The following is a 48,602-nucleotide window of genomic DNA, read 5'->3' as shown; positions in this document are numbered from 1 at the left end:
GCGGCGGGGGGGCGCCGCGGGGGTGGGGGGGCCGCCGGGGCGCGGCGCGGCGCCCCGCCCGCGCCCGCCCCCCCCCCCCCCCCCGGCGCCCCCCCCCCCCCCGGGGGGGCGGGGCCACCGGGCGGCCGGGCGGGTTCAGGCTCGGCGGGGCCGGCGGGTCAGGGCGAACCCGAACACCCCGGCCACCGCGGCGAGCACGCCGCCGATGCCGGTCCAGATCCACCGCGAGCCGAGATCCGGCAGCCAGTCCGTCAGCGAGTCGCCCTCGTCGTCGGCCTCCGGGTCGGGCGTCGGTACGGCGTTGAGCACCGTGCCCGCCCTGGTGTTCGCCACCAGCGGCGCGGCCAGCTCCCCGTCGTCGGCCGAGGCGCCCCGGTCCGCGAGGACGCCGACCAGCAGGTCCACGTCGACGGGTGCGCCCAGGTCGGGCTCGGGCAGGTCGATGACGGAGAGCCGGACGACGTACGTGCCGGGCAGCGGGTCGGCCGACCACGGCTCCGCCCAGGGCCGCACCTCGCGCAGCGTGCAGCCCAGCGCCACGCTCGACGCCTTGCCGTCCACAGTCGGGGTCTGCGCCCCGGCGGTGCACGCCTGCCGTCGGCGCAGCCCGTCGAACACGTCGATCGTCCAGGTGGAGGCGCCGCTGCGTGCCTTCGGGAAGGTGACGGTGGCGCTGATCTCGTGCACCTGCCCGGCGGTCGCCGGGAACGACCAGTAGAGGTAATCGCCGACCGAGGCGTCCACCCGCACCGGTTGGCCGGCCGTGATCGGCGTGGCGGTGAGGAACGAGGTGCCGGCCCGGGTCACCGGCGTGGCGCCGGGAGACGGGGTGGGGGCGGCCACGGCAGCCCCGGGCAGCAGCGCGGCCCCACCGGCGGCGAGCAGCGCCGCCAGTGACCGGAACAGTGTGGTACGCATCAGTTCTCCCTCCAGGTGGCGACCCACCAGCGGGTGAGCAGGCCGGCGATCAGGCCGGTGAGCAGGCCAGCCACGGTGAGCAGGGCGAGCAGCACCCAGCCTCGGCCGAGGTCGGGCCCGTCCGGGGTCCCCGCGGCGGCGACCACGTCGATGGTCAGCTCCACCGGCATGCCGGGCGTCGCCGCAGTGCCCGGGCGTGCGGCGAAGGAGTTGCTCACCACCAGGCAGACGGTGGTGGGCTCGACGACGGGCGTCGAGGTCTCGGCGGTCTCGTTCTCGTCGTCGGCGGCGTCCTCGTCGTCGGCGGCGTCCTCGTCGTCGGCGGTGGCCGACCAGCGCAGGCCGGCGGAGAGCACGTCGGCCCGGCCGCTGCCGGCGTCCGCGCCACGGACCAGTTCCCGGCCATCCGCCGCGGTGGCCCGCAGCAGCACCCCGTAGTCCCGGTTCACCGGCCGGTCCAGCGCCATGCTCACCGACGCGCGCAGCTCCTGCCCGGGGCGTACGGGCACCCGGTAGTAGCGGTGCTCGGAGAACGCCTCCCGGTCGGCGTACACGCCCGGGGCGAGCAGCGGCGCGGAGTCACAGGCGTTCGCGCCGCCGACCACTGTCGGGGCCCGGGTGTGGGTGTCACCGGCCCGCTCGACGAGCTGTTTGATCCGGCCGGTCAGCTCGTCGGCGCTCTGGGCGGCGGTGTAGGTGCCTCCGGTCGCCCCGGCGATGCAGAGCAGCTGGCGGCGTACCTTCTCGTCGGGCGCGAGACCGAGCGTGTCGACGACCAGGCTGGTGCCCTGCGCGGCCAGTTCCCGGGCCACCTGGCACGGGTCCGGCGGTGCGCAGGTGTCCTCCCCGTCGGTGATCAGCACGATCCGCCGGGTGGTGGCGCCGGTGCCCAGGTCCTGCGCGGCGGAGCGCAGCGCGAGCCCGACCGGGGTGAACCCGGTCGGCCGGAGCGTCGCGACCGCCGCCTTGGCCCGGGTCCGGTCGACCGGCCCGACCGGAACGATCTGCTGGGTGTCCTGGCAGCCGACCTTCTTGTCCTTGCCCTTGTAGGTCGCGCCGAGCACCCGGATGCCGAGCTGGGTCTCCTCCGGCAGCGCGTCCACCACCTCGTTGAACGCCTGCTGGGCCACCGAGATCCGGCTGCGCCCGTCGATGTCCGCGGCCCGCATCGAGCCGCTGACGTCGAGCACCAGCTCGACCCGGGGCGGCTCGGCCGCCTGCTCCTCGTCGGCCGCCGCCGGGACCGGCCCGGTCAGCGCGGTGGTCGCCAGCAGTCCGAGGAGGACGGCCGCCGATCGTCTGAAGTTGATCACGGCCGGCAGTGTAGTGAAATCCACTTTGGATGATCATTGGGGTGGTTGGTCGTCCCGGATGACCGGTGACGCGCGGGACCGGCCGGGTCAGGCGGGCGAATCGAGCAGTGCGACAAGCCGCTTCGGCGCGATCTCCCGGTACGCGTCCCGGCACAACTCGTCGATCTCGGCCCAGTCGACGGTGCCGTCGAGCCGTACGCCGAGCCATCCCCGGCCGCCGACGTAGGGCGGGCGGAAGAAGCGGGCCGGATCGGCGGCGGTCAGCTCCGCCTGGGCGCCGGTCGGCGCGGCGCACCAGAGGTGGGGAAAGTCGTTCTGGTGGTGCCCGTCGGCGTGCAGGGTGACGAACACGCTCTTGTCCCGGACGAACCAGGTCGGTGACCCGTGGCTGGGGCGTTCGGTCACCTCGGGCAGCGCGAGGCAGATCGTCCGGACCCGCTCCAACAGCTCCACGGCATCCCGCCTCCCGTCACGATCGCGACGCCCACCACGGCGAGCCTAGTGCCTCGCGCCGCGTCGCCGGCAGCCCTCGCGGCGGCCTCCGTCGGCGTCGGGACGCCGGTTCGGGGCGCTGGGTCCACGCCAGGTCACCCTCGGTCAACGGTTGGAGGGGAGTAGTGGTGCCGGGCGGAATCCGTCGGAAATCTGACCCAAGTTGACCCGTTGTGCCGGTGGTGCGCGGTGGTTAAGCTCTTCATGCGCGCCCCAATCGCCCGCTTCCCCCGTGGCAGGCGATCGGGGCGCGCGTCTTTGTGTAAGAGGTCGGGCCCGCACGCGAGACGCGTGCGGGCCCGATTTCCGTCGCGCTGTGCGGCGCGTCGCCTGCCGGTGCTTATATCCAGCGGCCGTCGAGCCACATGCGGGACAGCCAGTCCGAGTACGGGATCACCCGCCCCACGAAAATCGGATAGAAGTACGCGAAGCACAACCCCACCAGCAGCACGTACGCCCCGGCCGCGACGCTGCCCACCAGCCGGCGTTCGTAGCCCGCGTCGCCGGGCACCAGGGCTGCCGTCTCACCCACGTCACCGCCGGGCGGAGCGATGAGCGCGCCCAGCACGTACACCACGGCCAGCACCAGGAACGGCAGCGCCGGCGCGACGTAGAACGAGAACATCGTCCGGCCGTCGAGAGCGAACCAGAACCAGGGCAGCAGCCCGGCGGCCACGGTGAGCAGGATCGCGCCGGCCCGCCAGTCCCGTCGGGCGATGCCCAGCCAGACCAGCGCCACCAGGGCGGGCAGGAACGACCACCACAGCAGCGGGGTGCCGAGCAGCAGGATCTCCGAGGCGCAGGTCGGCGCCCCGCAGGCGCCGTCGCCGGACCAGTGGAACGCCACCGGCCGCCCGAGCAGCAGCCACTGCCACGGCCACGACTGGTACTTGTGCGGATCGTCGAGCTGGGCGTGGAAGCCGTACGCGGCACGGTGGTACTCGAAGAGGTTGACCAGCGGGCCGATCACCGGGGTGTCGCTGAGGGAGCCGGTCGGGTACGCCGTCGACGACGCCAGCCGGTAGTAGCCGTCGTCGCTGAGCAGCCACCCCGACCAGGTCGCGAGGTAGGTGCCGACCATCAGCACGCCGGCCAGCACCAGCCAGGGGACCTCGTCGAGCAGAGTGTCCCGCCAGGGCCTGCGGACGCCCGCCGAGCGGCGGACCCCGACCTCCCAGAGGACCACGAACAGGGCGAACACCGGCACGAAGTAGAGCGCGCTCCACTTGACCGCGCAGGCGCAGCCGATCAGCACCCCGGCGGCGAGCCGCCACCACGGCCACGTGCGCCAGCCGGTCGGCGGTCGACCCGCGCGACCCGGCAGGCTCGGGTCGAGCCCGTCGTCCAGGGCGCGCGCCCAGCGCCGGCGGCGGGCGTCCCGGTCGAGCACCAGCGCGCCGAAGGCGGCCAGCACGAAGAACAGCAGGAAGATGTCGAGCAGCGCCGCGCGCGACAGCACCAGGTGGAAGCCGTCCAGCGCGAGCAGCAGGCCGGCCGCGCAGCCGAGCACCGTCGAGCGGAACAGCCGCCGGCCGATGCGGACCAGCAGCAGCACCGACAGCGTGCCGATCACGGCCGCCGAGAACCGCCAGCCGAACTCCGGCGCGGTGGTGAACAGGTGCCCACCGACGGAGACCTTCGACTCCGCGTCCTGGTAGCCGAAGGCCCACTCGCCGACGCCGATCAGCCACTTGCCCAGCGGTGGGTGCACCACGTACGACGGGACGTTGTCCTTGTAGTTCCACTCGACGCCCCGGCTGATCAGCCCGTACGCGTCCTTGGCGTAGTACGTCTCGTCGAAGATCTTGCCCTTGGGGCTGGACAGGCCCACGAAGCGCAGGATCCCCGCGATCACCACCACCACGGCGGTGGCGAGCCACGAATACGGGTCCATCCGGCTGTCGACGGTGGCGAACCGGCGACGGACCACGGCGGATATGCCCCCGCCGTCGGCACGTGGTGCCGCCGGTTCCTGGTGGGGGCTGGGCTCGCCGGACACCTCGACCGTGTCTGCCGGGTCGGCGCTCGGGCTCTGCGCTGTCGACGCACTCGTCACCCGGCGATCGTAGGCTGCCAGGGTGTCGTGTGGCGCCCGTCGTCCCTGATACCGGTATTCGCTGTCGATGAAGGAGACGAATTCGTGGGTGAAATGTCCGAAGCTGGGCGCCTGATCCTGCTCGGTGCCCCGCTCGGCAACCCCGCCGACGCCTCGGCCCGACTCCGGGAGGTGCTGAGCACCGCCGACGTGGTCGCGGCCGAGGACACTCGCCGACTGACCCGGCTGGCCCGCGACCTCGACGTCACGGTCGGCGGCCGGATCGTCTCCTACTTCGAGGGCAACGAGGAGCGGCGTACGCCCGAACTGGTCGAGGTCATCCTCGGCGGGTACGTGGTGGCACTGGTGACCGACGGAGGGATGCCGAGCGTCTCCGACCCCGGCTACCGGCTGGTCCGGGCCGCGCTGGACGTCGGAGCGCCGGTCACCGTCGCGCCCGGACCCAGCGCGGTGACCACCGCCCTCGCCGTCTCCGGGCTGCCCTGCGACCGGTTCTGCTTCGAGGGGTTCCTGCCCCGCAGCGGGGGTGCCCGCCGGTCCCGGCTGCGCGCGCTCGCCGCCGAGGAGCGCACCCTCGTCTTCTTCGAGGCGCCGCACCGGATCGGGGCGGCGCTCGCCGACCTGGCCGAGACGTTCGGCGCGGACCGGCCGGCCGCGCTCTGCCGGGAACTCACCAAGACCTACGAGGAGGTGCTCCGCCGCCCCCTCGGCGAGTTGGCCCGGTGGGCCGCCGAGAGCGATCCGCGCGGGGAGATCACCCTGGTGGTGGCCGGCTCGCCGGTGACCGCCCCGGAACGCCCCGACGACGACACCCTGCGCGCGGCCGTCGCCGAGCGGGAGGCCACCGGCCGGTCCCGCCGGGACGCCATCACCGACGTCGCCACCGAATACTCGCTGCGCCGACGCGAGGTCTACACGATCGTGCACAGCTGACTCCCGGCGCACTCACCACGCGGCGGCGAGGAAGCCGACTGTGATCAGCGCGGGGCCGGCGAGAGCGGCGGCCACCGCCCAGCGGCGGTGTCGCCGGCCGGGCAGCCGGGCCGACCCCGTCCACCGGACGATGCCGGCGGCGCAGCCGAGCACCGCCAGCAGCCCGGGCAGCCAGCGCAGGTGACGGCCCGCGCCGGTGTCGGCGTACGCGGTGCCGCTGTCCGGGCCGGTCATCCGCGCCCGCAGCGCCGCCCCGGGGGCGCCACCTCCGGCGGGTACGCCGCTGACCCGTACCCCGTGGGCCAGGAACCGTCCGTCGTCGGCGGTGAAGATGCCCCGGCACCGCTGGGTGAGACCGCCTCCGGTGCAGTTGTCGATCACCACAGTGCCGTCGCGCCCGTGCCCGACCGCGAGCCAGAACGGGCCGGCGCTGACCCAGGCGAAGAAGGCCGCGACCAGGCTCAGCAGCACCAGCGCGGTCAATCCGGGCAGCGGGTCCGGCAAGGTCCGCGAGGAGTCACGGCGAGCCCGCGTCGCGGCACGGCGCCGGGGGGCGACGTCCTCCCGGACGGGGGTGCCGTCCCAGTGCACCTGCTCGATCGGTGCCCAGAACGTGCCCTCGTCGTCCGGTGGCCGGTCCCCGTCGACCCGGTGCACATCCCGGCGACGGCTCTGCTGGCGTACCGGCACCCGACGTGGCACCGCGTCCACCGGCGCCCCGGTGGTCGGCTCCACCTCGACCGGGGCCCCGGTCGCCGGCTGCGCCTCGGCCGCCCTTCGGGCCGCTTCGCGCCCGGTCGCCGCGCCGTCGGCCGACGGGGCCGGCGGCTTCGGCGGGTTCGGGCGGGCCGGGCTGGGCACGGGCGCCTGCGGGCCGGGCCGGGCCGGGGTGGGGGCCGGCGCGGCAGGCGTGGGCCGGGCCGGGCTGGCCGCGAGCTCCGTCGAGGTGTCCCGCCGTGGCACGGCCGCCCGTCCGGCCGGCGTGGGCCGCTGGTGGCCGGGCCGGTCGGGTTCGGCGGCGGGGACCGGCCGGGGTTGCGGCGCGACCCCGGCCCGGGGTGCGCCGGGCTCGTCGTCGCCGGTCGGCCCGGTAGGACGCTCGTCGTGGTCCCGGGCCGCTCCTCTGCCAGTCACGACGTTCATTGCACACCGGTGGCGGAGGCAGATCGGGCAGTTGGACCGCGTGTCGACGACAAATCGGACCAATGGGCGGGGTGGTCGGTCCGGTCCGACGGCCCAGCACCCCCCATTGGTTCGCGGACGCCCCGGGCGGGTCACTAGGCTTGCTGCTCATGAGTCACGTTCTCGCGGCAGTGGCCTGGCCGTACGCCAACGGCCCCCGCCACATCGGCCACGTCTCCGGTTTCGGCGTTCCCTCCGACGTCTTCGCCCGGTACATGCGGATGGCCGGCCACGACGTGCTCATGGTCTCCGGCACCGACGAGCACGGCACCCCCATCCAGGTGCAGGCCGACGCCGACGGGGTGACCCCGCGCGAGCTGGCCGACAGGTACAACAGGGTGATCGTCGAGGACCTGCACGGCCTCGGGCTCTCCTACGACCTGTTCACCCGCACCACCACCCGCAACCACTACGCGGTGGTGCAGGAGCTGTTCGAGGGGATGTACCGCAACGGCTACATCGTGCCGAAGACCACCATGGGCGCGATCTCGCCGTCCACCGGGCGCACCCTGCCCGACCGGTACATCGAGGGCACCTGCCCGATCTGCGGGTACGACAGCGCGCGCGGCGACCAGTGCGACAACTGCGGCAACCAGCTCGACCCGATCGACCTGATCGACCCGAAGTCGCGGATCAACGGGGAGACCCCGAAGTTCGTCGAGACCGAGCACTTCTTCCTGGACCTGCCCGCCCTGGCCGACGTGCTCCGTCAGTGGCTGGACACCCGCGACGGGTGGCGGCCCAACGTGCTGCGGTTCTCCCGCAACCTGCTCGACGACCTCCAGCCCCGGGCGATCACCCGGGACCTGGAGTGGGGCGTGCCCATTCCGTTGGACGACTGGCGGGACCGGCCCGACAAGCGGATCTACGTCTGGTTCGACGCGGTGATCGGTTACCTGTCCGCCTCGATCGAGTGGGCCCGCCGCTCCGGCGACCCGGAGGCGTGGCGCAGGTGGTGGTCGACCGACGGCGAGGGCAAGGACGCCAGGTCCTACTACTTCATGGGCAAGGACAACATCGTCTTCCACTCGGTGATCTGGCCGGCGCTGCTCTCCGGCTACTCCGGCGAGGGCTCCCGCGACGGTGAGCCGGGCGAGCTGGGCCGGCTCAACCTGCCCACCGAGGTGGTCTCCAGCGAGTACCTGACCATGGAGGGGCGTAAGTTCTCCTCGTCCCGCAAGGTGGTCATCTACGTCCGCGACTTCCTGGAGCGCTACGACGCCGACGCGCTGCGCTACTTCATCGCCGCCGCCGGCCCGGAGAGCAACGACACCGACTTCACCTGGGCCGAGTTCCTGCGCCGCAACAACGACGAGCTGGTCGCCGGCTGGGGCAACCTGGTCAACAGGTGCGTCTCGATGGCCGCGAAGAACTTCGGGGCGATCCCGTCGATCGACCCGGCCGGCCTCACCGAGGCCGACGAGGCGCTGCTCGCCGTCGCCCGCGCCGGGTTCGACACGGTCGGCGACCTGATCGGCCGGCACCGGCAGAAGCAGGCCATCGGCGAGGCGATGAAGGTCGTCGCCGAGGCCAACAAGTACCTGTCCGAGCAGGCGCCGTGGAAGCTCAAGGCCGAGGCCGACAAGCCCCGCCAGGGCACCATCCTGCACGTCGCCCTCCAGGTGGTCAGCGACGCCAACACGCTGCTCACCCCGTTTCTGCCGCACTCCGCGCAGCAGGTGCACGAGCTGCTGGGCGGCACCGGCGTGCACGCGCCGATGCCGGTCATCGAGCAGGTCGACGACCTGGACGGCGGGCCGGCGTACCCGGTGCTGACCGGGGACTACACGGTGGGCGCGCGCTGGGAGTCGGTGCCACTGGAGGTCGGTCGGCCGCTGGCCGCGCCGAAGCCGGTGTTCCGCAAGCTCGACCCGTCGATCGTCGACGAGGAGCTGGCCCGACTGGCCGGCTGATCAGCGAACGGCGGGCGGTGGTGGGCGCTCCCACCGCCGCCCGCCGTCACATCACGTACCGGGTGTCCATGACCTGGTCGTTGCTCACCTCGGCGCCCGGCGCCCAGGTCTCGTAGACACCCCGGTCGTGGCACTGCGCGCCGGTGGCGACCACCGCTTCCGGGTCCGGGAAGCGCAGCCGGAGCCGCAGCCAGCCGGCCTCCTCGCGCAGCACCAGGCACGACACGCCCCGCCACTGCGCGAACCGCAGCCGCCGGGCCACCGCCTCCACCGGGTAGCGGGCCGCCCGGGTCATCGCCAGCACCCGGAACCCGCCGGGCAGGTCGGCGACCGCCTCGTACTCCGTATCGCCGTAGAGGCCTACCAGCTGGGTGGAGCGCGGGGCGTCGCCGGTCGGCACGTACTCCTGGTCGGGGGAGAGGCCCGGCACCGCGGCCAGCAGGTGCCGCCACTGCGGGCCCACCATCCGCAGCCACGCGCGCTGCTCGGCCTGGTAGCTGTAGAGCACCACCTCGACGCCCTCGGCGGGGTAGGCGACAAGCGTCGCGTTCGCCGGCATGGGCAGGTCCGCGAAGTCCCGGGTGATGAACTCGGGGATGAGCTGGCCGTTGCTCGGGACGAAACCGGTGCCCAGCACCGGAGGGCCCAGCCGGTCGCGGGACGCCAGCGCCGTCAGCCCCCGGTGCGCCTCGCCCACCGGCACGTCGTAGTCGCCGGGGTCGGCGGCCCGCCAGCGCAGCGCGTACGCCACGTCCGAGCCGTCCCGGCCGACGTCGCCGTCGGTGCGCAACACGGTGGTCGTCGACGGCGTACGCAGGTGCGCCACGTCGTGCTCGCGGTAGCAGAAGCCGTGCGGCAGCCAACCCCGCACGTACCCGGCGAGCTGCCGGGCGGAGAGCACCTTGACCATCCGGGTGCCGCGCCGGATGACCGCCGACGCACGCACCGCGGCCAACACCGGGTCACCCGCCGCCGACGGCTGCTGGCTCAACTGGTGTACGTGCGACCAGCCGTGCTCCCGGTGCGCCGGCATCATCAGCGGTGTCTCCGGCTCCTCGGCCGGCACGACGGCACCGTGCACCGCGCTCACCTCGGTGACGTGCACGAACCGGCGCCACGGCAGGGCGCTGCCCGGACGGGGCGCCCACTCGAAGCCGGCCACCTCCTCGGCGCTGAACAGCTCGTACGCGGCGCCCCGGGCGATCTCCTCGGCCGGGTACACGCCGCCGCCGAACGCCACGCGCAGCCCGGTGCGCTCACTGGCGGGACTGCTGAGCTCGCTCACCCGGCGACGGTAGAGTCGCGCGGCGTAGTCGAGGTGAACGCCGGGTGGCGGGCGGATGGACGGCCCCGGTGTGTGATGCTGTCGCTGATGAGCGAGCCGACTGAAACCCGCCGCGAGCGTGCCGCCCGGCGGGCCGGAGAGTTCCCGCCCGCCCCCGAGCCGCTGCCACGGCCGGTGCTGGACAGCCACACCCACCTGGACATCACCGTCAGCGAGGCCGGCGTACCCGGCGGCGGGCCGTCCGACGACCCGATCGGCACGGCGATCACGGTGGCCGCCAAGGTGGGCGTGGACCGGCTGGTCCAGGTGGGGGTGGACGTGGCGTCCTCGCGGTGGGGCGCGGACATCGCCGAGGCGTACCCGGCCGTGTTGGCCACCGTGGCGCTGCACCCCAACGAGGCCCCCCGGCTGGCCGACCTCGACGAGGCGCTGCGGGAGATCGAGTCGCTGGCCGCCCGCGACCGGGTCCGGGGGATCGGCGAGACCGGCATGGACTTCTTCCGCACCGGCGACGAGGGGCGCGCGGCGCAGGAGACGAGCTTCCGGGCGCACATCGCCATCGCCAAGCGGTACGGCAGGACGCTTGTCATCCACGACCGGGACGCGCACGCCGACGTGCTGCGGATCCTCGACGACGAGGGCGCACCGGACACGGTGGTGCTGCACTGCTTCTCCGGCGACGCCGAGTTCGCCCGCGAGTGCGTGCGCCGGGGCTACCTGCTCAGCTTCGCCGGCACTGTCACGTTCGGCAGCGCCACCGCCCTGCGTGCGGCCGCCGCGCTCACCCCGCTGGACCAGATCCTGGTGGAGACGGACGCCCCCTACCTCACCCCGACCCCGCACCGTGGCCGGCCGAACGCGTCGTACCTCATCCCGCTCACCGTCCGGGCGCTCGCCCAGACCACCGGCAGCGACCTGGACGAGCTGTGCGCGGCCATCTCCGCCACCGGCGACCGGGCCTTCGGCCCGTGGTGAGCCCGGCCCGGCGACCGGTCCCGACGACGCCGCTACGCTGCCAGGCATGACCGGTCTCCTCGGCCCGGCGGAGATCCGGGAGCTGGCCGCCCGGCTGGGCGTCGCGCCCACCAAGAAACTCGGCCAGAACTTCGTGCACGACCCGAACACGGTGCGGCGGATCGTCACCGCCGCCGGCCTGACCCCCGACGACGTGGCCCTGGAGGTGGGCCCCGGCCTCGGCTCGCTCACCCTGGGGCTGCTGCCGGTCGCCGGGCACCTGCACGCCGTGGAGATCGATCCGACGCTCGCCGGTGCGCTGCCGGAGACCGTCGCCCGGCACGCCGGTGCGGACGCCGCCCGGCTCTCCGTGCACCGCGCCGACGCGCTGCGGGTCAGCGCCGCCGACCTGGGTGACCCGCCGCCGACCGCGCTCGTCGCGAACCTGCCCTACAACGTCGCCGTGCCTGTGGTGCTGCACCTGCTCGCCGAGCTGCCCAGCCTCCGGCACGGCCTGGTGATGGTGCAGAAGGAGGTCGCCGACCGGCTCGTCGCCGGTCCCGGCTCCAAGGTGTACGGCATCCCGTCGGTCAAGCTCGCCTGGTACGCCCACGCCCGGGGCGCGGGCAAGGTGCCGCCGAACGTGTTCTGGCCGGTGCCCAACGTCGACTCCGGTCTGGTCGCCTTCACCTGCCACGAGCCGCCCCGCGCCGACGTGCCGCGGGAGCGGGTCTTCGCCGTCGTGGACGCGGCGTTCGCGCAGCGCCGCAAGACCCTGCGCGCCGCGCTGGCCGGCTGGGCCGGTGGCCCGGACCGGGCCGCCGCCGCGCTGACCGCCGCCGGCGTCGACCCCGGCGCCCGGGGGGAGTCCCTGACCGTCGAGCAGTTCGCCGCCATCGCCGCGTCGGCCCCGGCCGGTACGGTGGCCGCGAAGTAGGCTGACGCCGTGTCCGCCGACTCCGCCGAGGAGCTGATTTTGAGCAAGCCGTTCGACATTCGCCTGCGCACGCGGGACCTCACCCCGTGACCGAGGCCTGGCGACCGGACGACGAGGACGAGCGACGCGGGGCCGCCGGTCCGGTGAAGGTCCGGGTGCCCGCCAAGGTGAACCTGCACCTCGGGGTGGGCCCGCTGCGCCGCGACGGCTACCACGAGTTGAACACCGTCTATCACGCCATCTCCATCTACGACGAGCTGACCGCCCGGCGGGGCGACACGCTGGCGTTGACCATGGAGGGCGAGGGCACCGGCGAGCTGGCGCTTGACGACTCCAACCTGGTGATCCGTGCCGCGCACGCCCTGGCCGGCTACGCGGGGGTGCTGCCGCACGCCCGCCTGCACCTGCGTAAGCAGATTCCGCTCGCCGGTGGGCTGGCCGGCGGCAGCGCGGACGCGGCCGCCGCGCTGGTGGCCTGTGACGCGCTGTGGGGCACCGGGCTGTCCCGCGACGAACTGGCCGGGATCGCCGCCGACCTGGGCTCCGACGTGCCGTTCCTGATCTACGGCGGCACGGCGCTGGGCACCGGCCGGGGTGAGGCGGTCAGCCCGGTGCTGGCCCGGGCCACCTCGTGGCACTGGGTCGTGGCGATCGCCGATGTCGGCCTGTCCACCCCGGCCGCGTACCGCGAGCTGGACCGGCTGCGCGACTCCGGTGCCGCCGGGGCTCCGCTGGGCAGCACCGACGCGCTCCTGGGCGCGCTGCGTCAACGTGACCCCCGGGTCCTCGCCCGAACGCTGGGCAACGACCTGCAGGACGCTGCGCTGGCCATGCGGCCCGCGCTGGCCGACACTCTCAAGGCCGGCGAGGCAGCCGGCGCGCTCACCGGCATCGTCTCCGGGTCCGGCCCGACCTGCGTCTTCCTCGCGGCGGACGCCGCCGACGCCGAGCGGATCGCCGCCGAGCTGACCAGCGCCGGTGTGTGCCGGGAGGCGCGGGTCGCGCACGGGCCGGTGGCGGGTGCCCGGGTCGGCTGAGGTCGCGTCCCGGGCGGCCCGCGCGGCGCGGGTGGCCGGGACGTCCGCGTACCCTTGGGTTCAGGCGTCCCGAGGTGCCCGCCGGCACCCGGACGCCTTGATCTTGAAGGGTGGAACGTGGCCAACATCGTCAATCTGGACCGGGTGTCCAAGGGGTACGGCACCGCCGGGCGGCTGCTCACGGACGTCTCGCTCGGCCTGGACGACGCCGACCGGATCGGTGTGGTCGGCCTCAACGGCGCCGGCAAGTCCACCCTGCTGCGCCTGCTCACCAAGCAGGAGGACCCCGACGACGGCCGGGTCACCCACCGCCGTGACCTGCGTGTGCTCTGGCTGCCGCAGCAGCTCACCCTCGCCCCGGACGCCACAGTCCGGGACGTCGTGCTGGGCACCGCCTGGCTCGGTGAGGGCATGGGCGCCGAGCACGAGTGGGCCGGTGACGCCGGGGTCCGCAACATCCTCGACGGCCTCGGCATGCCGCACCTCGGTCTCGACCAGCCGGTCGGCCCGATGTCCGGTGGCGAACGGCGGCGGGTGGCGCTCGCCGCGCTGCTCGTCCGCGACTCGGACCTGCTGATCCTCGACGAGCCCACCAACCACCTGGACGTCGGCGGTGTCGACTGGCTGGCCCGGCACCTGGTCGGCCGCAAGGGCGCCCTCGTGGTGGTCACCCACGACAGGTGGTTCCTGGACGCCGTCTGCACCACCACGTGGGAGGTCGCCGACCAGACCGTCCGGGCGTACGAGGGTGGCTTCGCCGCCTGGACCCTCGCCCGCGCCGAGCGCGAACGTGTCGCCGCCGCCACCGAGGCCCGTCGGCAGAACCTGCTCCGCAAGGAGATCGCCTGGCTGCGCCGTGGCCCGCCGGCCCGGACCTCCAAGCCCCAGTTCCGCATCGACGCCGCGAACGCGCTGATCGCCGACGTGCCGCCGGCCCGCGACACCATGTCGTTGCAGCGCATGGCCGTGTCCCGGCTCGGCAAGCAGGTGTACGAGCTGGAGAACGTCGAGCTGCACGCCGGGCCGAAGGAGATCCTGCGGGACGCCACGTGGCTGGTCGGCCCGGGTGACCGGATCGCCATCCTCGGCGCCAACGGCGCCGGCAAGACCACTTTGCTGCGGATGCTCGCCGGCATCACCCGCCCCGACGGTGGCCGTCTCGGCACCGGCTCCACGGTGCGACCGGCGTTCCTCTCCCAGGAACTCGCCGAGCTGCCCGGGCACCTGCGGGTGCTGGAGGCCGTCGAGGAGGTCGCCCGCCGGGTCCAGCTCGGCGACCGCGAGGTCTCCGCCGCCCAGCTCGCCGAGGTCTTCGGGTTCGACGACCGCCGGCTCTGGACGCCGGTCAGCGACCTGTCCGGCGGTGAGCGTCGCCGGTTGCAGATGCTGCGGCTGCTCGCCGGCGAGCCCAACGTGCTGCTCTTCGACGAGCCCACCAACGACCTGGACACCGACACCCTGGCCGCGTTGGAGGACCTGCTCGACTCGTGGCCGGGCACGATCATCGTGGCCAGCCACGACCGTTACCTCATCGAACGGGTCACCGACACGGCGTACGGGATGTTCGGCGACGGCCGGCTCGTGCACCTGCCGGGTGGCGTCGACGAGTACCTCGCCCGGACCGCCGAGCGGGCCGGCGCCATCCGGGCGGGCGGCACCGGCCCGGTCGCGCCGGCCGGGCCCACCACGGGTGGCATGTCCGCCGCCGAGGTGCGCCAGGCCCGCAAGGAGCTGACCCGGCTGGAACGGCAGCTCGGTAAGCTCGACCAGCGCGAGGTCACCCTCCTCGACCAGCTCGCCGCCGACGCCACCGACTACGCCAAGGTCGCCGACCTGGACACCCAGCTCAAGGATCTGCGCGCCGAACGGGAGCGGATCGAGGAGACCTGGATGACCCTCGCCGAGGACCTGCCCGAGAGCTGAGCGGGTCGGGCACGCCGGCGCGGGGGCCGTGTGCGGCGTCACACCGACACATGCGGGACAATCGTCGGCGACACCTCACCCTTGGAGACCCAGACATGGCCCACACCCCCATCAACCACCCCGCGCGGCCGATCTACCGGGCGATCGGCGGGCTGACCGGTCTGTACCTGGTGGTCTTCGGCGTGCTCGGCATCATCGCGGGCGCCGGCAACGAGATCCTCGCCCAGGACGACACCCGCGTCCTCGGCCAGGGCACCAACCTCGGCTTCTCGCTGCTGTGCGTGCTGCTCGGGCTCGTCGTGCTGGCCGGCACCGCGCTCGGCCGCAACATCGACGTGGCGATCAACCAGTGGCTGGCGTACGCCCTGATGGTGATCAGCCTGGCCGGTCTGGCGTTCATCCGGACGGACGCCAACTACTTCAACTTCAGCATCTTCACCGTGATCGTCGTGATGACGGCCGCCCTGGTGCTGCTCATGGCCGGCATGTACGGCAAGGTCGGCACGGAGGATGAGGCGGAGGCGTTCCAGAAGGCTCGTCTCGTTCTCTGATCTTCTTCCGCGGTTACGGCCGTGGGTTTTCGCCGGAGCCCGAGCTGCTCCGGGCGGTCAGGCTTGATCCCTGCGCAGCTCGGGCTCCGGCGAAAACCCGACCTGGTCCAGCCCTTCGGCGGACCGTTCCGGCTTTGGTGTTCTTCGGACAGCTGGCTCTTGCTTGGGCGACAATCCTCCTGAAATGGTCTAACTCAGGTGGATGGGGTCTGGTATGCCGCACTTTCCGGTGAACCATCCGGCACGGCCGCTCTACCGGGTCCTCTCCGGCCTGATCGGCGTCTACATCCTGGTCTTCGGCGTCTGGGGTGTCGCCGAGACGATCGGCGACCCGCTCTTCGCGCGGAACAGCACCTGGGCCCTCGGCCTACGGACCAACCTGGCCTTCTCGCTCGCCTCGGTGGTCTTCGGCGTCGTCCTGATCATCGGGGCGTCCCGGCGCAGCAACCTCGGCCACTACATGAACCTCACCGCCGGGGTGGTGTTCCTGGTGACCAGCATCCTCATGATGTCCGTGCTGCAGACCGACGCGAACTTCCTCAACTTCTCGATGTCGACAGTGATCGTGTCGATGCTGTTCGGCCTGATCCTGCTCGGCACCGGCCTCTACGACAAGATCGGCCCGTCGGAGCACGCCGAGGCGGAGCTGGCCCGCCGCAAACATCCGGTGGCCGACGCGCACCGGAGCTGAACCGGGGTCAGCGGCGACGGGCGGTGATCAGCGTGGGCTTCGCCTCCAGGTGCGACAACCCGTTCCACGCCATGTTGACGAGGTGCGCCGCCACCGTCTCCTTGCGCGGCTTGCGCACCTCCAGCCACCAGCGGCCGGTCAACGCGACCATGCCCACCAACGCCTGCGAGTAGAGCTCGGCCAGCTTCGGGTCGTACCCGCGGCTCTTGAACTCGGCGCCCAGGATGTGCTCGACCTGGTGGGCCACGTCGTTCATCACGCTGCTGAAGGTGGCCGTGCCGGACATCAGCGGCGACTCGCGGACCAGCACCCGGAACCCGCTGGTCTCCTCCTCGATGTAGCCCAGCAGGGCCATCGCGGCCTGCTCCAGCAACTCACGCGGATGCCCCGCCGTCAGCGCCGTGGTGATCCGGTCCAGCAGGGCCCGGACCTCCCGGTCGACGACTACCGCGTACAGCCCTTCCTTGCCACCGAAGTGCTCGTACACCACGGGCTTGGAGACCTTGGCGCGGGCCGCCACCTCCTCGATGGAGGTGGCGTCGAACCCTCGCTCGGCGAACAGTTGTCGGCCGATCGCGATCAACTGCTCCCGCCGCTGCGCGGCGGACATGCGTACCCGTGAGGGGGGCTTGGGTTTCGCCGCCGCAGCCGGCACTGCGCGCCGGCTGCCGGCTTCGTCACTGACCTCGGGCATGTCGCCGCCTCGCTGGCGCTCGGTGACGCCCTGCCGTCCGATGGTGCTTCCGCTGTGCCCGCTCACGTCGTCGCCTCACTGGCGGGCGGCCGGGCCGCCCTGCCGTGCCGTCCGACCGTACCCGGATCGGGCCCGGCTCCCCGTGCGCCGAGCCGTCCGGTCCCCCCGCTCCGCTCGGTCACCCGGCCATCCTGCCAGGCGACCTCTCGTGGCACCGCCCGGTTTACCGGGGTGCGACAGGCTTCACGAGCTTGGCCGCGAGGCGTTCGGGCTTCGGCCAGCGCACCTGCGACGCCGCGCCGACCTTCTCGAACAGCCAGATCACCCGGGCCGAGATGTCCACCTGACCGCGCAGCACACCGTGTCGCGCGCTGGTCGGGTCGGCGTGGTGCAGGTTGTGCCAGCTCTCACCGAACGACAGGATCGCCAGCGGCCAGAAGTTCGACGCGCGGTCGCCCTGGCGCATCGCGAACGGGCGCTCGCCGTACACGTGGCACACCGAGTTGATCGCCCAGGTGACGTGGTGCAGGAGGCCGATCCGGACCAGTCCGGCCCAGAAGAACGCGGTGAGCGCGCCCTGCCACGACCAGGTCACCAGACCGCCGATCAGCGCCGGGCCGAGCAGCGAGACGGCCACCAGCACGGGGAACAGTCGGTCCACCCGGCTGATGTCGCGGTCGGCGATCAGATCCGGTGCGAACCGCTGCCGGTTGGACAGTTCGCGGCGGAACAGCCAGCCCACGTGTGCGTGGAACAGACCCCGTGTCAGCGCCCAGAAGCTGGTGCCGAAACGCCACGGCGAGTGCGGGTCACCCTCCAGGTCGGAGAAGGCGTGGTGCCGCCGGTGGTCGGCCACCCACTGGATGATCTCGCCCTGGACCGCCAGCGAACCCGCGACCGCCAGGGTCACCCGCAGCCACCGCTTGGCCTTGAACGAGCCGTGCGTGAAGTAGCGGTGGAAGCCCACGGTGATGCCGAGCCCGGAGACCACGTACCAGACCAGGCCGATGACCACGTCGGTCCAGCCCAGCCAGCCGCCCCAGGCGACCGGCACGGCGACCAGCAGGGCCACGAAGGGGATCACGACGAAGGCCCACAGGGCGGCCAGGATCCCGGAGGACTGGCTGCCGTCGGTGAGCGGTTTCGGGCCGGGGCCGGCAGTGTTGGGTTCGAGGACGGTAGTGGACATGGCACCTCGCAGAGGGGACGGAAACGATCACTAACCTACGCCTACGTCACCGTAACTTACGGCTCGGTAGATCGCACGGGGAAGTTTGGAAAAGCTGTCGTACGTAGGTCCTAAGGACCTGGTCATCGCGGTTTTGCCCAGCGCCGTGGTGTGCCGCCGGGGCGGCCGTTCGAGCGGGTTTTCGCCGGCACCAAGGTCATGAACCACGCGCGCTGGGCGGCCAGGTGGAGGGGATCATGAAGGGCGTGAGTGCTGGCGTCGCGGCCGTCGGGCGTTAAGGTGTAGCGGCAGGATGCTCGCCCCAGCGGCGACGGTGTTCTTGACGTTGCAATCGGCCGTGGTGTAATTGGCAACACCCGGGTCTTTGGTACCCGTATTTCAGGTTCGAACCCTGGCGGCCGAGCTGTCCCTACAAGTCCGTTTCGGGTTCTGCTGGGGGTAAGAGGACGCGCTGCCGGGCTGCGTGGTTAGCATGGCCGCGAGAGTGTCCGCCGTCCCGACGGGAGCCACGTCGTGCCCCAGCCCCACCTTCGTACCGTCGTCGTGCTCGCCGCGGGTGAGGGCAAGCGGATGAAGTCGACACTGCCCAAGGTGTTGCACCCCCTGCTCGGCCGTACGCTGCTCGGCCACGTGCTGAGCGCTGCCGGGCCGCTGGCCGCCGACCGCACAGTCGTCGTGGTGGGCCACGGCGCCGACCAGGTCCGGGCCCACCTGACCGAGATCGCCCCCGACGCCACGCCCGTGCTCCAGGCCGAGCAGCTCGGCACCGGGCACGCCGTGCGGATCGCGTTGGACGCCGTGCCGGAGGGCGCCGGCACGGTCGTGGTGATCAACGGGGACGTGCCGTTGCTGCGACCGGAGACGGTGGGCGCGCTGGTGACCGCGCACGAGGAGGCCGCAGCCGCGGCCACCGTGCTGGCTGCCGAGGTGCCCGACCCGACCGGGCTCGGGCGGATCGTCCGGGACGCCGACGGCCGGCTGGAGCAGATCGTCGAGGAACGCGACGCCGACGCGACCCAGCGCGCGATCCGGGAGATCAACGCCGGCATCTACGCGTTCGACGCGGTGCGGCTGCGCGACGCGCTGGGCAAGCTCTCCACCGACAACGACCAGGGCGAGGAGTACCTGACCGACGTGTTCGGCCTGCTCCGCTCCGTCGGCGAGCCGGTCGCGGTGCACGTGGCTGTCGACCACGTCGAGACGCTGGGCTGCAACGACCGGGTGGAGCTGGCGTCGCTGCGGCGGCTCCTGCGTGACCGGGTCAACGAGGCGTGGATGCGCACCGGGGTGAGCCTGCTCGACCCGGTGACCACCTGGATCGACGTGACGGTGGCGCTGGACCGCGACGCGGTCATCGACCAGAACACCCAGCTGCGCGGGGCCACCGTCGTCGGCGCGGGCGCGCTGGTCGGGCCGGACGTGACGCTCATCGACACGATCGTCGGCCCGGCCGCCTCGGTGGTGCGCAGCCACGCCGTGGGCGCCGAGGTGGGCGCGGGTGCCAGCGTGGGCCCGTACGCGTACCTGCGGCCGGAGGCCCGGCTGGGCGAGAAGGCGAAGGTCGGCACGTTCGTCGAGGTGAAGAAGTCCGAGATCGGGCCTGGCTCGAAGGTGCCGCACCTGACGTACGTGGGCGACGCGACGATCGGCGAGCAGACCAACATCGGCGCCGCGTCGGTCTTCGTCAACTACGACGGGGTCAACAAGCACCGCACGGTGATCGGCAGCCACGCCCGGACCGGGGCGGACAACATGTTCGTCGCGCCGGTCGAGGTGGGTGACGGCGCGTACACGGCGGCCGGCTCGGTGATCGTGGACGACGTGCCGGCGGGCGCGATGGGTGTCGCCCGCGCGCGTCAGCGCAACATCGAGGGCTGGGTGGTGAAGCGGCGGGCCGGTACGGCGGCGGCCGAGGCCGCGCAGCGCGCCGGCGACGCGAAGGGTGCGTCGGAGATGGCCGGGACCGCAAGCGACAGTGAGGCAATGCACGGGCGGGCCGAGACGGTGGGCGGTGCGTCCGGCGCGGGAGATACTGCAACCGAATAGTCCCCGACCCACCACCACCGGGCCGGGTACCGCCGACAAACGGGAGCAGACGGGCCCATGGGCAGCATCGTCGCCGAAAACCGCAAGAGCCTGATGCTCTTCTCCGGACGGGGTTTCCCGGAGCTGGCCAAGGAGATCGGCGAGGTGCTCGGTGTGGCACCGACGCCGGCCGACGCGTACGAGTTCGCCAACGGCGAGATCTTCGTACGATTCAAGGATTCGGTACGTGGTTCGGACGCCTTCGTGGTGCAGTCCGTGACACACGGGGTGAACACCTGGGTCATGGAGACCCTGATCATGGTGGACGCGTTGAAGCGGGGGTCGGCGAAGCGGATCACCGTCGTGCTGCCGTTCTACCCGTACGCGCGGCAGGACAAGAAGCACCGGGGTCGGGAGCCGATCTCGGCCCGGCTGGTGGCGGATCTGCTGAAGACCGCCGGTGCGAACCGGATCCTCACTGTCGACCTGCACACCGCGCAGATCCAGGGCTTCTTCGACGGGCCGGTGGACCACCTCTTCGCGATGGACATCCTCGCCGAGTACGTGGAGCACAAGTACGCGGGCCGGCCGATGACAGTGGTCGCGCCGGACTCGGGTCGGGTACGGGTGGCCGAGCGCTGGACCGACCGCCTCGGCGGGTGCCCGCTGGCGTTCATCCACAAGACCCGCGACCCGATGAAGCCGAACCAGGTGGTCGCGAACCGGGTGGTCGGTGAGGTGGAGGGCCGGGTCTGTCTGATCGTCGACGACATGATCGACACCGGTGGCACGATCTCCAAGGCCGCCGACATCCTCAAGGAGTCCGGTGCGGCGGAGATCGTGGTGGCCTCCACCCACGCGCTCCTGTCGGATCCGGCCACCGAGCGGTTGAAGAACAGCCCGATCAGCGAGGTGGTGGTCACCAACACGCTGCCGTTGCCGCCAGAGAAGCAGCTGGACAAGCTGACCGTGCTGTCGATCGCGCCGCTGCTGGCGCGGGCGATCCGGGAGGTGTTCGACGACGGCTCGGTGACCACCCTCTTCGGTGGCCTGAGCTGAAGGTGGCCGAGTCGGCCGGCAGGACCTGACAAACTGGTCGAAACGGGCTGGCGCGCTGGCGGGAAACACCGTCGGCGGGCCGGCCTGGAGCCGTGATCGGGGACTGCCGGAAACCCGGGAAACACCTCGGGTAGACTGGTGCGGTTGCCACGGCGAGGGTGCCCGGCGGGCCGCTGAGAAGCGCCGCACGGAGGCACCGTCATCGACGCGGTGCTCCGGGCAGTCGTTCATGACGCATGAGCCCCAGCGAGCCCCTCGCCCCAGCACCGCAAGACGACAAGCCGCCGCAGCGAAAAGCATCAGGAGTTTCCCCGTGTCCGAGGTAAAGATCAGCGCCGAGCCCCGTACCGAGTTCGGCAAGGGTGGTGCCCGCCGTACCCGCCGGGCCGGCAAGGTGCCCGCCGTGCTGTACGGCCACGGCGAGAAGCCCAAGCACATCGCGCTGCCGTCGCGGGAGTTCGCCGCCGCGATCCGCAAGGGTGGTGCCAACCAGCTCTTCGCGATCGACATCACCGACGGCACCCAGGTGCTGGCGCTGCCGAAGGCGATCCAGCGTGACCCGATCCGGGACACCTTCGAGCACGTGGACCTCATCCTGGTCCGCCGGGGCGAGAAGGTCACCGTCGAGGTGCCGGTCCAGCTGACCGGCGAGGCCGCGCGGGACACCCTGATCGTGCACGACCACGACACCCTCTCGGTGACCGCCGACGCCACCAAGGTGCCGGACCACCTCGAGGCGTCGATCGAGGGCCTGGAGGCCGGCTCCTCGGTGACCGCCGGCGACGTCCAGCTGCCCAACGGTGTCGAGCTGGCCGTCGACCCGACGCTGCCGGTCGCCGCGGTGACCGCCGCGCCGACCGCCGAGCAGCTCGAGGCGACGCTGCCCGAGGTCGAGGAGGCCACCGAGGAGGCCGAGGCCGAGACCGGCGAGGTCACCGAGGGCTCCGAAGGCGCGGACACCGCCGAGGGCGCCGAGAACACCGAGGCTCGTACCGAGGCCTGATCGGTTCGTACCGTGCGGCAGGCGTCCCCGATTTTCGGGGGCGCCTGCCGGCGTATCGGGAGTCGGTGAAGACGGCGGGAGGGGCGGGTCGTGACGGACGAGGCGGGGCCGTGGCTGGTTGTCGGCCTGGGCAATCCGGGCCGGGAGTACGCCGGAAACCGGCACAACGTCGGGTTCATGGTGGCGGATCTGCTGGCGGGGCGGTTGGGCGCGCGGTTCGGTAGGCACAAGCGGGCGGTGGCCGAGGTCGCGGAAGGGCGGCTGGGGTTCGGCGGTCCGAAGCTGGTGCTGGTGAAGCCACTGACGTACATGAACCTGTCCGGTGGGCCGGTCGCGGCGCTGTCGCAGTTCTACAAGGTGCCCCCGGCACAGGTGATCGCGGTGCACGACGAGCTGGACATCGGCTTCGGCCAGGTGCGGATCAAGTGTGGCGGCGGCGAGGGCGGGCACAACGGCCTGCGGTCGATGTCCAAGTCGTTGGGCACCAAGGACTACGTCCGGGTGCGGTTCGGCGTGGGTCGGCCGCCGGGGCGGCAGGATCCGGCGGACTACGTGCTGTCGGATTTCGGCGCGGCGGAACGCAAGGAGCTCGATTTCCTGGTGGACAGGGCCGCTGACGTGGTGGAGTCGGTGATCGTCAAGGGCGTGGAGCCGACCCAGAACCTGTATCACGGCGGTTGAGCCGGGCGGGGCGTACCGGATCGGAAACGGTTGGCCGGTAGTCTGCGCCTTTCGGCGTGCCGTGACCGGCGACGCGGGTCGCGGCCGATCGGTGCGTGCGGGCACGGGCCGCGGCGAGGCGACGGGAGCGGGCAGATGGGCAGTCCTCCGATGATCGACGGGGCGTTCGCCCGGTGGTTGGCCTCGCGGGCCGGTCAGGCGCTGCTCGACCTGCGGACGGAGTTGGGCTTCGCGGACACGGGCGCGCTGAAGTCGGCCGGGGACAAGGTGTCGCACGACCTGATCCGCACGGAGTTGGCGCGGTGGCGGCCGGGCGACGCGGTGCTCTCCGAGGAGGACGAGGGCTCGCGGTTGGCGTGGGCGGCCGAGGTGAACACCGGCGCGGTGTCCCGGCTGACCGCGGACCGCGTGTGGATCATCGATCCGTTGGACGGCACCCGGGAGTTCGCCGAGGAGGGCCGCTCGGACTGGGCGGTGCACGTCGCGCTCTGGGCGCGGAGCGCGCCGAGCCCGCACGGTCTGGTCGCCGGGGCCGTCGGGTTGCCGGCGCAGCACCGGGTGCTGGGCACCGACTACCCGCCCGCGTACCCGCCGATGACTGTCGAGGCGGCGACGGCCGGTGAGCGCAAGATCCGCCTGGCGGCGAGCCGGAGCCGACCGCCGGTGTTCCTCACCGACCTGGCCGAGGACGTCGGCGCGCACCTCGTGCCGATGGGTTCGGCCGGTGCGAAGATCGCCGCGGTGGTGACCGGCGAGGTGGACGCGTACATCCATGCGGGTGGGCAGTACGAGTGGGACTCGGCCGCCCCGGTTGCTGTGGCGACGGCCACCGGACTACACGCTTCCCGGATCGACGGTTCTGCGCTTCGATACAACGAGGCGGATCCGCGCCTGCCGGACCTGCTGGTCTGTCGCAAGGATCTCGCCAACCGGTTGCTTGCAGCGCTGCAGAGGCATTCCGGGTAGCCTGAGCGCACTTCTTGACATGTCCGACCGGAAAGGTCTGGAAATCGGATGAGCGAGCGAGTGTCATGACGTCCCCCGCGGCCTACCGGGTCTCTCACCTGGACGCCCTCGAGGCGGAGAGCATCTTCGTGATGCGCGAGGTTGTCGCCGAGATGGAACGCCCGGTGCTGCTCTTCTCCGGCGGCAAGGACTCGATCGTCATGCTGCGGTTGGCGCAGAAGGCGTTCGCTCCGGCCAACATTCCCTTCCCCGTCATGCACGTCGACACCGGGCACAACTTCCCCGAGGTGCTCGAATACCGCGACCAGCGGGTCGCCGAGCTGGGGTTGCAACTCGTGGTGGCGAGCGTGCCGGAGGCCCTGGCCAGCGGGCTGGTCCGCGAGTCGGGCGACGGGATGCGCAACCGGATCCAGACGCCGGTGCTGCTGGACGCGGTCGAGAAGCACCGCTTCGACGCGCTGTTCGGCGGCGCCCGCCGCGACGAGGAGAAGGCGCGGGCCAAGGAGCGGGTGTTCAGCTTCCGCGACGAGTTCGGCCAGTGGGATCCCAAGAACCAGCGCCCGGAGCTGTGGTCGCTCTACAACGGCCGGCACCACCCGGGCGAGTCGATCCGGGTCTTCCCGCTGTCCAACTGGACCGAGCTGGACGTGTGGCACTACATCGCCTCCGAGCGCATCCCGCTGCCGTCGATCTACTACGCGCACGAGCGCGAGGTGATCGAGCGGGACGGCATGTTCTACGCGGTCAACGAGTTCTTCCGTCCCCGCGCGGGTGAGGAACGGTTCAAGGCGCAGGTGCGCTACCGCACCGTCGGCGACGCCTCCTGCACCGCTGCGGTCCGCTCGGACGCGGACACGGTGGAGAAGGTCATCGAGGAGGTGGCGGCCACGCGGATCACCGAGCGGGGCGCGACCCGTGGTGACGACCGGGTCAGCGAGGCCGCCATGGAGGACCGCAAGCGGGAGGGGTACTTCTGATGACCACCGAGATCGTGGCCCCGGCCGCCGCCGGCACCGAGGCCACCGGTGAGGCGCGGCCGATGGACCTGCTGCGGTTCGCCACCGCCGGCAGCGTGGACGACGGCAAGTCGACACTGATCGGCCGGCTGCTCTACGACACCAAGTCGCTCTTCAGCGACCAGCTGGAGGCGGTGGAGGCGGTCAGCGCGGCCCGTGGCGACGAGTACACGAACCTGGCGCTGCTCACCGACGGCCTGCGCGCCGAGCGCGAGCAGGGCATCACCATCGACGTGGCGTACCGGTACTTCGCCACGCCCCGCCGCAAGTTCATCATCGCGGACACGCCCGGGCACATCCAGTACACCCGCAACATGGTCACCGGGGCCTCGACGGCCGACCTGGCGCTGATCCTGGTGGACGCGCGCAAGGGCCTCGTCGAGCAGTCCCGCCGGCACGCGTTCCTCTGCTCGCTGCTGCGGGTGCCGCACCTGGTCCTCTGCGTCAACAAGATGGACCTGGTCGACTGGTCGCAGGAGGTCTACGAGCGGATCGCCGACGAGTTCACCGCGTTCGCCGCGAAGCTCGACGTACCCGACCTGACCGTGGTGCCGATCTCGGCGCTGCGCGGCGACAACATCGTCGCCCGGTCGGAGAACATGCCGTGGTACGAGGGTCCGTCGCTGCTGCACCACCTGGAGCGCGTGCACATCGCCAGCGACCGCAACCTGGTCGACGTCCGGTTCCCCGTGCAGTACGTGATCCGCCCCCAGTCCACGACCGTCACCGACTACCGGGGCTACGCGGGTCAGGTCGCCTCCGGTGTGCTGAAGCCGGGGGACGAGGTAATGGTGCTGCCGTCCGGCTTCACCAGCCGGATCGCCGCCGTGGAGACCGCCGACGGGCCGGTCGCGGAGGCGTTCCCGCCGATGTCGGTGACGGTACGGCTGGCCGACGAGATCGACATCTCCCGGGGCGACATGATCTGCCGGCCGAACAACGCGCCGGCGGTGGCCCAGGACATCGAGGCGATGGTCTGCTGGATGGACGAGACCACCCCGCTGCGGGTCGGCGGCCGGTACGCGATCAAGCACACCACCCGGTCGGCCCGGGCGATCGTGCGGGGGCTGCACTACCGGTTGGACATCAACTCGCTGCACCGCGACGAGTCGGCCGACGAGCTGCGACTCAACGAGATCGGCCGGGTGCGGCTGCGCACGACGGTGCCGCTGCTGGCCGACGAGTACCGCCGTAACCGCACCACCGGCGGCTTCGTCATCATCGACGAGGCCACCAACCGCACGGTCGGCGCCGCCATGATCGTCGAAGCCAGCTAACCCACCCGCGCCCCGCGCCAACAAGATCACAACCGATCCACGAAGTAGTGGCCTCGCCCGTCGGGCGAGGCCACTACTTCCATGAACAAGCACGATCTCCCCGGCCTCCAGAGGCGCCGGCCCCGCCGCCCGCCGCCCGCCGCCTCGACCGGTGATCAAGAGGTTTGCGTCAGTCCGAGCCCGGATTCTGACGCAAACCTCTTGATCAACCCGGAGGTGCGGGGGTGGGGGTGCGGGCGGAGGTGCGGGTGGGTCAGGGCAGGCGGGTTGCGCCGGGGGCGGGGAGGACCGGGATCGTGGTGGGGGCGGTGAAGGCGCGTTCGGCGTACGCGGCCGTGACGGCTGCCGCCACCGCCTCGACGCGGTCGGTGTCCACCAGGGCGAGGACGCAGCCGCCGAACCCGCCGCCGGTCATCCGGGCACCGAGCGCGCCGGCCGACAGGGCCGCCTCGACCGCCGTGTCGATCTCCGGCACGGTGATCTCGAAGTCGTCGCGCATGGAGACGTGCGAGGCGGTGAGCAGCGGGCCGATGTCCCGGACCCGGCCGGCGCGCAGCAGCGCCACCGTGTCCAGCACACGCTGGTCCTCGGTGACCACGTGCCGGACGCGCCGTCGGGTCTCCTCGTCGTCGAGGCGGGCCAACGCGCCGTCGAGCTGATCGACTGCCACGTCACGCAGCGCGGCGACGCCGAGCGCCTTGGCGGCCGCCTCGCAGGACCGGCGGCGGGCGGCGTACTCCCCGTCGGCGTGCCGGTGCGGTGCGCGACTGTCGATGACCAGCACGGCCAGCCCGGCGGCGTCCAGGTCGAACGGGATGTGCTCGACGGACTCGTCGCGGCAGTCGAGGAAGAGCGCGTGCCCTTCGCGGCAGCGGATCACCGCGGACTGGTCCATGATGCCGGTCGGCGCACCCACGTAGACGTTCTCCGCCCGCTGCGCCAGCCGCGGCTGCCGCTCGGGGGACAGGTCCAGCCCGCCGAGGTCGAGCAGGGCGGCGAGCACCGACGACTCCAGCGCGGCCGACGAGGAGAGCCCGGAACCCAGCGGTACGTCGGAGGCGATCGCCAGCCGGGCGCCGGGCACCGCGTGGCCGGCGTCGCGCAGCGCCCAGACGACCCCGGCCACGTACGCGCCCCAGCCGGTCACCCGACCGGGCTCGGCCACGTCGTCCGCGCCGAAGGTGATCGTCTCGTCGGACAGCTCGGACCAGACCGTCCAGCGCTCGTCGTCCTGCCGGTCGGCGGCGACCACGGTACGCAGTGGCAGCGCGAAGGGCAGCACGAACCCGTCGTTGTAGTCGGTGTGCTCGCCGATCAGGTTGACCCGGCCGGGCGCGGCCCAGAGGCCGGTGGCCTGACCGCCGTACTGGTCGGTGAAGCCGGCGGCGGCCCGCTCGACGACGTCACCGGTGGGGCTGCTCATGACTGCTCCAGGACGTGCGTGCGGTAGAAGGCCCAGGCGTCGCCGACCATGTCGTGCAGGGTGGGCTTCTGCGGCACCCAGCCCAGCTCGTCCCGGGCCAGCGCGGAGGAGGCGACCAGCTCGGCGGGGTCGCCCTCGCGGCGCGGCGCCACCTCGACCGGCAGTTGGTGCCCGGTGACCTCGCGGACCACGTCGACCACCTGCCGGTTGGTGAAGCCGTTGCCGTTGCCGAGGTTGTAGATGCGGTGCTGGCCCGGAGTGGCGGCGTCCAGCGCCAACAGGTGGGCGCGGGCCAGGTCGGCGACGTGGATGTAGTCGCGGACGCAGGTGCCGTCCACAGTGGGGTAGTCGTCACCGAAGAGCTGGAGCTTCTCCCGCCGACCGGCGGCGACCTCCAGGGCGATCGGGATGAGGTGCGTCTCCGGGTCGTGCCGCTCGCCGAGCGCGATGTCGCCGGTGAGGTGCGCGCCGGCGACGTTGAAGTAGCGCAGCGAGACGGCGGCCAGCCCGTGCGCGATTGCCTCGGAGGTGAGCGCCATGTCGACGGCGAGCTTGGTGGCGCCGTACGTGTTGGTGGGCGCCTTGACCGCGGTCTCGGTGATCGGCAGTTCGGTGGGGTTGCCGTAGACGGCGGCGGTGGAGGAGAAGACCATCCGGGGCACCCCGGCGGCGCGGACGGCGTTGATCAGGGCGAGCGAGCCGACGGTGTTGGTCTGCCAGTACAGCTCCGGCTTCACCATCGACTCGCCGGCGGCGATGAGGGCGGCGAAGTGCAGCACGCCGTCGAAGCCGGCGTCGGGGGTGAGGATCTGGGCGGCGTCGTGAATGGACGCCTCGACGTGGGTCGCGTCGGGAGCGAGCGCCTCGCGGTGACCGGTGCGCAGGTCGTCCAGGACGACGACCTGGTGGCCCGCGTCGAGCAGCATCCGGGTCACCACGCTGCCGATGAACCCGGCGCCCCCGGTGACGAGCAGTTTCACGTCGTTGCCTCCTGCCTGGCCCGCCGGGACGTGGCCTTTGGTGATCACCCTACGGCGGCGGATGGGACCGGAGTCGAGCACGCCGCCAACCCATTCCATCATAATCTCTCACGTTTAAACAGAGCCGCACATCGCCGGTGACTCGGCGCGATCCCCGGTGCGGCGGGCACCCGGTGTCTACCATCTCTGTCATGCGGGAAGCGGCCCGTTCCGGGCTCCGGCGACGCGTGCGGGGGAAGCCCCGCCGCGACCCCGGCCCGCTCGCCCGAGCCCTCGCCCGGATCCTGGTCCGCACGGCCGACGGCGCCACCCGCCTCGTCACCGACCTGCTCGGGGCCGGCCCGGCGGCCGGGCGGGAACGCATCTCCGAGGCCGAGCTACGGGACCTGCTCGCGGTGAACACGGTGCTCGACCCGGACGAGCGGCGGATCATCGACGAGGTGCTGGTGGCCGGCGCGCGTCTCGTCCGCGAGGTGATGATGCCCCGCACCGAGGTGGTCTTCCTGCCGGCCCGGCTGACCATCGCCGAGGCCGCCCGGTTGGTGCGGGCCGAGACGCACACCCGTTACCCGGTGACCGACGGCACCCAGGACGACGTGGTCGGGTTCGTGCACCTGCGGGACGTCCTGCTGCGTCCGGACGCCGACCCGTGCGTCACGGTCGGTGAGCTGACCCGTGAGGTCAAGCAGGTGCCGGGCAGCAAGCCGGTCCTGGCCGCGCTGACCGAGATGCGCCGGGAGGGTCACCACCTGGCGGTCGTGATCGACGAGTACGGCGGGACCGCCGGCATCGTCACCCTGGAGGACCTGATCGAGGAACTCGTCGGCGAGATCCACGACGAGTACGACACGAACCCCGACCCGCCGTACGCCGGCCTGCCGGCGGTGGTCGACGGCCGGCTCAACCTCGCCGACTTCGCCGAGCGGACCGGCGTGACGCTGCCCGCCGGACCGTACGAGACGGTCGGCGGGTACGTGATGGCGGTGCTGGGTCGGCTGCCGCTGCCCGGGGACGAGGTGCCCGTGCCCGCCGAGCCGCCCGGCGACGGCGGTCCCGATCCGGTGGACCCGGCGGACGGGTGGCTGCTGCGGGTGCTGGCCCTGGACGGCCGCCGCGTCGCCCGGCTCGCGGTGTCGGCGCTCCGCGTGCCGGAGCAGCGGCGCGCGGGCTTGCCACTCGAGGTCAGCGCCCCGACACCGGCCGGCCGTGGCCGACGCGCCGGCCCGTCATGACGGCCCCGCCCGCTTGCTGACAGAATTATCGCCATGCCCGACGTTTCCGAGCGACCCCGCGTCTTCTCCGGCATCCAGCCGACGGCCGACTCGTTCCACCTCGGCAACTACCTGGGAGCCGTGCGGCACTGGGTGGCCCTGCAGGACACCCACGACGCGTTCTACTGCGTGGTGGACCTGCACGCCATCACCGCCGGTCACGATCCGGCGCTGCTGCGCCAGCGGACCAGGGTGGCGGCGGCCCAGCTCTTCGCGGTCGGTCTCGACCCGGAGCGCAGCACCCTGTTCGTGCAGTCGCAGGTGCCCGAGCATCCGCAGCTGGCCTGGGTGCTCGGCTGCATCACCGGCTTCGGCGAGGCCAGCCGGATGACCCAGTTCAAGGACAAGTCGCAGAAGCAGGGCAACGAGCGGGCCAGCGTCGGGCTCTTCACCTACCCCGTTCTGCAGGCCGCCGACATCCTGCTCTACCAGGCCAACGCGGTGCCGGTCGGCGAGGACCAGCGTCAGCACCTGGAGCTCTCCCGCGACCTGGCCCAGCGGTTCAACTCGCTGTTCGGCGCGACGTTCACGGTGCCCGCGCCGCACATCGTCAAGGACACCGCCAAGATCACCGACCTGCAGGACCCGACGGCGAAGATGTCCAAGTCGTCGTCCTCGCCGGCCGGCATCATCGACCTGCTGGACGATCCGGCCCGGTCGGCGAAGAAGATCCGCTCCGCGGTGACCGACACCGGTCGGGAGATCGTCTTCGACGCCGAGACCAAGCCGGGCGTGTCCAACCTGCTGACCATCTACTCGGCGCTCAGCGGCCGTGGCATCGACGAGCTGGTGGCAGCGTTCGCCGGCCGCGGCTACGGAGACCTGAAGAAGGAGCTGGCCGAGGTCGTGGCGGAGTTCGTCCGCCCCATCCAGGAGCGCACGCGCACCTACCTCGACGACCCGGCACAGCTGGACAAGCTGCTCGCCGCCGGCGCGGAGAAGGCCCGGTCGGTGGCCGGCACGACCCTGCGGTCCGCGTACGAGCGGATCGGTTTCTTCCCGCCGGTGCGCGGCGAATAGCGCTGCGGGACAGGTGGGCGGGTCGGTGGCCGACGTGGCGGCGCGGAGCGTGGATCGCAGTGGCGGGGTGCCGCCGTCCGGCGACACCGTCCAGATCGGCATAGCGGTGGACATCCCGGAGCCGTGGGGGGCCCAGCTCACCCGGCGACGGGTCGAGGCGGGCGATCCCCTCGCGGTGCCGGCACACGTGACGCTGCTCGGTCCGACCGAGATCCCGACCGCCGTCCTGCCGGGCGTCGAGCGGCATCTCGCCGCCGTGGCCGCCGCGCATCTGCCGTTCACGCTGCACCTGCGGGGCACCGGCACGTTCCGGCCGGTGACGCAGGTGGTGTTCGTCGCGGTGGCCGCCGGGATCAGCGAATGCGAACTGCTGGCCGCCGCGATCGCGACCGCGCCGGGCCTGCACCGCCAGACCCGCTTCCCGTACCATCCGCACGTCACCGTGGCGCAGGACGTCGCACCGGAGGCGTTGGACAAGGTGTACGAGGATCTGGCCGACTTCTCCGCGATGTTCGAGGTCGACGGGTTCACCCTCTTCTCGCACAGCGGGCAGGCCCGGTGGCAGCCCCGCCGGGACTTCCGCCTCGGCGACTGACGGTCGGCGACCCGCCGGGCGGCGAGCACTCTTGCGCCGGTTGCCACGGCGGCGGTGGGAGATCGGCGAGGATGATCGCGTGAACGTGATCGGCCGTATCGAGGCGGGCATCGACCGCTGGGTGGGTGCCGCGCGCAGCCGGTCGAACCTGTTCGACCACGTGTGGCGGGCCGGGGCGCTCTACGCCGAGGTGCTGGCCGGGCGGCTCGCCGCGGCGATCGCCTACTACGGCTTCTTCGCCGTCTTCGCGCTGGCTCTGGTCGCGTACTCCATCTTCGGCGCGATCCTGGAGGACAACGACGAGGTCTCCGCGGCGGCGGCCGGGTTCCTGAAGGAGAACCTGCCGTTCCTGGACGCGCAGCAGATCGCCAACTCCAGCGGCACGGTCGGCGTGGTCGGCCTGGTCATCCTGGTCTTCACCGGGATCGGCTGGGTGGAGGCGATCCGCTCCTCGCAGCGCCTCATGTACGCCCTCAACCAGCAGCCCGGCAACCTCGTGGTCCGGCGGCTCGTCGACCTGGGGGTGATGATCGGCGTCTTCGTGCTGCTCGGCCTCTCGGTGGCGGCGGTGGACGCGCTGGAGTCGCTGCTGCGCTTCCTGCTGCGCAGCACCGGGTCGGTCGGCCTGACCACGGTCAGCGCGGTGCTCAGTGTGCTGGTCAACGCGGTGCTCGCCACCGCGCTGCTGCTCGCGGTGCCCCGGCTGCGGATGAGCCGGTCCCGGCTGCGCCCGGTGGTGCTGCTGGTGGCGATCGGCATCACCCTGCTCAACACGGTCGGGCGGTACTACGTGGTGCGTACCGAGCGGAACCCGGCGTACACGGTGGTGGCCGGCGCGGTCGGTCTGCTGCTCTATCTCTACCTGCTCAACCAGCTGGTGCTGTTCGGGGCGGCGCTGCTCGCGACCAGCACGAGCGGGCGGGTGGTGGATCTGGCGGAGGGTGCCCCGCCGGTGGATCCCGACGAGGACACCGATCCCGGTGCGCCGGGGGGTGCGAGCTGATGGCGGAGGTGCCTGACGTGCTGATCACTGTCGACTCCGACTCGCCGGTGCCTCCGTACGAGCAGGTGCGGGTGCAGCTCGCCGAGTTGATCGGTGACGGCCGGTTGCCGGTGGGCAGCCGCCTGCCCACCGTCCGGCAGCTCGCCGCCGACCTGCGGCTGGCCGCGAACACGGTGGCGCGGGCGTACCGGGAGCTGGAGGGGGCGGGGCTGCTGGAGACCCGGGGGCGCAACGGCACGTTCGTCGCACCCGGCCGCGACGCCGCCGTCGACCGGCTGCACCGCGCCGCCGTCGAGTACGCCGCCGAGGCACGGCGGTTGGGCGTACCCCCGGAGCGTGCCCTCGCTCTCGTGCGTGCCGCCCTCGACGCCACCCGGCACGACTGAGCCGCGCAGGCCGAGGAACGTTTCCCGATGAATGTGTGACATTGACCGGTGTTGCGGCCGTGCGTACCCTGCGAGGCGGCCAGCGGTGGGTGGCGCCACCGCCGATCAGCCGTGACACGGGGAGCACGATGTGAGTGGGACCGAGCGGGAAGCCGGATCACCTCCGGCGGGTCGTGGGGCGACGTCGAGACGATGGCTCCTGCTGGCGGTGCCTGCCATGGCGCTGGTGCTGGCCGGGCTCGCGGCTGTGTCGGTGGTGCGCGACAGGGACAAGCCCCCGCAGCGGTCCGCCACCCAGCAGGGAACGCGAGGGGAGCCGGGGGAGTACCCGTCCAGCTCGCCCACTCGCTCCGGACCGTTGCCGGTGTTCCCCGGCATGACACCGAGCACCGTCATGGACGCCTGGGCCGGGCGGTGGCCCGTCCCGGTGACGGTGGACGGCTCGCTGCACATCATCAAGGTGACCCTGCCCGGTAAGCAGGGCCAGTTGTCGGCCGCGGTCGGTCAGCCCTCGAAGGACCGCAAGAACGAGGTGGCCCAGGTCCTCTGCATGGTCAAACTGGCCGGTGCCGTGCAGCGGCAGTTGTTGCAGACGCTTGTCGACGGCTGCATCGGTCCGGTCCTCGGGGCGAAGGAACGCAGGGCGGTGCTCGACTGGCTGATCGGCGTCGACTTTTCCGCTCCGACGTACGAGTTCCGGCGGACCTCCGGGTACGAGCTACTCGCCAACCACAACTCCGACGAGAACTTCGCGCTCAACCTGTTCGCGCGTTGACCCGGGCGACACGCCGGTCGACGGCTGACCGGTCCCCCATTGGCCGCCGGACGGGCGGTAACTGAACAGAACCGCACCGACGCTCGCGTTCGCGGACCATGATGAGCGCGTGGGCGCACTCATGACACTGGACCTGCCGGCCGACTCGCCGATGCTCGGCCTGCCGTGGATCATCACCTTCGGGCCGCTGGGCGACCTCGACGAGTGGGAGCCGGTGGTCTGCGGGCCGTACGAACGGCCGCACGCGTTGGCGTTGGCCGAGGCGGTGGTGGCCGAGGAGCAGTTGATGGCGGTTGTCGAGCCGCTGCTGCCGGCGCTGTCGGCCGACGAGATCCGCAGCGAGATCGCCGCCGCCCAGGTGGCCGCCGAGGACGAGGTCCGGCAGGTCGAGGGAGCGGACCTGTACGGAGACTTCGAGGACGTGATCGACGAGGAGTTGGACGCGGCGGCCGACGAGGCGGGCCACGGTGAGCCCGCCGAGCCGCCGGACGAGGCCGAGGTGCGTGCCGGCTTCACCCGGATCGCGGCGCTGCTCACCGCGAAGTGACGCGACCGCTCAGCGGGTCGGCGGCCCGTCCAGCACGCAGAACTCGTTGCCCTCGGGGTCGGCGAGCACGGTGAACCGCTCGGTGCCGGTCTGGCCGACGTCGACGTGCCGCGCGCCGAGGCCCACCAGCCGACGTACCTCCGCCTGCGGGTCGGTGTCCGCGACCAGGTCGAGGTGGAGACGGTTCTTGCCCTGCTTGGCGGTGCCGGAGCCCTGCAACCAGATGGTGGGCGCGGCGGCGGACGGCTGCTCCGGCGGCCAGAGCTTGGCGCTGCCGTCGTCGCCCTGCTCGACCTCGTAGCCGAGCACCGCCGACCAGAACGCGACCATCACGTCCAGGTTCTCGACATCGATCGTGTACTGCGCCATCCGTACCGCCATGGGGTTCACCTCCGTCGCGACGGCGATACCCACGGGGGCGACGAGGCACACCACCTGTCGCACACGGACACCGGCGCCGCGCGGAGCGGACTCCGCGTGACGCCGGTGCACCTCACCCCCCACCACAAGGGGCCGGTAGCCCAGTCGCCCGTTGGCGCGGGGCACGACGGACGACCAGGTCGAGTTGGGCTTACCCGCTCAGCGCCGTTCCAACCAGGCGGACGCGTCGATGGGCAGCAGGTGATCGGTGAGCGGCGCGCTCGCGACGATGGGCTCGCCGTACCCGTCGATGGCCACTGGCGCTCCGCTGAGGTTGACGACGCAGGTCAGCGCGGTGGTGCCCGCGGTGCGGGAGAAGGCCAGCACGCCCGGTTCGGCCGGCAGCCAGGTGACCTCGCCGGCGTCGACGGCAAGCGCCGGGTGTTCGTGACGGATACGCAGGGCGGCCCGGTACAGCTCCAGCGTCGAGTCGGGCGTACCGGCCTGCGCGGCGACCGACAGGGCACGCCAGGTCGCGGGTGCGGGCAGCCAGCTCAGCTCGCTGCCGGCCGGCCCGAAGCCGTACGGCGCCAGCTCACCGCTCCACGGAATCGGCACCCGGCAGCCGTCGCGGCTCTCGCCGGTCCGCAGGAACGCCGGGTCCTGGCGCAGTTCGTCGGGGAGGTCGAGAACCTCGGGCAGGCCCAACTCCTCGCCCTGGTAGAGGTAGGCGCTGCCGGGGAGGGCGAGCATGAGCAGGCTGGCGGCGCGGGCCCGGCGCAGCCCCTCGGCGCCGTCGCCGTAGCGGGTGACGTGCCGCTGCTTGTCGTGGTTGGACAGCACCCAGGTGGTGGGGGCGCCGACGACTGTCGCCTCGGCGAGGGCGGTGTCGATCACCTTGCGGAACGAGTCGGCCGACCAGGTGGCGTCGAGGAAGTCGAAGCTGAACGCCTGGTGCAGCTCGTCCGGGCCGATGTAGCGGGCCAGCCGCTGCGGTGTCTCGGCCCACGCCTCGGCGACAGCCATCCGGCCGCCCGGGTAGCTGTCCAGGATGGGCCGCCACGCGCGGTAGATCTCGTGCACCTCGTCCTGGTCGAAGTAGGGCAGGCGGGCCCTGCCGAGCAGGTCGACCTGGCGCTGCCCGGTCGTCGCCGTGCCGAAGCCGACGTCCGGCAGCCCTTCGGCCTTGATCATGCCGTGGGCCACGTCGACGCGGAAGCCGTCCACGCCCCGGTCCAGCCAGAACCGCAGGACGTCCTCGAACTCGGCGCGGACCTCGGGGTGGCGCCAGTTCAGGTCCGGCTGGGCCGGGTCGAACAGGTGCAGATACCACTGGCCGTCGGCGATCCGGGTCCAGGCCGGGCCGCCGAAGATGCTCTCCCAGTCGTTGGGGGGCCTGTCGCCGTGCTCGCCCCGGCCGTCGGCGAAGTGGTAGCGGGCGCGCTCGGGCGAGCCGGGGCCGGCGGCGAGGGCGTCGACGAACCAGCGGTGCGCGCTGGAGGTGTGGTTGGGCACCAGGTCGACGATGATCCGCAGGCCGAGGGCGTGCGCGTCGGTGATCATCGCGTCGAAGTCGGCGAGCGTGCCGAACATGGGGTCGACGTCCCGGTAGTCGGCGACGTCGTAGCCGCCGTCGACCATGGGGGAGGTGTAGAAGGGGGTCAGCCAGAGGGCGTCCACCCCGAGGTCGCGCAGGTACGGCAGCCGCTCCCGGATGCCCGCGAGGTCGCCGACGCCGTCGCCGTCGCTGTCGGCGAAGCTGCGCACGTAGACCTGGTAGACGACCGCCGAGCGCCACCAGTCGTCGTCGGTGCGGGGCGGGGTGATGGTGCTGACGGCCATTGGTGATGTTTCCCCGTCTGTCTCAGGCTCGGGCGCGGCTGTCTGAGCAATATGCCGCCCGCCTCTGCAAGAGTCAAGCAGATCTTGCGTAAGGAAATCGCACGGCGGCCGGGGCGACAGCTGTCGAGCCCCGCGCGACCAGCTCGGGGCGGAACAGGTACTCCGAGTGCGGGGCGCCGTGCCCGTTGATCTCGTCCACCAGGGCCCGGACCGCGGCGACCGCCATGGCGATGACTGGCTGCCGCACGGTGGTCAGCGGCGGGTCGGTGAACGCCATCAGCGGCGAGTCGTCGTAGCCGACCACGGAGAGGTCGCCCGGAACTGTCAGACCGCGTTGCCGGGCTGCCCGCACCGCGCCGAGCGCCATCAGGTCGGAGCCGCAGACCAGGCCGGTGACGCCCCGGTCGAGCAGGCGGCCGGCCGCCGCCTCGCCACCCTCCACACCGAACAGCGTCAGCTCGGCCAGCGGGCCGAGGTCGGCCTCGGCGACGCCGGCCAGGCGCGTCATCGCCGCCCGCCAGCCGGCCACCTTGCGCTGCACCGGCACGAACCGGTCCGGGCCGGTGATCAGGCCGATCCGCCGGTGCCCGAGCGCGACGAGGTGGGCCACGGCGAGTTCGGCGGCCTCCCGGTCGTCGCAGGAGACGAAGGGGGCGCCGATGCCGGGGACGTACCCGTTGATCATCACGACCGGCAGCGGCCGGGCGATCAGCGCCCGGTAGCGGTCGTGGTTGGCTGCGGTGTCGGCGTGCAGGCCGGAGACGAAGACGATCCCCGAGACCTGCCGGTCCAGCAGCATCTCCACGTATTCGTCCTCGGTCACGCCGCCGGCGGTTTGGGTGCAGAGCACCGGGGTGAACCCGCTCTGCGCCAGCGTCGACTCGATGACCTGCGCGAACGCGGGGAAGATCGGGTTGTCCAACTCGGGCACCACCAGGCCGACCAGGCCGGCGCTGCGCTTGCGCAGTCGGGCCGGTCGCTCGTAGCCGAGGACGTCGAGGGCGGTCAGGACGGCCTGTCGGGTCTCCGGGGCCACGCCGGGGCGGTCGTTGAGCACCCGCGACACCGTGGCCTCGCTGACTTCGGCCTGCTGGGCGATGTCGGACAGTCGAGCGCGCATGGCGGCACTTTAGCCCACCGGCAAGTTCTTGCGGGGCGCTCTGCAAGCCCTTCCATTATCTGCAACGTCTTGCTAACGTCCCCGCAACATAGGCGAGCAGCGGCGCAGCATCGCTGCGTCGGTTGGCAAAAACTTTCAACTTCCCACTGGCGGACCGCCCTTCCCCCGGCGGCTCCGCCATGACGACAGGAGTACCGATGCGCATCCGTACCGCGGGTGTGGTCGCCCTCTTCACCCTGGCGCTCGCCGCTTCCGGCTGCGGTGGCGACGACAAGAGCGACAAGCCAGGCGCCGGCGCCTCCCCCCAGGCCGCCGGCGGCAAGCTCGTGATCTGGGCCGACGACAAGCGGACCGCCGCCCTCAAGCCGTTCACGGACAAGTTCGGCCAGGAGAACGGCGTCACCGTCGAGGTGCAGGCCGTCCCCAACGAGGACCTCCAGAACAACTTCGTGACCGTGTCGAGCCAGGGCGGCGGCCCGGACGTGGTGATCGGCGCGCACGACTGGATCGGCAACCTGGTCCAGAACGGTGCCATCGACCCGGTGCAGCTGCCCGACGAGCAGAAGGCCACCTTCAACGAGACCGCCATCAAGGCCGTCACGTTCAACGGCCAGCTCTACGGCGTGCCGTACGCGCAGGAGAACCTCGCGCTGATCCGCAACACCGACCTGGCCCCCGAGGCGCCGAAGACGATCGAGGACCTGGTCGCCACCGGCAAGCAGCTCAAGGCGCAGAAGAAGGTCACCGAGACGCTCTGCCTGCAGGTCGGCCAGAAGGGCGACGCCTACCACATCTACCCGCTGTACGCCTCGGCCGGCGGTTACCTCTTCGGCACCACGGCGAACGGCGACTACGACCCGAAGGACCTCGGCGTGGGCAAGCCGGAGTCGATCGCCGCGTTCAAGAAGATCGCCGCGCTCGGCGAGAAGGGCGAGGGCGTGCTGAAGCGCTCGATCGCCGACACCAACTCGACAGCCACCTTCACCAGCAAGAAGTGCGCCTTCCTGGTCTCCGGACCGTGGGCCACCGCCGACGTCAAGAAGGCGGGCATCACGTACGACATCTCCGCCGTTCCCGGCTTCGCCGGTGGCAAGCCCGCCGCCCCGTTCGTCGGCGTCCAGTCCTTCTACGTCGCCGCCAAGGGCAAGAACAAGGCTCTGGCCCAGGAGTTCGTCGCCAACTACGTCGCCAAGCCGGAACTGGCCGTGGCGCTCTACCAGGCCGACCCGCGCCCGCCGGCGCTGACCGCCGCGCTGGACCAGGTCAAGGGCAGCGACCCGGACCTAGCCAAGTTCATCGAGGCCGGCAAGAACGGCCAGGTGCTCCCCGCCATCCCGGCCATGGCCGCGATCTGGGACCCGTTCGGCAAGGCGGAGGCCGCAGTCATCGGCGGCGCCGACCCGACCAGCACGGTCACCGCTGCCGGCAAGACGATCGCCGGTTCGATCAAATAATGAGTATGCCGCCGTCCGGCCCGGGGTCTGTCCAGCAGACCCCGGGCCGGGGGCCCGTGGGTAGCGGGTCCCCGCGCACGTCCCGTACCGCGCGGAACCACGCGCCGATCACCGCGGCCGGCCTCGCCGCGAAGGTGATCCTGCTCGGCCTGGTGGCCGGAATCGCGATCTGGGCGGCCTTCCCGCTCGTGGAGGCCGGGCAGTGGATCGGGCTGGCGGTGCTGGTGGTGACCACCGCCGCGCTGTTCTATTTGTACGCGGGCCGCCGGCACGTCCCGGCGAAATACCTCGTACCGGGCACGCTCTTCCTGATCGCCTTCCAGATCGTGCCGGTGCTCTACACCGCGAGCACGGCCTTCACCAACTTCGGCGACGGCCACCGGGGCAGCAAGGACGACGCGATCGTCGCCATCGAGAGCTCCTCGGTGAAGCAGGTCCCGGGTTCCACCCAGTACCCGCTGTCCGTCGCCACCACTGGCGACCCCGCCACCGGCGACCTGGTCTTCCTCATCACCGACCCGGAGACCAACACGGTCTCCGTCGGCGACACCGCTGGCCTGCGCCCGCTCGACCCCGACGCGGTCACCGTCGCCCTCGGCGGAAAGGTCACCGCGGCCGACGGCTACACCGTGCTGACCATCGGCCAGGCCAGCGCGCGCAGCAAGGACATCACCGACCTGGTGGTGCCGACCGCCGGCGGCGCGCTGCGCTCGTCCGGCCTGTCCCGGGCGTACGAGGGCAAGGCCGTGCGGGCGTACGACGCGGGCTGCGACTGCGTCCGGGACAGTGACAGCGGCAGGACCTGGACCGCGGATGGCGAGGCCGGCGCGTTCGTCGCCACCGACGGCGAGCGGCTGGCCCAGGGCTGGAAGGTGAACGTCGGGCTGTCCAACTTCACCCGGGTGCTCACCGACGAGCGGATCTCCGGGCCCTTCCTCGGAACGCTTGTCTGGAACTTCGCCTTCGCGATCGGCTCCACCGGCGGCACGTTCATCCTCGGCATGCTCATCGCGCTCGCGCTGCACTCGCCCCGGATGCGGGGCACCAACCTCTACCGGATGCTGCTGATCCTGCCGTACGCCATGCCGTCGTTCGCGATGCTGCTGGTCTGGCGGGACATGTTCAACACCGACTTCGGGCTGATCAACAACCTGTTCGGGCTCGGCGTCGACTGGTTCGGCCAGGACTGGACGGCCCGCGCCGCGGTGATCCTGGTGCAACTCTGGCTCGGCTACCCGTACATGTTCCTGGTGGCCACCGGCGCGCTCCAGGCCATCCCGCGGGAGCTGACCGAGGCCACCTCGGTCGACGGGGCCTCACCCTGGCAGTCGTTCCGGGCGGTCACCCTGCCGCTGCTGCTGGTCGCGCTCTCGCCGCTGCTGATCTCGTCGTTCGCGTTCAACTTCAACAACTTCAACGCGATCTACCTGACCACCGAGGGTGCGCCGTTCCCGGCGGACAACCCCAGCAACGGGGCCACCGACCTGCTGATCACGTACACCTACCGGCTGGCGTTCGGTGGGCAGGCCGCCCAGTTCGGCTTCGCCGCGGCGGTCTCGCTGTTCATCTTCGCCATCGTCGCGGTGGTGTCGGCGGTCAGCTTCCGGCGGACCCGGCAACAGGAGGAGGTGTACGCGTGACCACGCTCACCGGCACGAGCCGCCCGACGGCGGTCGACCGCCCGGCGCGAAGGCGGAGGAACCGCTGGTTTGCGCAGGTCGGCTGGCGGCACCTGGTCGGCCTGCTCGGCGTGCTGTTCAGCCTCTTCCCCCTCGTCTTTGTCGTCTCGGCGGCGCTCAACCCGCTCGGCACCCTCTCCTCCACCGAGCTGGTGCCGACCGGCGGGGTGTCGTTCGAGAACTTCGGGGACCTCTTCGCCCGCACCGATTTCGCCAACTGGTTCCTGAACTCGCTGCTCATCGCGGGGGGCGCGTCGTTCGCCTCGGTGTTCCTCTCGGCGCTCGCGGCGTACGCCTTCTCCCGGATGCGCTTTGCGGGGCGACGGGTGGGGTTGCTGTCGCTGCTGTTGATCCAGATGTTCCCGCAGTTCCTGGCGATCGTGGCGATCTTCCTGATCTTCGGCACGATCACCGACCTGTGGCCGGCGGTCGGCTTCAACACCCCGTGGGGTCTGCTGCTGCTCTACCTGGGTGGAGCGCTGGGCGTGAACACCTGGCTGATGAAGGGCTTCTTCGACACCCTGCCACGGGAGCTGGACGAGTCGGCCACCATGGACGGCGCCTCGCACGCACAGGTCTTCTTCCGGATCATGCTGCCGTTGGTGGCGCCGATCCTCGCGGTGACCGGGCTGCTCGCGTTCATCAACACCATCAACGAGTTCCTGATGGCGAGCGTCTTCCTCACCGACACGGACGCCAAGACCCTCGCGGTCGGCATGCGGGGCATGCTGCAGGGCGGCGAGCGGAACACCAACTTCGGGATCTTCGCCGCCGGCACCCTGCTCACCGCGATCCCGACAGTGCTGGTGTTCCAGTTCCTCCAGCGCTTCATCGTCTCCGGCCTCACCTCCGGCGCGGTGAAGGGGTGAGCCCCCTCGACGCGCCGACCGGCCGACCCCCTACTACGAACCGTCGTTGATGGGGGAGGATGGGCGGCGTGGAAGCACTGCGACTCATTCTCCTCTATGTCCATCTGATCGGCTTCGCCCTGCTGCTCGGCGGTTCGATCGCCCAGTACGTCAGCGGGAAGCTGCGCATCAACTCCGCCATGCTCTGGGGCGCCGTGATCCAGTTGCTGACCGGCCTCGGACTCTCCGCGCCGCTGCGCGGCGGCGGTGACGACGAGCCGGACCCGGCGAAACTTGTGACGAAGTTGGTGATCGCGCTGCTGATCTTCGTCATGGTCTTCTTCTCGCGGAAGCGGGACGTGGTCAACCGTGGCCACTTCCTCGCGATCGTCGGCCTGACCCTGGTCAACGCGGCGGTCGCCGTCTTTTGGCGGTAGCGTCCGGGGAGGGGATGACCTCCGCCGAACCGGACGTTCGGGACGCCTTGATGCTCGGCTACCAGCACGAAGAGTGACTTGCCCCACCCAAGGGTTACACCCGGGTAACAGGCGCTCAACAGTCGTGCACGATTGTCGGCCGGTGGGTGGGCGCGGGCGTACGCTCCCGTCCGTAACGTGGGACAGCCGGCGGCACACCCGCAGGTCGGCTGATGGGCTGCCACCGCACTAGGCGCGGTGTGCAATGGGAAGGAGACGTCTTGCGCTCGGTGCGTGGGATGCGGATCGCCTCGATCTTCGCGGTAGGTGGGCTCGTGCTCAGCGCCGCCGCGTGTGGCGAGGCCCCCGATGATGACAAGAACGCCGGCAGTGGCGCCAAGAAGTTCAGCGCCTGCATGGTGACCGACGTCGGCGGCATCGACGACAAGTCGTTCAACACCTCGGCCTGGAAGGGCCTGCAGGAGGCCAAGGCCGCCAACGACAACATCGACATCAAGTACGTCGCGTCGAAGGCCGAGGCCGACTACGAGCCGAACCTGACGCAGTACGTCAACCAGAAGTGCGACTTCATCCTGGCCGTCGGTGGCCTGATGGCCAACGCGACCTCGAAGATCGCCAAGGCGAACCCGAACCAGCAGTTCGGCATCGTGGACGCCAACCCGGGTGACGCCAACGTCTACCCGATGCAGTTCGACACCGCCCAGGCCGCGTTCCAGGCCGGCTACCTGGCCGCCGGGATGAGCAAGAGCGGCAAGGTGGGCACCTACGGTGGTCTGCCGATCCCGCCGGTGACGATCTTCATGGACGGCTTCGTCGACGGCGTGGCGCACTACAACAAGACCAAGGGCAAGAACGTCCAGGCGCTCGGCTGGAACAAGGAGACCCAGAAGGGCTCCTTCACCAACGACTTCGCCAAGCAGGACGAGGGCAAGAAGGTCTCCGACGCGCTGGTCGCCCAGGGCGCGGACATCATCATGCCGGTCGCCGGCGGCTCCGGCCTCGGCACCACCTCGGCGGCGAAGGCCTCGGGCGGCAAGTACAACACCATCTGGGTGGACGTCGACGGCTGCGAGAGCACCCCGGACTGCGCCGCGATCATCACCACCGTGGTCAAGAACATCCCGGAGGCCGTCAAGGAGGCCGTGGTGAAGGCCGCCGGTGGCGAGAAGCTGCAGGCCAACCCGGGCTTCGTCGGCACCCTGGCCAACACCGGTGTCTCGATCGCCCCGTACCACGACTTCGACAGCAAGGTTCCGGCCGAGCTGAAGGCCGAGGTCGACAAGATCAAGGCGGACATCGCCGCCGGCACCATCACCGTCACCTCGAAGGCCCAGCCGACCAAGTGACAACCGCCCGGCCGCTCCGATGAGATCATCGCAGGAGCGGCGGGGTACAGGTACGACCGATCCGGCCGCTCCGGCCCGCGGGTGACCACCCGTGGGGCCGGAGCGGCCGATCGCGCGCCACGGTGACCGGCCTGGTCCGGCCCGGTCGACCAGCAGCTACGCTGCACCATCGCTCGCACTCCAGGAGGTTGCGCTGAGACTCGAACTGCGCGGCATCACCAAGCGGTTCGGTGATCTGGTCGCCAACGACCACATCGACCTGACGGTGGAGCCTGGAGAGATTCACGCCCTGCTCGGCGAGAACGGCGCGGGCAAGTCGACCCTGATGAACGTGCTCTACGGGCTCTACCAGCCCGACGAGGGCGAGATCCTGGTCGACGGCACGCCGCTGAAGCTGAAGGGCCCGTCCGATGCCATCGCGGCCGGGATCGGCATGGTGCACCAGCACTTCATGCTGGTGCCGGTCTTCACGGTGGCCGAGAACATCATGCTCGGCGCCGAGCAGGTCCGGGGCGGCATCGCCGGCTTCCTGGACCGGCGGCGGGCCCGGCGCGAGGTCACCGAGGTGTCCGAGCGCTACAACCTGCGGGTCGACCCCGATGCGGTGATCGAGGATCTGCCGGTCGGCATCCAGCAGCGCGTGGAGATCGTCAAGGCGCTCACCCGCGACGTCGACCTGCTCATCCTGGACGAGCCGACCGCGGTGCTCACGCCCCAGGAGACCGAGGAGCTGTTGACGGTCATGCGGTCGCTGAAGGCGGCCGGCAAGTCGATCGTCTTCATCACCCACAAGCTCGGCGAGGTCAAGGCGATCGCCGACCGGATCACGGTGATCCGGCGCGGAAAGACCGTCGGCACCGCCTCGCCGGAGACGAGCCGCGACGAGCTGGCCGCGCTGATGGTCGGCCGCAGCGTCCGGCTCACCGTGGAGAAGTCGCCTGCCACCCCGGGCGAGCCGGTGCTGGAGGTGGCCGGGCTGGTCGTCGACGACGACCGGCAGATCCGGGCGGTCGACGGCGTGGACCTGACCGTACGCGCGGGCGAGGTGCTCGGCGTGGCGGGCGTGCAGGGCAACGGCCAGACGGAGCTGATCGAGGCGATCATGGGCCTGCGCCCGGTGCTCGCCGGCACGGTCAGCCTGAGCGGCGACCGGATCGACGGCTGGAAGACCAAGAAGGTGCTCCGCGCCGGCGTCGGCTACGTCCCCGAGGACCGCAGCGTGGACGGTCTGGTCAAGGAGTTCAGCGTCGCCGAGAACCTGGTGCTGGACATCTACGACCGGCCGCCGTTCGGTGCCGGGCTCGCCCTCAAGCCGGACGCCATCGCGTCCTCGGCCCGGGAGCGGATCGAGCAGTTCGACGTCCGTACCTCATCTGCGGACGCGGCGGTGGGCACCCTCTCCGGCGGTAACCAGCAGAAGGTGATCGTGGCCCGGGAGCTGTCCCGGCCGCTGAAGCTCTTCATCGCCGCCCAACCGACCCGTGGCGTGGACGTCGGGTCGATCGAGTTCATCCACAGCCAGATCATTCACGAGCGGGACATCGGCACGGCCGTCATGGTGGTCTCCAGCGAGCTTGACGAGGTGGTCGGGCTGGCCGACCGGATCGCGGTGATGTACCGCGGACGGATCATCGGCATCGTCGGTCCGGACACCCCCCGCGAGGAGATCGGCCTCCTGATGGCCGGCATTCGCCCGGACGCCGCTGCCGGCTCCGGCACCCCGGCCGAGCCCGACGCGGCCCCCGCTGCCGCCGGGACCGGCACGACTCCCGCCGCCAGCGAGACCGGCGTGGCCGACGGGAGCCCGGCGAGCGACGCAGGCTCCGCGAACGAGGACGAGGCATGAGCGACAGCAATCCGCAGTCGGGTTCCCCGGACAAGGAGCCGGCGAGCGAGGCGCAGGCGGCGCAGAACGCGCTCGGCAACACCGAGCGGGCCGGCACGACGACCACGCCCGAGGCCCCCGGGTCGCAGCCGAAGCCGTCCCTGGGCCGGCTCTTCCTGGACAACCTCTGGGCGGCCAACACCTTCACGGTGACCCTGCTGTCGCTGGTGCTGGCGATCGTCGTCGGCGCGGTGCTGATGATCGTCTCCGACCCGGACGTGCTGCACACCTACACCTACATCACCGCCCGTCCCGCCGATGCGCTCAACTCGAGCTGGACGCTGGTGAGCGAGGCGTACGCGAACCTGTTCAAGGGCTCGATCTTCGACCCCGAGGCGTTCTCCGGCTGGATGAACGGCAGCAACGGCTGGCAGGCGGTGCTCGCGCCGATCTCCGAGACGCTGACGTACGCCGCGCCGTTGGTCTTCACCGGCCTGGCGGTGGCGCTGGCGTTCCGTGGCGGCCTGTTCAACATCGGCGCGCAGGGCCAGGCCACCATCGGCGTGATCCTGGCCGCGCTGGCCGGCTTCCTGCTGCCGTTGCCGCCCGGCCTGCACCTGCTGGTGGCGGTGCTGGCCGGCGCGCTGGGCGGGGCGATCTGGGGCTTCATCCCGGGCATCCTCAAGGCTCGCGCCGGTGCCCACGAGGTGATCAACACGATCATGCTCAACTACGTCGCCACGTACTTCCTGACCTGGCTCATCGTGCAGAACGGCGTGCAGGACCCGACCCGGACCGACGCGATCAGCAAGGCGGTGGACACCTCCGCCCAGCTGCCGCGCCTGCTCGGCGACAACCTGCGGGTGCACGCCGGCATCCTGCTCGCCGTGCTGGCCACCTGGGCGGTCGCCTGGCTGCTGAACCGGTCGACGCTCGGCTTCGAGCTGCGCGCGGTCGGCGCCAACCCGGACGCCGCGCGGACGGCGGGCATCAGCGTCACCCGGACGTACATCCTGATCATGGTCTTCTCCGGGATCCTGGCCGGCCTGGGCGGCTCGAACATGGTGCTCGGCTCGACGGCCAGCGCGTTGACCCCGCTGGTGGTCGCGCAGATCGGCTTCGACGGCATCCTGGTGGCGCTGCTCGGCCGGGTGAAGCCGTGGGGGGTGCTGCTCGCGGCGCTGCTGTTCGGCGCGCTCCAGGCCGGAGGCAACCGGATGCAGTCGTACTCCGGTATCTCGCTGGAGCTGGTGACCGTGCTCCAGGCGCTGATCGTCATCTTCATCGCCGCGCCGGCCCTGGTGAAGGCGATCTTCCAGCTCCGGGCCGCACGGGCCGCCCGGTTGCAGACGAGCCTGGCGAAGGGCTGGTAACGCATGTCCACCATGGCTGTCCCCGACGTCGCGGTCGCCGCGGTCGACGAGGGCTTCTGGACCCGGACCCGCAAGGTCGGTCTCACGCTGCTGGCGCTCGGTCTGCTGTCGGCGGTGCTCTTCGGGGCGCTCGCCACCGATCAGCAGGCCCGGTTCACGCTCAGCGATGACGCTGCCGGCGCCGCACTGGAGATCAACGGCACGATCGGGGCGATCCTGTTCGGGATCATCGCGATCGCCGCCGGCGCGGCGCTGCTCGCCGGTGTGCCGAAGCGCTGGTTCCTGCCCGTGCTCGCCGTCGGGCTGGTCGGCTTCGTGCTCTCCTTCCTCTGCTGGCAGGTCTCCGCCGCGCCGGCCGGGCAGAACTTCATGCCGCTGGTCAACATCATCCGGGGCACGTTCATCCTGGCCCTGCCGCTGATCTTCGGCGCGCTCGCCGGGGTGCTCTGCGAGCGGTCCGGCGTGGTCAACGTGGCCATCGAGGGTCAGCTGCTGATGGGCGCGTTCAGCGGGGCCCTGTTCGGCAGCATCTCCGGCAACGTCTGGGTGGGTCTGGTCGCCGCCGCCATCGGTGGCGCGTTCATCTCGCTGCTGCTGGCCGTCTTCGCCATCCGCTACCTGGTCGACCAGGTCGTCATGGGCATCGTGCTGAACCTGCTCGCGGTCGGCGTCACCGGCTTCCTCTACGAGCGGTTGATGCAGACCGACGCGGAGAAGTACAACAGCGCGCCGCGCTTCAGCAACTGGGAGATCCCCCTGCTCAAGGACATCCCGGTGCTCGGGCCGGCGCTGTTCCGCGGCAACATCTTCCTCTACGTCGGCCTGCTCCTGGTGCTGGTGATCCACATCGGGCTGTTCCGCACCCGGTGGGGCCTGCGTACCCGGTCGGTCGGCGAGCACCCGATCGCCGCCGACACGCTCGGGGTCAAGGTGCTGCGGGTGCGCTACCGCAACGTGCTGCTGGCCGGCGTGGTGGCGGGCATCGGCGGCGCGTCGTACACGCTGGCGCTCTACTCGTTCACCAAGAACATGATCGGCGGCAAGGGCTTCATCGCGCTGGCCGCGCTGATCTTCGGCCGGTGGAACCCGACCGGGGCGCTGCTCGCCGCGCTCTTCTTCGGCTTCGCCGACCAGCTCGCCACCTATCTGGGCGCGATCAACAGCTCGATCCCCAGCCAGTTCCTGGCCATGCTGCCCTACCTGGCGACCATCCTGGCGGTCGCCGGTCTGGTCGGCCGGGTCCGGGCACCGGCCGCCGACGGCAAGCCGTACATCAAGGGCTGACTCCCCACCCTCCACCCTGTTGACCAAGAGGTTCGCGTCAGGATCGGCGACTTTCCTGACGCGAACCTCTTGATCACCGTGCCGGGGCGCGGCGGGGTGGGTGCGTTCCCCGCCCTGCCTGCTTCTGACCTGGGCTGCTTCGGCAGAATGATGGGATGACCGACATTGACTGGGCGCGGTTGCGCGCCGCCGCCACCGAGGCGATGCGGCACGCGTACGCGCCGTACTCGACGTTCCCGGTCGGCGCGGCCGCGCTGGTCGACGACGGCCGCGTGGTGGTCGGCTGCAACGTGGAGAACGCCGCGTACGGCGTGACGCTCTGCGCCGAGTGCGGAGTGGTGTCCAGCCTGCACGCCACCGGTGGTGGTCGCCTCGTCGCGCTCTCCTGTGTCGACGCGACAGGTGAGCCGCTGATGCCGTGCGGCAGGTGCCGGCAACTGCTCTGGGAGAACGGCGGGCCGGAGTGCCTGATCGAGACGAAGGGCCGCCCGCTGCGGATGGCGGAACTGCTGCCGCACGCCTTCGGTGTGGAGGACCTGGAGGCGGTGACCGGCGAGACCCCGGTGCCGGTGGTCCCGGAGCGGCTGGCCGCCTGGCGTGGACGCGGCACCGTCTTCGTGCACCCGGACCTCTCGGACGGGCAGCAGGTCTGGACGGCGTACTGGGAGCGCTCGGCGGGAGACGACGCGAGCGCCGAGACCGGCGTGCTGGAGGAGGCTCCGAGCTGGGACGACCCGGACGAGGCGATCACCTGGGGGATGGCGCGCACGCCCCGGGTTGTCGTTGTCGACGAGACCGGGACGATCTTCTGGGCCGGCGAGGGGGAGCCGCCTGCTGAGATCCCGGTGCGGTGGGCTGGTGGCTGAGCTTGGGGGGCGGGGGCCGACCGTGCCCGGCTCCGGGCGGTCAGGCTTGATCCCTGCGCCGGGCACGGTCGGC

The 48,602-nt window shown here is 71.6% G+C and carries 44 protein-coding genes and 1 tRNA gene; 32 read left to right on the top strand and 13 right to left on the bottom strand.

Annotation, left to right across the window (positions count from 1 at the left end):
* Window positions 1–135: 135 nt before the first annotated feature.
* The 4 genes from AB0B39_RS03250 to AB0B39_RS03235 all read right to left on the bottom strand — a co-directional run bounded on the left by AB0B39_RS03250 (window position 136) and on the right by AB0B39_RS03235 (window position 4,617).
* Window positions 136–918 carry a peptidase gene (locus AB0B39_RS03250; protein ID WP_357573356.1) on the bottom strand — a complete coding sequence of 261 codons (783 nt, stop codon included), beginning with the start codon at window positions 916–918 and terminating at the stop codon, window positions 136–138.
* The gene (locus AB0B39_RS03245; protein WP_357573355.1) at window positions 918–2,231 is read right to left on the bottom strand and encodes a VWA domain-containing protein; all 1,314 of its coding nucleotides are present in this window, start codon (window positions 2,229–2,231) and stop codon (window positions 918–920) included. Before AB0B39_RS03245 ends, AB0B39_RS03250 begins: the two co-directional genes overlap by 1 nt.
* Before the next feature lie 87 nt (window positions 2,232–2,318).
* Window positions 2,319–2,684, bottom strand: coding sequence for an MmcQ/YjbR family DNA-binding protein (locus AB0B39_RS03240; protein WP_357490655.1), 366 nt, complete (start codon window positions 2,682–2,684; stop codon window positions 2,319–2,321).
* Window positions 2,685–3,063: 379 nt separating this feature from the next.
* Window positions 3,064–4,617 carry a phospholipid carrier-dependent glycosyltransferase gene (locus AB0B39_RS03235; RefSeq protein ID WP_234585793.1) on the bottom strand — a complete coding sequence of 518 codons (1,554 nt, stop codon included), beginning with the start codon at window positions 4,615–4,617 and terminating at the stop codon, window positions 3,064–3,066.
* Window positions 4,618–4,863: 246 nt separating this feature from the next.
* Here AB0B39_RS03235 and rsmI point away from each other — a divergent pair, with 246 nt between their 5' ends.
* Entirely contained in the window at window positions 4,864–5,712 is an 849-nt protein-coding gene (gene rsmI / locus AB0B39_RS03230) for a 16S rRNA (cytidine(1402)-2'-O)-methyltransferase (protein ID WP_234585464.1), read from the top strand.
* 12 nt (window positions 5,713–5,724) lie between these two features.
* Here rsmI and AB0B39_RS03225 read toward each other — a convergent pair whose 3' ends face one another.
* Entirely contained in the window at window positions 5,725–6,846 is a 1,122-nt protein-coding gene (locus AB0B39_RS03225) for a hypothetical protein (RefSeq protein WP_357573354.1), read from the bottom strand.
* A 158-nt stretch (window positions 6,847–7,004) separates the two neighbouring features.
* On the opposite strand from AB0B39_RS03225, the gene metG reads away from it, so the two are divergent.
* A complete protein-coding gene (gene metG, locus AB0B39_RS03220; RefSeq protein WP_357573353.1) occupies window positions 7,005–8,807 on the top strand; it encodes a methionine--tRNA ligase in 1,803 nt (600 codons plus the stop codon).
* Window positions 8,808–8,853: 46 nt separating this feature from the next.
* Here the strand turns inward: metG and AB0B39_RS03215 are convergent, their stop codons facing one another.
* Complete coding sequence (locus AB0B39_RS03215; protein WP_357573352.1) at window positions 8,854–10,092, bottom strand: hypothetical protein; 1,239 nt, start codon at window positions 10,090–10,092, stop codon at window positions 8,854–8,856.
* A gap of 75 nt (window positions 10,093–10,167) precedes the next feature.
* Between AB0B39_RS03215 and AB0B39_RS03210 the strand changes: the two genes are divergently transcribed.
* The 6 genes from AB0B39_RS03210 (at window position 10,168) to AB0B39_RS03185 (ending at window position 16,185) form a co-directional block, all read left to right on the top strand.
* Window positions 10,168–11,067: a TatD family hydrolase gene (locus tag AB0B39_RS03210; RefSeq protein ID WP_234585527.1), complete on the top strand. Its 900-nt coding sequence runs from the start codon at window positions 10,168–10,170 to the stop codon at window positions 11,065–11,067.
* Window positions 11,068–11,113: 46 nt separating this feature from the next.
* The gene (gene rsmA, locus AB0B39_RS03205) at window positions 11,114–11,983 is read left to right on the top strand and encodes a 16S rRNA (adenine(1518)-N(6)/adenine(1519)-N(6))-dimethyltransferase RsmA (protein ID WP_357573351.1); all 870 of its coding nucleotides are present in this window, start codon (window positions 11,114–11,116) and stop codon (window positions 11,981–11,983) included.
* Window positions 11,984–12,069: 86 nt separating this feature from the next.
* Window positions 12,070–13,020: a 4-(cytidine 5'-diphospho)-2-C-methyl-D-erythritol kinase gene (locus AB0B39_RS03200; RefSeq protein WP_234585542.1), complete on the top strand. Its 951-nt coding sequence runs from the start codon at window positions 12,070–12,072 to the stop codon at window positions 13,018–13,020.
* Between the two features lie 117 nt (window positions 13,021–13,137).
* Entirely contained in the window at window positions 13,138–14,943 is a 1,806-nt protein-coding gene (locus tag AB0B39_RS03195) for an ABC-F family ATP-binding cassette domain-containing protein (protein ID WP_357573350.1), read from the top strand.
* Between the two features lie 95 nt (window positions 14,944–15,038).
* Window positions 15,039–15,494 (top strand): DUF4383 domain-containing protein, encoded by a 456-nt coding sequence (locus AB0B39_RS03190; RefSeq protein ID WP_234585548.1) that lies wholly within the window; start codon window positions 15,039–15,041, stop codon window positions 15,492–15,494.
* A 214-nt stretch (window positions 15,495–15,708) separates the two neighbouring features.
* Complete coding sequence (locus tag AB0B39_RS03185; protein ID WP_234585563.1) at window positions 15,709–16,185, top strand: DUF4383 domain-containing protein; 477 nt, start codon at window positions 15,709–15,711, stop codon at window positions 16,183–16,185.
* 7 nt (window positions 16,186–16,192) lie between these two features.
* Here the strand turns inward: AB0B39_RS03185 and AB0B39_RS03180 are convergent, their stop codons facing one another.
* Together AB0B39_RS03180 and AB0B39_RS03175 are read right to left on the bottom strand one after the other, a co-directional pair.
* Complete coding sequence (locus tag AB0B39_RS03180) at window positions 16,193–16,879, bottom strand: TetR/AcrR family transcriptional regulator (protein WP_234585795.1); 687 nt, start codon at window positions 16,877–16,879, stop codon at window positions 16,193–16,195.
* 223 nt (window positions 16,880–17,102) lie between these two features.
* Window positions 17,103–18,068, bottom strand: coding sequence for an acyl-CoA desaturase (locus tag AB0B39_RS03175; protein ID WP_357493486.1), 966 nt, complete (start codon window positions 18,066–18,068; stop codon window positions 17,103–17,105).
* 331 nt (window positions 18,069–18,399) lie between these two features.
* Between AB0B39_RS03175 and AB0B39_RS03170 the strand changes: the two genes are divergently transcribed.
* The 8 genes from AB0B39_RS03170 to AB0B39_RS03135 all read left to right on the top strand — a co-directional run bounded on the left by AB0B39_RS03170 (window position 18,400) and on the right by AB0B39_RS03135 (window position 26,095).
* Window positions 18,400–18,471 (top strand) — tRNA-Gln (locus AB0B39_RS03170).
* Between the two features lie 110 nt (window positions 18,472–18,581).
* Window positions 18,582–20,114 carry a bifunctional UDP-N-acetylglucosamine diphosphorylase/glucosamine-1-phosphate N-acetyltransferase GlmU gene (glmU, locus tag AB0B39_RS03165; RefSeq protein ID WP_357573349.1) on the top strand — a complete coding sequence of 511 codons (1,533 nt, stop codon included), beginning with the start codon at window positions 18,582–18,584 and terminating at the stop codon, window positions 20,112–20,114.
* A 57-nt stretch (window positions 20,115–20,171) separates the two neighbouring features.
* The gene (locus AB0B39_RS03160; RefSeq protein WP_234585567.1) at window positions 20,172–21,152 is read left to right on the top strand and encodes a ribose-phosphate diphosphokinase; all 981 of its coding nucleotides are present in this window, start codon (window positions 20,172–20,174) and stop codon (window positions 21,150–21,152) included.
* A 313-nt stretch (window positions 21,153–21,465) separates the two neighbouring features.
* Window positions 21,466–22,155 carry a 50S ribosomal protein L25/general stress protein Ctc gene (locus tag AB0B39_RS03155; protein ID WP_234585581.1) on the top strand — a complete coding sequence of 230 codons (690 nt, stop codon included), beginning with the start codon at window positions 21,466–21,468 and terminating at the stop codon, window positions 22,153–22,155.
* A 90-nt stretch (window positions 22,156–22,245) separates the two neighbouring features.
* Entirely contained in the window at window positions 22,246–22,836 is a 591-nt protein-coding gene (gene pth, locus AB0B39_RS03150) for an aminoacyl-tRNA hydrolase (RefSeq protein WP_357493490.1), read from the top strand.
* Between the two features lie 135 nt (window positions 22,837–22,971).
* Window positions 22,972–23,802, top strand: a complete 831-nt coding sequence (locus tag AB0B39_RS03145; protein WP_357493492.1) for an inositol monophosphatase family protein — start codon at window positions 22,972–22,974, stop codon at window positions 23,800–23,802.
* A 65-nt stretch (window positions 23,803–23,867) separates the two neighbouring features.
* On the top strand, window positions 23,868–24,779 hold the full coding sequence (gene cysD, locus AB0B39_RS03140; protein WP_357493494.1) for a sulfate adenylyltransferase subunit CysD: 912 nt from the start codon (window positions 23,868–23,870) through the stop codon (window positions 24,777–24,779).
* On the top strand, window positions 24,779–26,095 hold the full coding sequence (locus AB0B39_RS03135) for a GTP-binding protein (RefSeq protein ID WP_357573348.1): 1,317 nt from the start codon (window positions 24,779–24,781) through the stop codon (window positions 26,093–26,095). The genes cysD and AB0B39_RS03135 overlap by 1 nt, the downstream gene beginning before the upstream one ends.
* A 253-nt stretch (window positions 26,096–26,348) precedes the next feature.
* On the opposite strand, the gene galK is transcribed toward AB0B39_RS03135, so the two are convergent.
* Together galK and galE are read right to left on the bottom strand one after the other, a co-directional pair.
* Window positions 26,349–27,518 (bottom strand): galactokinase, encoded by a 1,170-nt coding sequence (gene galK / locus AB0B39_RS03130; RefSeq protein WP_357573347.1) that lies wholly within the window; start codon window positions 27,516–27,518, stop codon window positions 26,349–26,351.
* A complete protein-coding gene (gene galE / locus AB0B39_RS03125; RefSeq protein ID WP_357573346.1) occupies window positions 27,515–28,498 on the bottom strand; it encodes a UDP-glucose 4-epimerase GalE in 984 nt (327 codons plus the stop codon). The genes galK and galE overlap by 4 nt, the downstream gene beginning before the upstream one ends.
* Before the next feature lie 191 nt (window positions 28,499–28,689).
* Between galE and AB0B39_RS03120 the strand changes: the two genes are divergently transcribed.
* The 7 genes from AB0B39_RS03120 (at window position 28,690) to AB0B39_RS03090 (ending at window position 34,095) form a co-directional block, all read left to right on the top strand.
* Window positions 28,690–29,730 carry a hemolysin family protein gene (locus tag AB0B39_RS03120; RefSeq protein WP_357573345.1) on the top strand — a complete coding sequence of 347 codons (1,041 nt, stop codon included), beginning with the start codon at window positions 28,690–28,692 and terminating at the stop codon, window positions 29,728–29,730.
* Between the two features lie 33 nt (window positions 29,731–29,763).
* A complete protein-coding gene (gene trpS, locus AB0B39_RS03115; RefSeq protein WP_234585634.1) occupies window positions 29,764–30,789 on the top strand; it encodes a tryptophan--tRNA ligase in 1,026 nt (341 codons plus the stop codon).
* A gap of 25 nt (window positions 30,790–30,814) precedes the next feature.
* Window positions 30,815–31,384 (top strand): 2'-5' RNA ligase family protein, encoded by a 570-nt coding sequence (locus AB0B39_RS03110; protein WP_234585639.1) that lies wholly within the window; start codon window positions 30,815–30,817, stop codon window positions 31,382–31,384.
* Window positions 31,385–31,463: 79 nt separating this feature from the next.
* Window positions 31,464–32,387, top strand: a complete 924-nt coding sequence (locus AB0B39_RS03105; RefSeq protein ID WP_234585662.1) for a YhjD/YihY/BrkB family envelope integrity protein — start codon at window positions 31,464–31,466, stop codon at window positions 32,385–32,387.
* Complete coding sequence (locus tag AB0B39_RS03100) at window positions 32,387–32,773, top strand: GntR family transcriptional regulator (RefSeq protein WP_357493507.1); 387 nt, start codon at window positions 32,387–32,389, stop codon at window positions 32,771–32,773. The genes AB0B39_RS03105 and AB0B39_RS03100 overlap by 1 nt, the downstream gene beginning before the upstream one ends.
* Before the next feature lie 217 nt (window positions 32,774–32,990).
* A complete protein-coding gene (locus AB0B39_RS03095) occupies window positions 32,991–33,548 on the top strand; it encodes a hypothetical protein (RefSeq protein ID WP_357573344.1) in 558 nt (185 codons plus the stop codon).
* A 109-nt stretch (window positions 33,549–33,657) separates the two neighbouring features.
* Window positions 33,658–34,095 (top strand): hypothetical protein, encoded by a 438-nt coding sequence (locus AB0B39_RS03090; protein WP_357493511.1) that lies wholly within the window; start codon window positions 33,658–33,660, stop codon window positions 34,093–34,095.
* A gap of 9 nt (window positions 34,096–34,104) precedes the next feature.
* On the opposite strand, the gene AB0B39_RS03085 is transcribed toward AB0B39_RS03090, so the two are convergent.
* The 3 genes from AB0B39_RS03085 to AB0B39_RS03075 form a co-directional block, all read right to left on the bottom strand.
* Entirely contained in the window at window positions 34,105–34,476 is a 372-nt protein-coding gene (locus tag AB0B39_RS03085; RefSeq protein WP_357573343.1) for a VOC family protein, read from the bottom strand.
* A 198-nt stretch (window positions 34,477–34,674) separates the two neighbouring features.
* Window positions 34,675–36,297 carry a glycoside hydrolase family 13 protein gene (locus tag AB0B39_RS03080; RefSeq protein WP_357573342.1) on the bottom strand — a complete coding sequence of 541 codons (1,623 nt, stop codon included), beginning with the start codon at window positions 36,295–36,297 and terminating at the stop codon, window positions 34,675–34,677.
* Window positions 36,298–36,370: 73 nt separating this feature from the next.
* On the bottom strand, window positions 36,371–37,417 hold the full coding sequence (locus AB0B39_RS03075) for a LacI family DNA-binding transcriptional regulator (protein ID WP_234585685.1): 1,047 nt from the start codon (window positions 37,415–37,417) through the stop codon (window positions 36,371–36,373).
* Window positions 37,418–37,614: 197 nt separating this feature from the next.
* Here AB0B39_RS03075 and AB0B39_RS03070 point away from each other — a divergent pair, with 197 nt between their 5' ends.
* The 9 genes from AB0B39_RS03070 (at window position 37,615) to AB0B39_RS03030 (ending at window position 48,529) form a co-directional block, all read left to right on the top strand.
* Window positions 37,615–38,871: a maltose ABC transporter substrate-binding protein gene (locus tag AB0B39_RS03070; RefSeq protein WP_234585688.1), complete on the top strand. Its 1,257-nt coding sequence runs from the start codon at window positions 37,615–37,617 to the stop codon at window positions 38,869–38,871.
* Window positions 38,871–40,511, top strand: a complete 1,641-nt coding sequence (locus tag AB0B39_RS03065) for an ABC transporter permease subunit (RefSeq protein ID WP_357573341.1) — start codon at window positions 38,871–38,873, stop codon at window positions 40,509–40,511. The genes AB0B39_RS03070 and AB0B39_RS03065 overlap by 1 nt, the downstream gene beginning before the upstream one ends.
* Complete coding sequence (locus AB0B39_RS03060) at window positions 40,508–41,419, top strand: ABC transporter permease subunit (RefSeq protein ID WP_234585692.1); 912 nt, start codon at window positions 40,508–40,510, stop codon at window positions 41,417–41,419. Before AB0B39_RS03065 ends, AB0B39_RS03060 begins: the two co-directional genes overlap by 4 nt.
* 68 nt (window positions 41,420–41,487) lie before the next feature.
* Window positions 41,488–41,835, top strand: a complete 348-nt coding sequence (locus AB0B39_RS03055; RefSeq protein WP_234585695.1) for a hypothetical protein — start codon at window positions 41,488–41,490, stop codon at window positions 41,833–41,835.
* A 278-nt stretch (window positions 41,836–42,113) separates the two neighbouring features.
* Window positions 42,114–43,181, top strand: coding sequence for a BMP family ABC transporter substrate-binding protein (locus tag AB0B39_RS03050; RefSeq protein ID WP_357494255.1), 1,068 nt, complete (start codon window positions 42,114–42,116; stop codon window positions 43,179–43,181).
* 91 nt (window positions 43,182–43,272) lie between these two features.
* Window positions 43,273–45,027 carry an ABC transporter ATP-binding protein gene (locus AB0B39_RS03045; protein WP_308195376.1) on the top strand — a complete coding sequence of 585 codons (1,755 nt, stop codon included), beginning with the start codon at window positions 43,273–43,275 and terminating at the stop codon, window positions 45,025–45,027.
* Window positions 45,024–46,379: an ABC transporter permease gene (locus AB0B39_RS03040; protein ID WP_357573340.1), complete on the top strand. Its 1,356-nt coding sequence runs from the start codon at window positions 45,024–45,026 to the stop codon at window positions 46,377–46,379. The genes AB0B39_RS03045 and AB0B39_RS03040 overlap by 4 nt, the downstream gene beginning before the upstream one ends.
* Before the next feature lie 3 nt (window positions 46,380–46,382).
* Entirely contained in the window at window positions 46,383–47,663 is a 1,281-nt protein-coding gene (locus AB0B39_RS03035) for an ABC transporter permease (protein WP_357493523.1), read from the top strand.
* Window positions 47,664–47,818: 155 nt separating this feature from the next.
* Window positions 47,819–48,529: a cytidine deaminase gene (locus AB0B39_RS03030; protein ID WP_357493525.1), complete on the top strand. Its 711-nt coding sequence runs from the start codon at window positions 47,819–47,821 to the stop codon at window positions 48,527–48,529.
* Window positions 48,530–48,602 lie beyond the last annotated feature (73 nt).

It is taken from the genome of Micromonospora sp. NPDC049114 (assembly GCF_040648635.1).
Classification (GTDB): domain Bacteria; phylum Actinomycetota; class Actinomycetes; order Mycobacteriales; family Micromonosporaceae; genus Micromonospora.
Note: the sequence above shows the minus strand (reverse complement) of the source record. Positions and strands in the feature narration are given on the sequence as shown.

What these genes read in the sequence shown, in the direction of transcription:
- AB0B39_RS03250 (WP_357573356.1), bottom strand. Translation starts at nt 918, where the DNA reads ATGCGTACCACACTGTTCCGGTCACTGGCGGCGCTGCTCGCCGCCGGT.
- AB0B39_RS03235 (WP_234585793.1), bottom strand. Translation starts at nt 4,617, where the DNA reads ATGGACCCGTATTCGTGGCTCGCCACCGCCGTGGTGGTGGTGATCGCG.
- metG (WP_357573353.1), top strand. Translation starts at nt 7,005, where the DNA reads ATGAGTCACGTTCTCGCGGCAGTGGCCTGGCCGTACGCCAACGGCCCC.
- AB0B39_RS03210 (WP_234585527.1), top strand. Translation starts at nt 10,168, where the DNA reads ATGCTGTCGCTGATGAGCGAGCCGACTGAAACCCGCCGCGAGCGTGCC.
- rsmA (WP_357573351.1), top strand. Translation starts at nt 11,114, where the DNA reads ATGACCGGTCTCCTCGGCCCGGCGGAGATCCGGGAGCTGGCCGCCCGG.
- AB0B39_RS03190 (WP_234585548.1), top strand. Translation starts at nt 15,039, where the DNA reads ATGGCCCACACCCCCATCAACCACCCCGCGCGGCCGATCTACCGGGCG.
- AB0B39_RS03185 (WP_234585563.1), top strand. Translation starts at nt 15,709, where the DNA reads ATGCCGCACTTTCCGGTGAACCATCCGGCACGGCCGCTCTACCGGGTC.
- AB0B39_RS03180 (WP_234585795.1), bottom strand. Translation starts at nt 16,879, where the DNA reads ATGCCCGAGGTCAGTGACGAAGCCGGCAGCCGGCGCGCAGTGCCGGCT.
- AB0B39_RS03175 (WP_357493486.1), bottom strand. Translation starts at nt 18,068, where the DNA reads ATGTCCACTACCGTCCTCGAACCCAACACTGCCGGCCCCGGCCCGAAA.
- AB0B39_RS03160 (WP_234585567.1), top strand. Translation starts at nt 20,172, where the DNA reads ATGGGCAGCATCGTCGCCGAAAACCGCAAGAGCCTGATGCTCTTCTCC.
- AB0B39_RS03145 (WP_357493492.1), top strand. Translation starts at nt 22,972, where the DNA reads ATGGGCAGTCCTCCGATGATCGACGGGGCGTTCGCCCGGTGGTTGGCC.
- cysD (WP_357493494.1), top strand. Translation starts at nt 23,868, where the DNA reads ATGACGTCCCCCGCGGCCTACCGGGTCTCTCACCTGGACGCCCTCGAG.
- AB0B39_RS03135 (WP_357573348.1), top strand. Translation starts at nt 24,779, where the DNA reads ATGACCACCGAGATCGTGGCCCCGGCCGCCGCCGGCACCGAGGCCACC.
- galK (WP_357573347.1), bottom strand. Translation starts at nt 27,518, where the DNA reads ATGAGCAGCCCCACCGGTGACGTCGTCGAGCGGGCCGCCGCCGGCTTC.
- AB0B39_RS03120 (WP_357573345.1), top strand. Translation starts at nt 28,690, where the DNA reads ATGCGGGAAGCGGCCCGTTCCGGGCTCCGGCGACGCGTGCGGGGGAAG.
- trpS (WP_234585634.1), top strand. Translation starts at nt 29,764, where the DNA reads ATGCCCGACGTTTCCGAGCGACCCCGCGTCTTCTCCGGCATCCAGCCG.
- AB0B39_RS03100 (WP_357493507.1), top strand. Translation starts at nt 32,387, where the DNA reads ATGGCGGAGGTGCCTGACGTGCTGATCACTGTCGACTCCGACTCGCCG.
- AB0B39_RS03095 (WP_357573344.1), top strand. Translation starts at nt 32,991, where the DNA reads ATGGCGCTGGTGCTGGCCGGGCTCGCGGCTGTGTCGGTGGTGCGCGAC.
- AB0B39_RS03085 (WP_357573343.1), bottom strand. Translation starts at nt 34,476, where the DNA reads ATGGCGGTACGGATGGCGCAGTACACGATCGATGTCGAGAACCTGGAC.
- AB0B39_RS03080 (WP_357573342.1), bottom strand. Translation starts at nt 36,297, where the DNA reads ATGGCCGTCAGCACCATCACCCCGCCCCGCACCGACGACGACTGGTGG.
- AB0B39_RS03075 (WP_234585685.1), bottom strand. Translation starts at nt 37,417, where the DNA reads ATGCGCGCTCGACTGTCCGACATCGCCCAGCAGGCCGAAGTCAGCGAG.
- AB0B39_RS03070 (WP_234585688.1), top strand. Translation starts at nt 37,615, where the DNA reads ATGCGCATCCGTACCGCGGGTGTGGTCGCCCTCTTCACCCTGGCGCTC.
- AB0B39_RS03065 (WP_357573341.1), top strand. Translation starts at nt 38,871, where the DNA reads ATGAGTATGCCGCCGTCCGGCCCGGGGTCTGTCCAGCAGACCCCGGGC.
- AB0B39_RS03050 (WP_357494255.1), top strand. Translation starts at nt 42,114, where the DNA reads ATGCGGATCGCCTCGATCTTCGCGGTAGGTGGGCTCGTGCTCAGCGCC.
- AB0B39_RS03040 (WP_357573340.1), top strand. Translation starts at nt 45,024, where the DNA reads ATGAGCGACAGCAATCCGCAGTCGGGTTCCCCGGACAAGGAGCCGGCG.
- AB0B39_RS03035 (WP_357493523.1), top strand. Translation starts at nt 46,383, where the DNA reads ATGTCCACCATGGCTGTCCCCGACGTCGCGGTCGCCGCGGTCGACGAG.
- AB0B39_RS03030 (WP_357493525.1), top strand. Translation starts at nt 47,819, where the DNA reads ATGACCGACATTGACTGGGCGCGGTTGCGCGCCGCCGCCACCGAGGCG.